General features: G+C 65.3%; 45 protein-coding genes and 3 pseudogenes (1 of these 48 running past the window's edge). 30 read left to right on the forward strand and 18 right to left on the reverse strand.

The features are described 5' to 3' along the window. The first annotated feature begins 147 nt into the window (after positions 1 to 147). The 5 genes and pseudogenes from NC4_RS34065 to NC4_RS34080 all read left to right on the forward strand — a co-directional run bounded on the left by NC4_RS34065 (position 148) and on the right by NC4_RS34080 (position 6,723). Positions 148 to 1,602, forward strand: a complete 1,455-nt coding sequence (locus tag NC4_RS34065; RefSeq protein ID WP_067547123.1) for a DUF3375 domain-containing protein — start codon at positions 148 to 150, stop codon at positions 1,600 to 1,602. Continuing rightward, on the forward strand, positions 1,599 to 2,186 hold the full coding sequence (locus tag NC4_RS34070; protein ID WP_067547126.1) for a DUF4194 domain-containing protein: 588 nt from the start codon (positions 1,599 to 1,601) through the stop codon (positions 2,184 to 2,186). Before NC4_RS34065 ends, NC4_RS34070 begins: the two co-directional genes overlap by 4 nt. 74 nt (positions 2,187 to 2,260) lie before the next feature. Next, a pseudogene (locus tag NC4_RS43565) lies at positions 2,261 to 2,809 on the forward strand (ATP-binding protein); the annotation flags it as partial. Between the two features lie 21 nt (positions 2,810 to 2,830). Next, a complete protein-coding gene (locus NC4_RS34075; RefSeq protein WP_245722129.1) occupies positions 2,831 to 5,557 on the forward strand; it encodes an ATP-binding protein in 2,727 nt (908 codons plus the stop codon). Beyond that, positions 5,554 to 6,723 carry a Wadjet anti-phage system protein JetD domain-containing protein gene (locus tag NC4_RS34080; RefSeq protein ID WP_067547129.1) on the forward strand — a complete coding sequence of 390 codons (1,170 nt, stop codon included), beginning with the start codon at positions 5,554 to 5,556 and terminating at the stop codon, positions 6,721 to 6,723. Before NC4_RS34075 ends, NC4_RS34080 begins: the two co-directional genes overlap by 4 nt. A gap of 23 nt (positions 6,724 to 6,746) precedes the next feature. Here NC4_RS34080 and NC4_RS34085 read toward each other — a convergent pair whose 3' ends face one another. Together NC4_RS34085 and NC4_RS34090 are read right to left on the reverse strand one after the other, a co-directional pair. Then, a complete protein-coding gene (locus NC4_RS34085; RefSeq protein ID WP_067547131.1) occupies positions 6,747 to 8,081 on the reverse strand; it encodes a 7-cyano-7-deazaguanine synthase in 1,335 nt (444 codons plus the stop codon). Beyond that, positions 8,078 to 8,713, reverse strand: a complete 636-nt coding sequence (locus NC4_RS34090; RefSeq protein ID WP_067547133.1) for a hypothetical protein — start codon at positions 8,711 to 8,713, stop codon at positions 8,078 to 8,080. The genes NC4_RS34085 and NC4_RS34090 overlap by 4 nt, the downstream gene beginning before the upstream one ends. A gap of 513 nt (positions 8,714 to 9,226) precedes the next feature. Here NC4_RS34090 and NC4_RS34095 point away from each other — a divergent pair. The 4 genes from NC4_RS34095 (at position 9,227) to NC4_RS34110 (ending at position 15,492) form a co-directional block, all read left to right on the forward strand. Continuing rightward, entirely contained in the window at positions 9,227 to 11,032 is a 1,806-nt protein-coding gene (locus NC4_RS34095) for a DNA/RNA helicase domain-containing protein (RefSeq protein ID WP_245722117.1), read from the forward strand. Positions 11,033 to 11,159: 127 nt separating this feature from the next. Further along, complete coding sequence (locus NC4_RS34100) at positions 11,160 to 13,049, forward strand: DUF2075 domain-containing protein (RefSeq protein ID WP_067547140.1); 1,890 nt, start codon at positions 11,160 to 11,162, stop codon at positions 13,047 to 13,049. 290 nt (positions 13,050 to 13,339) lie between these two features. Then, on the forward strand, positions 13,340 to 15,142 hold the full coding sequence (locus NC4_RS34105) for a DNA/RNA helicase domain-containing protein (RefSeq protein WP_218021373.1): 1,803 nt from the start codon (positions 13,340 to 13,342) through the stop codon (positions 15,140 to 15,142). Between the two features lie 77 nt (positions 15,143 to 15,219). Then, a complete protein-coding gene (locus tag NC4_RS34110) occupies positions 15,220 to 15,492 on the forward strand; it encodes a nucleotide pyrophosphohydrolase (protein WP_281186567.1) in 273 nt (90 codons plus the stop codon). 15 nt (positions 15,493 to 15,507) lie between these two features. Here the strand turns inward: NC4_RS34110 and NC4_RS40730 are convergent, their stop codons facing one another. Both NC4_RS40730 and NC4_RS40735 read right to left on the reverse strand, forming a co-directional pair. After that, positions 15,508 to 15,702 carry a hypothetical protein gene (locus tag NC4_RS40730; RefSeq protein WP_157555393.1) on the reverse strand — a complete coding sequence of 65 codons (195 nt, stop codon included), beginning with the start codon at positions 15,700 to 15,702 and terminating at the stop codon, positions 15,508 to 15,510. A 44-nt stretch (positions 15,703 to 15,746) separates the two neighbouring features. Beyond that, positions 15,747 to 15,923, reverse strand: coding sequence for a hypothetical protein (locus tag NC4_RS40735; RefSeq protein WP_157555394.1), 177 nt, complete (start codon positions 15,921 to 15,923; stop codon positions 15,747 to 15,749). 497 nt (positions 15,924 to 16,420) lie between these two features. Between NC4_RS40735 and NC4_RS44915 the strand changes: the two are divergent. Together NC4_RS44915 and NC4_RS34115 are read left to right on the forward strand one after the other, a co-directional pair. Further along, a pseudogene (locus tag NC4_RS44915) lies at positions 16,421 to 16,489 on the forward strand (hypothetical protein); the annotation flags it as partial. 74 nt (positions 16,490 to 16,563) lie between these two features. Then, complete coding sequence (locus tag NC4_RS34115) at positions 16,564 to 21,384, forward strand: PDDEXK-like endonuclease domain-containing protein (RefSeq protein ID WP_084530034.1); 4,821 nt, start codon at positions 16,564 to 16,566, stop codon at positions 21,382 to 21,384. A 28-nt stretch (positions 21,385 to 21,412) separates the two neighbouring features. Here NC4_RS34115 and NC4_RS34120 read toward each other — a convergent pair whose 3' ends face one another. Further along, a complete protein-coding gene (locus tag NC4_RS34120) occupies positions 21,413 to 23,749 on the reverse strand; it encodes a DEAD/DEAH box helicase (protein ID WP_169814923.1) in 2,337 nt (778 codons plus the stop codon). Between the two features lie 164 nt (positions 23,750 to 23,913). On the opposite strand from NC4_RS34120, the gene NC4_RS34125 reads away from it, so the two are divergent. Next, positions 23,914 to 25,884, forward strand: a complete 1,971-nt coding sequence (locus NC4_RS34125) for a P-loop NTPase family protein (RefSeq protein ID WP_067547152.1) — start codon at positions 23,914 to 23,916, stop codon at positions 25,882 to 25,884. A 56-nt stretch (positions 25,885 to 25,940) separates the two neighbouring features. Here NC4_RS34125 and NC4_RS34130 read toward each other — a convergent pair whose 3' ends face one another. Next, positions 25,941 to 28,394 (reverse strand): GmrSD restriction endonuclease domain-containing protein, encoded by a 2,454-nt coding sequence (locus tag NC4_RS34130; protein ID WP_218021374.1) that lies wholly within the window; start codon positions 28,392 to 28,394, stop codon positions 25,941 to 25,943. Between NC4_RS34130 and NC4_RS34135 the strand changes: the two genes are divergently transcribed. The 3 genes from NC4_RS34135 to gcvT all read left to right on the forward strand — a co-directional run bounded on the left by NC4_RS34135 (position 28,387) and on the right by gcvT (position 31,292). Further along, positions 28,387 to 28,935 (forward strand): hypothetical protein, encoded by a 549-nt coding sequence (locus tag NC4_RS34135; protein WP_067547158.1) that lies wholly within the window; start codon positions 28,387 to 28,389, stop codon positions 28,933 to 28,935. The genes NC4_RS34130 and NC4_RS34135 overlap by 8 nt on opposite strands. A 2-nt stretch (positions 28,936 to 28,937) precedes the next feature. Further along, on the forward strand, positions 28,938 to 29,885 hold the full coding sequence (locus tag NC4_RS34140; protein ID WP_084530036.1) for an exonuclease domain-containing protein: 948 nt from the start codon (positions 28,938 to 28,940) through the stop codon (positions 29,883 to 29,885). A 306-nt stretch (positions 29,886 to 30,191) separates the two neighbouring features. Continuing rightward, positions 30,192 to 31,292, forward strand: coding sequence for a glycine cleavage system aminomethyltransferase GcvT (gene gcvT, locus NC4_RS34150; protein WP_067547164.1), 1,101 nt, complete (start codon positions 30,192 to 30,194; stop codon positions 31,290 to 31,292). Positions 31,293 to 31,415: 123 nt separating this feature from the next. On the opposite strand, the gene NC4_RS34155 is transcribed toward gcvT, so the two are convergent. Then, positions 31,416 to 31,865 carry a MarR family winged helix-turn-helix transcriptional regulator gene (locus tag NC4_RS34155; protein WP_067547167.1) on the reverse strand — a complete coding sequence of 150 codons (450 nt, stop codon included), beginning with the start codon at positions 31,863 to 31,865 and terminating at the stop codon, positions 31,416 to 31,418. A 29-nt stretch (positions 31,866 to 31,894) separates the two neighbouring features. Here NC4_RS34155 and NC4_RS34160 point away from each other — a divergent pair, with 29 nt between their 5' ends. Together NC4_RS34160 and NC4_RS34165 are read left to right on the forward strand one after the other, a co-directional pair. Continuing rightward, positions 31,895 to 32,419, forward strand: a complete 525-nt coding sequence (locus NC4_RS34160) for a cupin domain-containing protein (RefSeq protein ID WP_067547170.1) — start codon at positions 31,895 to 31,897, stop codon at positions 32,417 to 32,419. A 516-nt stretch (positions 32,420 to 32,935) separates the two neighbouring features. Then, complete coding sequence (locus tag NC4_RS34165) at positions 32,936 to 34,036, forward strand: branched-chain amino acid aminotransferase (protein ID WP_067547173.1); 1,101 nt, start codon at positions 32,936 to 32,938, stop codon at positions 34,034 to 34,036. A gap of 87 nt (positions 34,037 to 34,123) precedes the next feature. Here NC4_RS34165 and NC4_RS34170 read toward each other — a convergent pair whose 3' ends face one another. The 4 genes from NC4_RS34170 to NC4_RS34190 form a co-directional block, all read right to left on the reverse strand. Then, positions 34,124 to 34,837, reverse strand: coding sequence for an MBL fold metallo-hydrolase (locus tag NC4_RS34170; protein WP_067547439.1), 714 nt, complete (start codon positions 34,835 to 34,837; stop codon positions 34,124 to 34,126). 164 nt (positions 34,838 to 35,001) lie between these two features. Next, positions 35,002 to 36,219, reverse strand: a complete 1,218-nt coding sequence (locus tag NC4_RS34175) for a homoserine O-acetyltransferase/O-succinyltransferase family protein (RefSeq protein ID WP_067547176.1) — start codon at positions 36,217 to 36,219, stop codon at positions 35,002 to 35,004. Positions 36,220 to 36,675: 456 nt separating this feature from the next. Then, on the reverse strand, positions 36,676 to 37,650 hold the full coding sequence (locus NC4_RS34185) for a carbohydrate kinase family protein (RefSeq protein WP_067547182.1): 975 nt from the start codon (positions 37,648 to 37,650) through the stop codon (positions 36,676 to 36,678). A gap of 205 nt (positions 37,651 to 37,855) precedes the next feature. Continuing rightward, on the reverse strand, positions 37,856 to 38,206 hold the full coding sequence (locus NC4_RS34190; RefSeq protein ID WP_067547185.1) for a HesB/IscA family protein: 351 nt from the start codon (positions 38,204 to 38,206) through the stop codon (positions 37,856 to 37,858). A 220-nt stretch (positions 38,207 to 38,426) separates the two neighbouring features. Between NC4_RS34190 and NC4_RS34195 the strand changes: the two genes are divergently transcribed. Next, entirely contained in the window at positions 38,427 to 39,080 is a 654-nt protein-coding gene (locus NC4_RS34195) for a DUF3043 domain-containing protein (protein ID WP_067547188.1), read from the forward strand. Positions 39,081 to 39,212: 132 nt separating this feature from the next. Here NC4_RS34195 and NC4_RS34200 read toward each other — a convergent pair whose 3' ends face one another. Both NC4_RS34200 and NC4_RS34205 read right to left on the reverse strand, forming a co-directional pair. Continuing rightward, positions 39,213 to 39,659, reverse strand: coding sequence for an SgcJ/EcaC family oxidoreductase (locus NC4_RS34200; RefSeq protein ID WP_067547191.1), 447 nt, complete (start codon positions 39,657 to 39,659; stop codon positions 39,213 to 39,215). Positions 39,660 to 39,714: 55 nt separating this feature from the next. After that, on the reverse strand, positions 39,715 to 39,999 hold the full coding sequence (locus NC4_RS34205) for a hypothetical protein (RefSeq protein WP_067547194.1): 285 nt from the start codon (positions 39,997 to 39,999) through the stop codon (positions 39,715 to 39,717). 204 nt (positions 40,000 to 40,203) lie between these two features. Between NC4_RS34205 and NC4_RS34210 the strand changes: the two genes are divergently transcribed. From NC4_RS34210 to NC4_RS34225, 4 genes are all read left to right on the forward strand, one after another. Continuing rightward, positions 40,204 to 41,169, forward strand: coding sequence for a DJ-1/PfpI family protein (locus NC4_RS34210; protein ID WP_067547197.1), 966 nt, complete (start codon positions 40,204 to 40,206; stop codon positions 41,167 to 41,169). A 145-nt stretch (positions 41,170 to 41,314) separates the two neighbouring features. Continuing rightward, positions 41,315 to 41,932: a LysE family translocator gene (locus NC4_RS34215; protein ID WP_067547200.1), complete on the forward strand. Its 618-nt coding sequence runs from the start codon at positions 41,315 to 41,317 to the stop codon at positions 41,930 to 41,932. 54 nt (positions 41,933 to 41,986) lie between these two features. Beyond that, a complete protein-coding gene (cobT, locus tag NC4_RS34220) occupies positions 41,987 to 44,014 on the forward strand; it encodes a nicotinate-nucleotide--dimethylbenzimidazole phosphoribosyltransferase (RefSeq protein ID WP_067547203.1) in 2,028 nt (675 codons plus the stop codon). Between the two features lie 114 nt (positions 44,015 to 44,128). Beyond that, entirely contained in the window at positions 44,129 to 44,875 is a 747-nt protein-coding gene (locus NC4_RS34225) for an adenosylcobinamide-GDP ribazoletransferase (RefSeq protein WP_067547443.1), read from the forward strand. 73 nt (positions 44,876 to 44,948) lie between these two features. On the opposite strand, the gene NC4_RS34230 is transcribed toward NC4_RS34225, so the two are convergent. Then, positions 44,949 to 45,533 carry a TetR/AcrR family transcriptional regulator gene (locus tag NC4_RS34230; RefSeq protein ID WP_169814924.1) on the reverse strand — a complete coding sequence of 195 codons (585 nt, stop codon included), beginning with the start codon at positions 45,531 to 45,533 and terminating at the stop codon, positions 44,949 to 44,951. A 340-nt stretch (positions 45,534 to 45,873) separates the two neighbouring features. Between NC4_RS34230 and erm the strand changes: the two genes are divergently transcribed. Further along, the gene (gene erm / locus NC4_RS34235) at positions 45,874 to 46,716 is read left to right on the forward strand and encodes an ErmE/ErmH/ErmO/ErmR family 23S rRNA (adenine(2058)-N(6))-methyltransferase (protein ID WP_084530039.1); all 843 of its coding nucleotides are present in this window, start codon (positions 45,874 to 45,876) and stop codon (positions 46,714 to 46,716) included. Positions 46,717 to 46,778: 62 nt separating this feature from the next. On the opposite strand, the pseudogene NC4_RS34240 reads toward erm, so the two are convergent. Next, positions 46,779 to 48,032, reverse strand: a pseudogene (locus NC4_RS34240) (FAD-dependent monooxygenase). 189 nt (positions 48,033 to 48,221) lie between these two features. Here NC4_RS34240 and NC4_RS34245 point away from each other — a divergent pair. Then, on the forward strand, positions 48,222 to 49,016 hold the full coding sequence (locus NC4_RS34245) for a bestrophin-like domain (RefSeq protein WP_067547209.1): 795 nt from the start codon (positions 48,222 to 48,224) through the stop codon (positions 49,014 to 49,016). A gap of 32 nt (positions 49,017 to 49,048) precedes the next feature. Next, on the forward strand, positions 49,049 to 49,960 hold the full coding sequence (locus tag NC4_RS34250; RefSeq protein WP_067547212.1) for a hypothetical protein: 912 nt from the start codon (positions 49,049 to 49,051) through the stop codon (positions 49,958 to 49,960). Between the two features lie 435 nt (positions 49,961 to 50,395). Here the strand turns inward: NC4_RS34250 and NC4_RS34255 are convergent, their stop codons facing one another. After that, complete coding sequence (locus tag NC4_RS34255) at positions 50,396 to 51,259, reverse strand: MetQ/NlpA family ABC transporter substrate-binding protein (RefSeq protein WP_067547213.1); 864 nt, start codon at positions 51,257 to 51,259, stop codon at positions 50,396 to 50,398. Between the two features lie 129 nt (positions 51,260 to 51,388). On the opposite strand from NC4_RS34255, the gene NC4_RS34260 reads away from it, so the two are divergent. The 4 genes from NC4_RS34260 (at position 51,389) to NC4_RS34275 (ending at position 55,383) form a co-directional block, all read left to right on the forward strand. Beyond that, on the forward strand, positions 51,389 to 52,264 hold the full coding sequence (locus NC4_RS34260) for a MetQ/NlpA family ABC transporter substrate-binding protein (protein ID WP_067547216.1): 876 nt from the start codon (positions 51,389 to 51,391) through the stop codon (positions 52,262 to 52,264). Beyond that, positions 52,261 to 53,352 carry a methionine ABC transporter ATP-binding protein gene (locus tag NC4_RS34265; RefSeq protein WP_084530042.1) on the forward strand — a complete coding sequence of 364 codons (1,092 nt, stop codon included), beginning with the start codon at positions 52,261 to 52,263 and terminating at the stop codon, positions 53,350 to 53,352. Before NC4_RS34260 ends, NC4_RS34265 begins: the two co-directional genes overlap by 4 nt. Then, the gene (locus tag NC4_RS34270; RefSeq protein WP_439957583.1) at positions 53,349 to 54,026 is read left to right on the forward strand and encodes a methionine ABC transporter permease; all 678 of its coding nucleotides are present in this window, start codon (positions 53,349 to 53,351) and stop codon (positions 54,024 to 54,026) included. Before NC4_RS34265 ends, NC4_RS34270 begins: the two co-directional genes overlap by 4 nt. Positions 54,027 to 54,294: 268 nt before the next feature. Then, positions 54,295 to 55,383, forward strand: coding sequence for a DMT family transporter (locus NC4_RS34275; protein ID WP_218021375.1), 1,089 nt, complete (start codon positions 54,295 to 54,297; stop codon positions 55,381 to 55,383). On the opposite strand, the gene NC4_RS34280 is transcribed toward NC4_RS34275, so the two are convergent. Next, positions 55,358 to 56,803, reverse strand: coding sequence for an amino acid permease (locus NC4_RS34280; protein WP_067547219.1), 1,446 nt, complete (start codon positions 56,801 to 56,803; stop codon positions 55,358 to 55,360). The genes NC4_RS34275 and NC4_RS34280 overlap by 26 nt on opposite strands. Positions 56,804 to 56,981: 178 nt before the next feature. Between NC4_RS34280 and NC4_RS34285 the strand changes: the two genes are divergently transcribed. Next, a complete protein-coding gene (locus tag NC4_RS34285) occupies positions 56,982 to 57,371 on the forward strand; it encodes an ankyrin repeat domain-containing protein (protein WP_067547222.1) in 390 nt (129 codons plus the stop codon). Between the two features lie 222 nt (positions 57,372 to 57,593). Here the strand turns inward: NC4_RS34285 and NC4_RS34290 are convergent, their stop codons facing one another. After that, positions 57,594 to 57,671: the 3' end of an Hsp70 family protein gene (locus NC4_RS34290; protein WP_067547225.1), read on the reverse strand. 2,319 nt of this gene lie beyond the right edge of the window; only the last 78 of its 2,397 coding nucleotides appear in the window; the start codon falls outside the window, past its right edge — the gene reads right to left on this strand; the stop codon is at positions 57,594 to 57,596.

A 57,671-nucleotide genomic window follows, 5' to 3' on the forward strand; every position in this document is an offset into this window, starting at 1 on the left:
ACAGCGTGGCCATGTACCGCTGGGATGCCGAAGCATCCACCCCTGTAGGTGTCGTTGTCACGATCCATGCGTCGTGATGCGGTGTGTCCTTGTCGGCCACCTTCTCTACCATCGGAGGATCCCCATCGATCCGGTGAAGGCGCGGCTATGCAGTTCGAACACCGGGAGTCCCTTCGAAGGCACCATGCTGCCTGGCGGCTGCTGCGGGCAGACAATGCCCCGCTGGTGCTCTCCTTCTTGGGGACCGTATTTGTCGACGAGAACGTGCGTACCATCCCCGCAGGCGATTTGGAGAGCCGACTCGACGACGAGTTGTATGCGCTGAACCAGCGGTTGGGGGACGGCACGTTCCCCAAATCGCCGGCGGCGTACCTGAACGATTGGTCTGCCCCGGAGTCCGGTTGGCTCCGCAAGTACTACCCACCGGATTCGGACGAGGTGCATTTTGATGCGACGCCAGCGGTGGAGAAGGCGCTGGCCTGGGTGAAGGCGCTCGAGGAGAGGGCGTTCGTCGGCACAGAATCCCGGTTGAACACGGTGTTCGAGCTGTTGCGGCAGATGGCATTCGGCGCTGAGACCGATCCGCAGGTGCGGCTGGTCGAGCTGCGTCGCCGCCGTGATGCACTCGATGCGGAGATCCTGGCAGTGACTGCCGACCGGTTCTCGTTGCTCGATCCGGTGGCCCTGCGCGACCGGTATCAACAGTTCACCTCGACAGCCCGGGAGCTGCTCGCGGACTTCCGCGAGGTGGAGGCGAACTTCCGGCAGCTCGATCGTGAGCTTCGTGCGCGCATAGCTACCTGGGCGGGATCGAAGGGCGAGCTGCTGGACGAGATGCTCGGCAGCCGGGATTCGATCGCTGAGTCGGATCAGGGCCGCAGCTTCCGTGCCTTCTACGACTTCTTGCTGTCGTATGAAAGGCAGTCGGAATTCACCGAGCTGCTGGAGAGGGTGCAGGAGCTGGAGGCTATCGGTGATCCGGATCCACGGATGCGGCGTATCCATCACGACTGGCTGGATGCTGGCAGCCGCACCCAATCCATGGTCCGCCTGTTGTCGGAACAACTGCGTCGGTTTCTCGGTGACCAGGTGTGGCTCGAGAACCGGCGCGTCATGGATATTCTGCGCAGTATCGAGGCAAGTACAGTGCGGGTCAGAAGTATTGGTGAGCCGGACGTGTCCGTCGAACTCGATGCGACCGCACCGGAGGTGGTCCTGCCGTTGGAGCGTCCACTGTATCGCGTCGTGGAGCGAGCACCATTGGTGACGACGGACATCGTGGAAGCCGCGGAGGAAGTGGATGCGGATCTGCTATTCCAGCAAGTCTTTGTGGACCCCGAACGACTGGCCGAGGGAGTGCGGGCCGTCCTGCGCAGGCGCGCGCAGATCGGCTTGGCCACACTGCTGGCGGACCGGCCGCTGGAACAGGGGCTGGCGGAGCTGGTGACCTACCTGTCGCTGAACGATCCGGAGTTCGAGGTGGTGTTCGACGAGGAGCAGCGGGACCACGTGTGCTGGTGCGATTCGGACGGTGTGTCACGCGCGGCGGATGTGCCGCGAATTACCTTTGTACGCAAGGATTTCGAGAGGGGTGCCAGGTGACCTCGACGGAACCGGACTTGTCCCTGCCGGTGACCCAGCTGATGAAGGGGCCGCTCTACCGCGACACCCACGAGAAACAGTGGAAGCAACTGCTTGCCATGCGTGCACAGGTCCGCGACTACGTGAACGTGATCGGATTGACGGTGGTCATCGACGAATCGGAAGGCTACGCGTTCCTGCGCTCGCGGCCCGACTTGGGTGAGCCTGACGGCCCGGCTATTCCCCGGTTGATTCCCCGCCGCGCACTCTCGTTCCACGTGAGCCTGCTGCTGGCGTTGCTACGCAAGCTACTGGCCGAGCATGATGCACGGGACGGCGCAGCCAAGGTTGTCCTGACCCGAGATCAAATAGTGGAGATGCTGCGATTGTTCCAACCCTCGAGCAGCAACGAATCCCGGTTGGTCGATCAGGTCGACACCTACGTCACCAAGGTGGTCGAACTCGGATTCCTGCGTCGGCTCGCTGACCAGAACCTGTTCGAGGTCCGCCGCATTCTGAAGGCCTTCGTGGACGCGCAATGGCTCGCCGACTTCGATCGGCGGTTGGCTGAGTACGCGGCGACTTTGGCGGGAGATGATGACTGATGACAGATACTTCGGACCATCTCGTCCTCGAACCGGGTTTCCGGTTACACCGGCTCTAGGCATACAACTGGGGCACGTTCGACCGACGGGTGTGGTCGTTCGACCCCCGCGGTCGCAACGGTCTGCTGACCGGCGACATCGGTTCTGGGAAGTCGACCATGGTGGACGCGCTAACTACGCTGCTCTTGCCCGCGAATCGCATCTCTTACAACAAGGCTGCCGGTGCGGAGACACGCGAACGCGATCTGCGTTCTTACGTACTGGGTCACTACAAATCTGAACGCAACGAAGTCGAGGACACAAGCAGGCCCGTGGCACTTCGCGACCGGGGCAGTTTCTCGGTGCTGCTCGCGGTTTTCGCGAATCGTGGCTTTGACTCGAAAGTTACGCTGGCGCAATTCTTCTGGTTCAAGGATCAGAAGTCAGCCGGTCAGCCAGACCGCTTCTACGTCGCCGCCGATACCGTGCTGAGCATCGCTGCCGAATTTACCGACTTCGACGGCGATATCGGCGTGCTCAGACGCCGACTGCGAAAGTTGGGTGCCCAGATCTACGACGGATTCCCGTCGTATGGCAAGGATTTCCGCCGTCGACTGGGCATCGAGTCGGAGCAGGCAATGTAGCTGTTCCATCAGACGGTGTCGATGAAATCGGTCGGCAATCTGAACGACTTCGTCCGTCATCACATGCTTGAACCATTCGACGCCGAGACCGCGATCAAGGGTTTGGTCACCCATTTCGAGGATCTGACCGAGGCCCACGATGCGGTGATCCAGGCTCGCGATCAACTGGCGCTGCTGGATCCGCTGCTCGCCGACTGCGACGAATACCGAAGAATCACAGTCGAAATCGAAGACCTGTCTCGGCGCCGCGTCGCGCTGCGCTACTTCTTCGCGGACCGGAAGCACCGGTTGCTGACCGATCTGATCGAGCAGTACAGCGACGAACTGACCGAGCAGCGTGCCAAGCGAAAGCTAGCGCAGGAACAGGTGACAGGTCTGCGTGCCGAACAGCGACGCCTGGAACTTGAACGGGCCGGGCACGGCGGTAACCGGCTCGGTGAGATCGCGCGCGAGATCAGCCAATGCAATGAGCAGCGTCGCACCCGTCAGCGGCGATTCCTGCGATTCGCCGAGTTGCTCACCGAGGTCGGGTTGCGCCCGGTCGAGGACGCACTCGAATTTGGGACGCGTATCCGTGAGGTCGCCGAGCGGGCCGACGAGACAGAGGAGCGGAGATCCGAGGAGCAGAACACGCTCAACGAGATTGCCTTCCAGCTCCGTGACGCCAACAACGAAGCCATCGAGATCAATTCCGAACTGGTGAGCTTGCAGGATCGTCCGAGCAATATTCCGGCTCGCCAGCTCGAACTGCGGCGTCGGCTGTGTGCCGCCACCACGCTGGAAGAGGCCGACCTGCCGTATGCCGGCGAACTGATCCAGGTGCGCACAGAGGAGGCCGCATGGGAGGGCGCGGCCGAACGCGTCTTGCACGGCTTCGGCCTGTCCCTGCTCGTGGCCGCCGAACACTATGCGGCCGTGTCGGACTGGATCGACGGCAACCACCTCGGTGGCCGGGTGGTGTACTTCCGCGTGCCGGCCACGGCGGTATCGGATCGGCCGATCGAGGCCGTGGATCGCTCGTTGTACACCAAACTAGAGATCAAGGATTCACCGTTCGCCGAATGGATCGATCGGGAGTTGCGTCATCGTGCCGACTACGAGTGCGTCGACTCCATGAACGAATTCCGCCGGTCCAGAACGGCTGTTACCAGGAATGGCCAGGTCAAAGGCGGGCGTGGACGGCACGAGAAGGACGATCGGTATCGCATCGACGATCGCCGCCGTTATGTGCTGGGCTGGAGCAACGAGAGCAAGATCGAAGCCCTGATCGGAGAAGCCCAACGGCTCACCGGTCTGTTGGAGAGGTTGAACGGCGAGAAGAGCGCAGCGAAAAAGAAGTTGACAGCACTGGAACGCACCGCGACGATGCTGGCCAAGCTGGTCGAGTTCAGCGACTACGACGAACTGAACTGGCAGGCGATGGTAGGGCGCATCGCCGATCTCGAAGCCGAGAAGGCGCGGATCGAACAATCATCGGGCGCTCTCCAGGAAATCGTGAAGAAGCTCGATGAGGTGGCCGGAAAGCTGGATGTCGCCGACGCAAAAGTGGAACGGTATGGCGGCAAGATCGCGGTCATAGAGCAAAGGATCGAAGACTCCCGAGCGGCTGCTGTGGCGGTAGAAGCGATCTCGAGGGAACCGGGCTATGAGCCCGCTCACGAGCTGTTCGGCGCTCTCAGGGAACTATGCGCGAGCTATCCGGTCGACACTGTCGCGGATTGCGACGAGGCCCTCAACAGGCTTACCGCCGATCTGCTACAACGCGCGGAAGGGTTTGCCAAGGACCAGCGCAACGCCGGAAACCGCGCAATGTCGAAGATGACCGGGTTCCGCACCAAATACCCCCTGGAGACGGCGGAACTCGACGACAGCCTCGAATCCGCTGACGGCTATCGCGAACTGCACCTCAGGCTGACCGACGATGACCTGCCCCGCTTCGAGGCGAGATTCAAGGAGTACCTGAACACCAATACGATTCGTGATATCGCAGGCTTCCACGCGCAGCTCGAGAAGCAAGTGACGCTGATACGTGAGCGCATCGATATCATCAACCGATCACTCGTCGACATCGACTACAACCCCGGCCGCTATGTGGGCCTGGAGCTTTCACCCACTCCCAACATCGATATCCGGAATTTCAAGACCCAGCTTCGCGAATGTACCAGTGATGCCCTGCACGACGTCGGTGACCAGTACTCTGAGCAGAAGTTTCTCCAGGTCAAGAACCTCATCGAGCGATTCCGCGGCCGCGAGGGCCAGACCGAAACCGACCGGATCTGGACCAAACGCGTCACCGATGTGCGCAACTGGTTCGGGTTCGCGGCCTCCGAGCGCTGGCGCGAAGACAACACCGAACACGAGAACTACACCGACTCCGACGGCAAATCCGGCGGGCAGAAGGAGAAACTCGCTTACACCATCCTGGCCGCGTCACTGGCGTACCAGTTCAAACTCGATTGGGGTGTAGCGGAATCGAAGACCTTCCGGTTCGCGGTGATCGACGAGGCGTTCGGTCGCGGTTCGGACGAGTCAACTCGCTTCGCGTTGGGACTCTTTGGCCGGCTCGGTCTGCAGTTGCTCATCGTCACACCGCTGCAGAAGATTCATGTGATCGAACCTTTCGTCGCGTCGGTGGGGTTCGTGGACAACAAGACCGGCGGCAACTCGCGAATCCAGACCCTCACCATCGAGGAGTATCGGGAGCGCCGGTCTCGGATGCTGCGCGGCGGCGATGGGCACCGCGAGTGACGACCTGGTCGACCCGCGCCGATGTGCTGGCGAGATTACGACGTCGATGGGATTCCGGAGAACTGCTGGCAGCCTACGTCAATCAGCATCCGCTATTGCCTCTCGACGTTTCGCTGCGCATTCCGGCATCTCGTGAGATGGCATCGAATTTCGCCGCGGTGCAGCAGTGGGCCAAGACGTGGCGAGAACAGGACGGTGACCTGCTGCGCCTGGACTACCGGCCCGTCGGCGGTCGTCTCGTCGGTGTCAACGAGCTGCCGTACCGGGTCTGGATCGAGGAATGGGACCACCTCTGGTCGTTGTTGCGGATAGGACCTGCGGTCCGCCGTTTCACAGATCTGTTGGAGCTGACCCGTTCCACCGCACCCGGTCTCACAGACTGGATGCTCGAGCGCCCACATGACGTGCTCTCGCTGGCCGACCAGTGGCAGCAACTGGTCGCCACTGTGCTGTGGATTGACTCGCGAGCCGCACCCCACCACTATCTGCGCCAGATCGATGTGCCCGGGGTAGGCACGAAATTCATAGAACGACACCAGCGCACCCTGGCCCGCTTGCTCGATCGTCAGCTGTCACCCGACCGCATCGACACCGCCTACCCGATGGCGGATTTCGCCGGCCGCTACAAGTTCCGCCGCAAGCCCCAGTATGTGCGTTACCGATGGCTCGAACCGGACCGCCGCACCGCCGGTTTCACGGAATTGAGCGTTCGCGTGGACGAACTCGCTGTTGCGGCACCGGACGCGGAGACCGTCGTCATCATCGAGAACGAGACAACCTACCTCGCCTTGCCGTCGATTCCGAAGGCTATCGCGATCTTCGGGGGCGGCTATGCCCTGACCCGGTTGGATGTCCTGGCCTGGCCCGTCGAACGCCGAGTCCACTATTGGGGCGACATCGACACGCACGGGTTCGCGATCCTGGCCCGACTGCGCGAGAGGTTTCCGCACGTGCGGTCTCTGCTAATGGACCGCGCGACGCTCCTGGCACATGAGAGCCAGTGGGTCCGTGAGCCGTCACCGATTACCGCTCCGCTCGAACTCCTCACCGCGGAGGAGACCGACCTCTACCGGGACCTCGTCGAAGATGCTCTCGGTGACGCGGTGCGGTTGGAACAGGAACGGATCCGCTTCGGTGCGGTCGAGGCGGCGTTGCGGACAATCTGAGAGGCTGCGCGGGACCGGGTCGATTACGAAGGAAACCGAGTGTCGAGAAAATCCTGGTCGGGGAGCAGTTGAGTGAGCATCGCCTTCAGTTCATCGCGCCCACGTAGCAGTACTGGCATCAGGGCTCGGGGCGATGTGTGAGATGGGAGCGGTGCGTCAGCGATGAGATCATCGACAGTGAAGTCCCTCGAAAGCCAATGAACCAGATCCCGCAGATCCGCGGCTTTCGTATTGGCCGGATCGCTGCAGTCGATACCGGCCAGATCCAGGATGTACCCTGAATCGTCGTCGCCTTGTCCGGCGAGCGCCGAATGCAAGCCAGATCGTCGGATCAGACATGGAAAGCAGTGGCCGCAGTGATAGGCGGTGCCATGCGCGCGAGCACTGGTCGGATGGCCGCAGCTGACAGTCTTGTGGAGACTGGTCCAGCTCAATCCCGACTGGCGGCCGAGTCTGCATACATCGCCCTTGGTGTGCTCGAGGAAGGGATTCTCGACGGCAACGTCACCGCCAATGTCTCGAATGACCTGATTGATCATCTCGACGACCCAGGGGTGGACCGACCGTGTCGAGCATGCGGAAAGGCGCCCGAGTGTCAGCGCGGGATTGATCGCGAGTTGCCCGTTCTCGGGCACTGTAACGGTCCGCACGCGATTGATCGCTGCTACACAAACCGCAGTTGCGATGAATAGAAAGCTGCGGGAACGGTTTGTGCTGTCCAGCCGCTTGCCTTTCGGGCTCAGGCGCGCAGTGCGCAAGCGCACTGTCCCATGGGAGGGATTCGCCCGTGCGAGGTCGTCGATGTCTCGAAAGATCTCTTCCTGATGCGTTTTCAACGACTGTTCGTACGCGACAAACAGGGCATGATCGTGCTCACCGAGCCGGCTAGCGCGCTGCGCTGCGAAGGCGGTGGAGTCCAAGCCGCCGGAGAACAGCGCGACTTCCGTTGCCTCGGGCAGGCCGAAGAGTGTCTGTGCGACACTGGCTCCGCTGTGCGTCTCCAATACCCATCTGTCGCCGGTCAGTAGTTGCAGCACACTCGCCAGGTCCGCGCACGATTGCTGCTTCCAGAGGTTCGGTTGATTGACTTCGATAGACAGTCGGATGGTGCGCGTCCATTTGTCAGCTGCGGTCGCGCGGCGTGACTGCCTGTCTGCGAGATAGACCGCCTTCGCAACGCGCCACAGATCCTGTGCCCAGACCGGTCCACACTCCTCGATCCCCATCAGATCATTCGCACGCTCAGGGCGCTCGTTGAAGTCGTTGTCGGACAGTCTGTTCCAGTCCGTGTCGAACGATGGACTGCCATTGATCGTGAAGTGATACTTGAACTCCGATAAGTGCATTTGGGTACTCACTTTTCGTCCGGCAGGCCAAGCACACGCCTGACGGTCTCGGCAACGAGGTCTCGCGCGAGATTCGCGAGGGAACCTTCTCCCTCACGGCGCCGCCTCTCTTCGCATGGGTCAGGGATGAGTTCCACAACCATTCCACCTACCCATTCCAGGATCTTCGAATCGATAGTCCGCAGTTCAGGCACCCAGAGGTCGATCTTCGCCGTGATAATCGATCTGATGAACTCGCCGACGAGCTGGGTGAAAAACAACCTGTAGATCTCGCAGAACAACTCGGAATCGAGTCGCAAATCGACCGTGGAGTCGGCGCGCGTGATGACCGAGCGAATCTCGGGATTTTCGAGAATGTTTCGAGCGCAGCGGACTGCGGTTCGTCGCACAACGCTGTTCGAGGGGATCCCTCCGGCCTCTGCAATCCGATCGGCAAACCACTGTACGAACGCCTCAGCCCGCACATCGGGAGAGTTGCCTCGTAGTGGATGGAATGCATCTGGGCCCGACGTGTGCAGGGCGTCGAGCACATCCACCAAGTTCTCACCTGCCGTGATCATCGTTTCCTGCGGGTGGTAGGCGTCCGGATCAGCCGCGAGTGTCTGGTGTAGCGCGGATATGCACTGTTCCGTCGCACGTGACATCTCGGCGGCAACGACAGTATCGATCTATTCGGCCGACCTGGAAATTCCGCCATCGTGGACCGACCGAGAGTTCCGGGCGACGAACCGTTGCAGTCCTAGCAATCGGCGATTAGGCCTTGCCCAGACGCCGCCTTTGGGCCCCGGCCACCGTGTCGAGGTTCCCACCGCGCCTCCTGTGCTCAGCCACCCGGTAGTTTTCTACGCTACGACACCAGCGTTGCGATGAGGCGAAATGCATTGGGAAAGGCGGGGTTTCGGACATCTTTGGCACGCGTCGTCCGTTTGGGGCACGGTTTGGGCTCGATGGCTCGTCGGGAGCTGTCCGGAAGGCTTGCGGCCCCGCTGCCGGCCAGGGCTGCGCTACTGTGACCTTCGCGGCCCGCCAGGCACCGAGGTGAGCATCTCGTAGCTGCCCCACCCGCACGTCCATTTCGCGTGCACAGGTTGGGGATAGTAGTGGCTCTGATACGGCATAGTGCGCGTTACCTATTCGATGAAGCCTCCAATGGGCGGTTGGCTGAGAGGCTGCGCGAGGAGGCCACCGCGCACCTGGGGCTGACCGTCGGGCACGGGGAAATGAACTCCTGGCGGAATAGTCTGCCTATCTTCCTAGGCGATCTGGTGTCGGCGGGTTTCGGTGATGTCGAGGTCATGCTCGAGCATCAGCTGCCACACAGCCCGAAACGCGTGGATGTCATCCTGTGCGGCGTACATCCGGGCACGCGGGAGCTGGTCTTCATCTTGGTCGAGCTGAAGCAATGGTCGACAGTCGAATACGCGACCGAGACGCTGGTGAAGATCAGTCATTACGAAGATCCGGTGTTGCATCCAGTGGAGCAGGTGAGGGCGTATTGCGAGTATCTGGTGGACTTCACGCCTGAGTTGAGTGGACGGTCGAACGCCGTGTATGGGATCGCCTACTTGCACAACGCACGATCAGACGCTGTGGAGCAAAAGCTGAGGTCCTACCCGCCAAGCGAATTCGGCCGGCTGTTCACGGATTACAGCAGGGAATCGATGATCGAATACCTCCGATCTCTGCTGGACCAGAGCGGCGGGCGTGATCGAGCACAGTGGGCCGCGGACGAGTTCGAACGCTTCGAGCACGCGCCGTCGAAGCCGCTGCTCGACCAGGCCGCGCGGGAGCTCGACGAGCGAGGGCAGTTCAAGTTGCTCGATGAACAGCGGACAGCATACGAACTGGTTCTCCGGAAAGTCGCGCGCGCTAGGGCGGCGGAGAAGCGGACGGGTGTCATTGTGCTCGGAGGTCCGGGGTTGAGAAAGAGTGTGATCGCGCTCAGCCTGCTGGGGCGATTGGCCGGCGACGGAGTACGAGTGAACCACGCAACGGGCTCGGCAGCGTTCACATATACGCTGCGCAGAGTGGTAGGTGAGCGCAATGCTAGAGCTGCCTCACTGTTCAAGTTCTTCAATGAGTTCTCGAGGTCGCAACCCGATTCACTAGGTGTCCTGATTTGCGATGAGGCACATCGGATACGAAAGTCGGGCAGGGATGGCCATGCTCAGATGAGGCAGTTGATCGATGTTGCCTGGGTTCCGGTCTTTCTCCTTGATGAGCAGCAGATTGTGCGGCCGACGGAGACGGGTTCCCTGAAGGTGATCAAGAATGCTCTGGAAGCTGCAAGATACGAGATGCATCTAGTGTCGCTGGGCGGTCAGTTCCGCTGCGGTGGCTCCGATGCCTTCGAAGCTTGGGTCTTTCGACTGCTGGGCACCGGTACGGAATCTGCTGTTCGTTGGAGCCAACTGCTGGATGGTGGCCATGATGACTTCGTGGTTGAATCAGCGGATTCCCCAGCGTCATTGGACTCCTGGCTCCGCGTTCATCAGGAGCTCCGCGGAGGTACAGCGCGAATGGCTGCTGGATTCTGCTGGCAGTGGAGTGATCCCGTGGCCGCCGCGGACGGAATGGCGCTCGTGGATGATGTACGGATCGACGGCTGGACCCGTCCTTGGAATGCCCGACCGGGGCGGCGGGTAACCAACGCGCCCGAATCGCATTACTGGGCCTCGGACCCTCGCGGGTTCGATCAGGTTGGCTGTATCTATACCGCCCAGGGTTTCGAGTACGACTGGGCCGGAGTGATTTTCGGTCCGGATTTCGTGCGCCGTGGTGATGAGTGGGTGGCGCGGCCTGCTGAATCGTACGATAATGCCGTTCGCGGGGGCACTGCAGAGGAGGCCCACGCGTTGATCCGCAACACATACAAGGTCTTGCTCACCCGCGGCATGAAGGGAACCTGTGTCTACTCGACCGATCCTGAAACCCAAGCCTTCCTGCGGGAGATGACTCGGTAGTGTCGCTGCGTGGTAGCTCCCGCTGCTTCGCGTAGCCTTGTCTGGAGGCCCGTCGGGCACCGGAGCAACTGCTTCGTCGCTGCCCCCACCCGTACGTCGATTTCGCATGCGTCCGTGGGGATGACGAGTGGCTCTTGTGCGGCAGAGTGCCGATTACCTTCTAACCGAGGCGACTGCCGACCGGCTGTCGGCTCAGCTCAGCGAGCAGGCACTGTTCCAGTGGGAGCAGCGGGTCGGGATGTCCGAGGTGCGGTCGTGGATGCACAGTTTGCCGGTACTGCTGGCCGACCTCGTTGATGCGGGGCTGGGCGAGATCGAGGTGCTGCTCGAGCACAAGCTGCCGCACAGCCCGAAACGGGTTGATGTGGTGCTATGCGGTGTTCATCCCCGAACCGGCGCGTCGAGCTTCGTCTTGGTCGAACTGAAGCAATGGTCGAAGGTCGAAAGTGTTGCGCAGGAGCTCGTTTCGATCGCGATGTACTCGTCGCCGGTGTTGCATCCGGTCGAACAGGTGCGGTCGTATTGCGAATACCTTGTCGATTCCACGCCCTCGTTGGCGGAACGACCCGGCACAGTCAACGGCATCGCCTACCTGCACAATGCACGATCCGCGGATGTCGCCTCACTGAAGCAATACAAGCCGAGTGAGTTCGGTCGCTTGTTCACAATGGACGACAGGGCGGAGCTGGTCTCGTATCTGCGCGCTCGGCTCGACGTCGAAGGCGGCCGAGATCGCGCCCGCAGTGCCGCCGACGAGTTCCTCGGGTTCGAGCACGCGCCTTCGAAGCCACTGCTCAACCTGGCAGCGAAAGAAATTCAAGAGCGCGAGCAGTTCGTTCTGCTCGACGAACAGCGGGTGGCCTACGAGCTGGTCGTGCAGGCGGTGGAACGAGCACGGGCGGCGCGCACGCAAACCGCGGTGGTGGTGCTCGGCGGTCCCGGGTCGGGCAAGAGCGTCATCGCCCTGAGCCTGCTGGGCGAGCTGGCGCGCCAGGGCCGGCGCGTCCACCATGCCACCGGTTCGAGCGCGTTCACCAATACGATGCGCAAGGTTGCGTGCACCCGCAATTCACGTGTCAAGACAATGTTCAAGTTCTTCAACAGTTATATGAGCTCGCAGCCGCGTGAACTGGATGTCCTGATCTGCGATGAGTCGCATCGCATCCGCGAAACCAGCGCGAATCGCTACACCAAGGCCGAGCTGCGGGCGAAGAACCGCCGACAGATCGACGAGCTCATCGACGTAGCCTGGGTTCCGGTGTTTCTCCTGGATGAGAACCAGATCGTGCGGCCAGGGGAGATGGGTTCGCTGGCGGAGATCAGCGCCGCCGCGGAGGCAGCCGACTGCAAGGTCGATATCGTGCATCTCGACGGACAGTTCCGCTGCGGCGGTTCGGATTCCTTCGATCTGTGGGTGCAGAGACTGCTCGGACTGGTCAAACCACCGCCGATCGGCTGGAGTCGGCTCACCGACGGCCTCGACGACGACTTTCGTGTGACGACCGCTGCCTCGCCCGAGGCGTTGGAGGGATGGCTCCGATACCAGCAAGCCCACCACGGTGGGACCGCAAGGATGGCGGCTGGCTACTGCTGGCCGTGGAGCGATCCCGTGCAGACCGACCATGGCAAGCGACTTGTCGACGATGTACAGATCACAGACTGGTCGCGGCCGTGGAATGCCAAGCCGGACAAGCGAGTTCCGGATGCCCCGGAATCTCACTACTGGGCCTCCGATGAGCGGGGCTTCGGACAGGTCGGTTGCATATACACGGCGCAGGAGTTCGAATACGACTGGGCCGGAGTGATTTTCGGTGATGACTTCGTGTGGCGCGGCGACAGCTGGGTGGCTCGGCGCGAGTATTCCCGAGACCCCGCGGTGCGTAAGGCTGCGGAGCCGCACTTCGGGGCGTTGATCCGGAACACCTACAAGGTGCTGCTCACTCGCGGCATGAGTGGAGTGTGTGTCTACTCGACGGATGCCGAGACCCAGGAATACCTGGAGACGATGACCCGCTAGCGCTCTCCGAGCCACTAGCATCCGCTTCCAGAGTTGCTGTGGCACAGAACAACTCGATGCCGAGAGCAATGTAACTCATCTGAAATATCCTCTGGTCTAATGAGTTCCGACTCGGATATGGTTCTGTCTATTTGTTCGAGTGACGGGGTGGTTATGTGCCGGGATAGCAAGCGTTAGAGGCATTTTGGCCTGCGAAGGCGGTAGTCGGACACTGGGATGAGCTGATCCACGAACTCGGTCGGAGGTATCAGGATGCTCACCCAAACAAGCGGCCCGAGGGTCAGGCGGGAATGAAGGCCTGGCGGAACAGCGTGTACCAGCTGGCTCTCGACCTGGATGCCGCGGGACTCGGGCAGGTCTCGATGTTCGTCGAGTATCGCATCGACAAACCGATGAACCCGATCGATGTTGTCCTGGCCGGCACGCACCCGGTGACCGGGATGTTCAGTTATGCGGTTATCGAGTTGAAACAGTGGCGTGAGGTAGATCGGCCGCGGGGCGGCCGGGCGGGCGATATCGATTTCGTCTACCACGGCCCGTATCGAGAGAACAAGCCGCACCCTGCTGTCCAGGCCTACAAGAACAGGATCGATCTGCAGACCCGTCACAGTCATTTCGATGATCGTTCGGTCAACTTGGTGGCCGCTGCTTACCTGCACAATCTTGTCGCTGAGAAGTATCAGTGGATCCACAATCGGGCGCCCCGACCGGGCGTCGAGACGTTCACGGGTCGCACGATGGTCGAACTGCGGGATTTCCTCGTTGCTAACTTTGCCCCCGATTCGGGCCGCGAGGCAGCGCAAGCCCTGCTAGATCGACAGCGGCCGGTTCGTACGTTCGACGAGCTGGTCGGCGAGATTATGCATGGCCGAGCGGGGTTCACCCTGGTGGAGCACCAGCGAACAGCGTTCGATTCTGTTGTCGCGGCCCTGCAGGAAGCTCGAGCCGGCTATCCGCTGACGAAGAAGGTCTTCGTCATCAGTGGGCGTTCGGGTACGGGGAAGTCATTGATCGCACTCGAGCTGCTGGCTGAGGCGCGCAAATTGGGCCAAAGCGCATTGTTTGTATCGGGTGGCACGGCGTCGCGGGATACATTCCGGCGCGCCGCTCCGCGAGGCATCAAATCTGCCTTTGTCACACTCGCGAAGCTGGCTGGTTGCGACGATGAAGCGATCGACTTGGTGGTATGCGACGAGGCGCATCGTCTCTACGAACGCCCCCGCGCGGGTCGGTTCGGAATGCTGCCCGGAGAGTCTTCGGTGGAGGTGGTTGTGAACCGAGCCAAGGTGCCGGTTTTATTCGTTGATGGCGACCAGCGCCTCTTCAAGCACGAGGTTTGGACTCCGGACGCTATCCGCCGAGCAGCGAAAGCTATGGGAGCCGAGGTTGTTCCGCTCCGGTTGGAACGAGTCGTGCGGGCGCTGGGCAGCCCCACCTACGACACGTGGGTGAGTCGGCTCCTCAGTGGTGCCCCGATTCCCTGGCACCCCGGCGGCGAGAGCGATGAGCCCTACGAGCTGTACTACGCGGATTCGCCCTCGCAGATGCAGGAGTTCCTCGAATCGAAGCGGGGTAGCGGGGTCAAGGTACGAATGGCTGCCGGGTTGTGCTGGCCGTGGAAGGACCGAAGCGGGACCGTGCCGGAGGTCAAGATCGCTTCCGAGGACGGGAGTGAAGACTGGGAGTGGCCGTGGAACGCGGGTGACGCCCGGACTGCTCCGGGCATCCCGGCGCGGGCCTACTGGGCGACGGATCCCGGGGGCTTCCGCCAACTTCGCTGTGTGCATACGGCACAGGGCCTGGAGTACCACTGGGGCGGAGTGATCATGGGACCCGACCTCACGTGGGATGGTGACCGGTGGGTGGAGCACCGCAAGGAAATCGACCATGGGGCAACCAATATCGCCGATAGCGACCAGCTGAATCGCGTGCTGCGGAACGCATACGGTGTGCTGATGACCCGTTCACTATGCGGGACAGTGCTCTATTCGACGTATCGGAACACGCGGAAGCTGTTCGAGGAGCTAGGCGTTCCGAGGTGTCCGGAGCCGAGTGCCGACCGGAAAACGGGAACTGATACACAGGGCGCATGACAGTCGAAGGATTGCAGGGTCAGTTGTCGGAGTTCGCCTGAGACCGGGACTGGGAGCGTTTCCACACGCCGAAAAACCTGGTTATGGCCCTGACCGGCGAGGTCGGCGAACTGTCCGAGATCTTCCAGTGGCTCACACCCGAGGAGAGCGCCACAATCTGCCGTGACGAGGTCGGCCGCGCGAAAGTGGAGGAGGAGATGGCCGATGTGTTCACCTACCTGCTGCGACTCGCCGACGTCCTGGGGGTCGACATTCTCGCGGCCGCCGCGGCCAAGGTGCGGGTGAACGAGGACCGCTACCCCGCTGACCGAGTCCGCGGCCATGCGGTGAAGTACTCCGAACTCGGCTGACTCGTCCCTCGTCGGTCATGAGCACCGCCGACCGGCCTCGACGACCCGTAGGTGGCGGTCCTCCCGTTCGATCCGGGCCTGTATTTCAGCCACGGTGTTGCCGTGCCGCGCATAGTGACCGGCATTCTGGATGGCGGTGGTCACCCAGCCGAGGATAATTCCAAATCCGGTGCCGAGCATCAGACTTGTGAGTTGTCCGATCATTGTCATGCCTTAACTGTCGAGAGTTGGTGTTCGAGCATGCGCCGCTGGGGCTACCAGATATTCCATGTCGTGCAGCCGCGCTTCAGGTACGGCACCAGATCGGCGAAGTAGCGCTTCGCCTCGCAATCGTCGGGGCAGTCCTTGTGCTTCGCCAAGGCATGTTGCGCCACTTCGAGATTCAGAATCGGATGATCCGGAACGCGATGGAAGAAGGAGTCGTCGCCCACGCCGTCAGCTCCCCATGTGCGGAGCATCGGCGGGTACGAGCTTTCCGGCGGCGACCAGTACCCTCTTGGTCCGTGCCTTCGCGGCGCAGATCGAGACAGGACAATGCCTGTGGGACTGCATGATTCGATGAGCTTGCGTTATCGTCAACGCTTGTTCGGGTGTTGCGTCGTGATTGGTCTGCGGAAGGCCGAGCATCTTCGGCCACCTCCTCGAGAGTTCTGTAATGGTCGGATGAGGGCAATCAAAAGCGTTATGTCAGTTCAGAATTCAGTTCGTATCTGGAATACCTCAAGTACACTCCTGATCAGGCATATTTGGAACTTCGAACACGCGTTTCGGTCGTGGTGAGGTCGGATTTTCTCCACGGGTATTTCCGCGACAGAGCTTTCCATAATCCAGTGCATCCGATAGTGAGGCTAACGAGATGGGGATGGGATCGACACTCGCAAGCAGGGCGCTTGGTCGGCAGTTGAAACGTTTGCGAGAAGCCAGGGGAATGAATCAATCCGCCGCGGGCCGGGTGATCGGGGTGTCGCCGCAGACCATTGGGCGGATGGAGGATGGGTTGCCTACCAAGGTTTCCGACCTCTACATCAACGCCCTCAGCAATGCATACGGGCGAACGGTCAGGAGCGGTCGATGCTGTTGGAGTTGGCGCTCGAAGTACGAACTACTCAGAGGTCTGGTGGAGGTTGGTGGCGCGGGTATGCCGACGAGCTGCGGCCGGGCGGTCCGACGGCACACCCCACCGCCGCGTACGCGCCCGCGGTAATTCTGCGCAAACGCGGTAATCGCGGGATGGTGACGGCGCTGCGCACCATTGCCGACACCATCCGTGGCACCGGTGAATTGCCCGGCGGTATCCGCAATCTGATCGATCCGGACCATGAACCGATTCCGATCGCACGCGACAGCGCGGGCGCGATCGTCGAGGACGGTGACGATCAGTTTCTGCCCTTACCGCTCAACGAGGTTCAGCTGCGAATCCTCGATCATGTCGACCGCCACGCGCATACCCTCGTCCAGGGCCCGCCCGGCACCGGCAAAACCCATACGGCCGCGGCGCTCATCACCCATCTGCTCGCGCAGGGCAAACGGGTGCTCATCACCGCGCACACCGACCGTGCACTGCACGAGGTCCGCAATAAGCTGCCCGAGGAGATCAAGGATCTGTGCGTCGCGGTCGTCGGCGACTCGCGGCGGGAACTCGAGGACCTGAAAGCATCGGTCAACCGGATCTCGCACGAAGCAGCCGAATTCGACCCGGCGCACAATCGGCGGATCATCGCGGCGGCCGAGCGCACCGTCGAGGAGCTGCGCCGTCAGCGCGCCGGACTGCAGGCGGAGTTGCTGCGCCTGCGTGAACACGATGTCGTCACGCACACCGTGGGCGGCCGGTCCGGAACTGTCGCCGAGATCGCGACCGGTTGGCGTGCAGGGCGATTCGAGCACGGCTGGATAGCCGATCTGGTGGCCCCCGCCCCCGACGAGCCGAGCCCGGTGCCCGGCGCGTTGATCGAGGAATGGCGGACGCTATTGCTCGACGAGACCCTCGATGACCCGGAAGTCGCTGCCCCCGACCTTGTTTCGGCATCTGATGTGCCCGATGCCGAGTCGTTCGCCCGGCTGTGCGGCGCGAAGCTCGCGGCCGCGCGGCATCGGGCGAGCTTCGCGCGTTACGACGGCGATCCCGCCGTCGCCCGCATTCCGGAGCTGCCGCCCGCCGACCGGAATCAGATCCAGGGGATGCTCGGCGACATCAGCGACCTTGCCCGCGATCTGCGCCGCCGATCAGAGTCGTGGGTCCCGGCCGCCCTCGGCGATGTGCACTCCGGGCACGCGCTGGAATGGCAGACCCGAGCTGCGGTTCTCGGTGATCTGCTCCAGCGCGCGGATGAGACGATCGATGCGCTCGGCTACGTGGATGTCCGGGTCTCCGTGGATGATTCAGGACCGTTGGTCTCGTTGGCCGAGAATCTCCTGGCACATATCGACATGCACGGTCCGATCAAGATTCAGGCCGACGGCAGTCCGAAGATCGGGATCATGAGCCCGCGCGTCGTCAAGGATGCCGGGCCGCTGTTCGAGCACGTTCGGGTCGACGGCCGTATCCCCACCGGCGCCGAGCAGCTCACTCAGCTCTTGAACGCGGATCGCGGCAACCGCATTCTGCATCAGCTCGACACCGCCTGGCCGGCAGAGCTTTTCGGCATCACGAGCGGGACCTTGCGGGAACGCCGGGATCGCCATCGGGTCGCCCAGGAACTCCTGCTGCAGATCCTCGACTACGCCACCCGGTTGGAGTACGGCACCACTCGGCTGCGGGAAGCCGGTCTACCCGTTCCCGATTGGGGCGATGTCATCGCGGTGCGGGCGGCGCTCGAAACCTTCGACGCCGTCACCGCCGAGGAAGCCCGGCAACGAGCTGCCGCGCCACTCGACGAACTCGCCGCCACACTCGACGTTCTCGGTCGCGACCCGCGCGCCACCGCCAACCTGCACCGGCTCGGCCAGGCAGTGCGAGAGCGCGATGACACCGCCTACGAGCACGCTCGGCAGCGGCTCGGCGAGTTGAACGCACTCCGGCACGCGCATGCGCGGCGCGTCGAGATCACCGCTCTCATGACTGCGGTGCCGCTCTTGCGCGACGCCATTGTCGAGCGTCCCGCCGACCCCGAATGGGCGTCACGGTTGCGGACATTCGAGCAAGCGTGGGTCTGGGCGGCAGTCGGCGGATGGCTGGGTGTGCACAATGTCGGCGGCGTCAACGAGCTGTGCCGGCGTCTCGACGCCGTCGAAGACCGATTGCGCGAGCAGGCCACGGTTCTCGCGGATCGGCGTGCTTGGGAACGCGCGGTCGGCCGGCTCACCAATCGCGCCCAGGCCGATCTGCGGCAGTACGCGCAGTTGGTCAAGAGTCTTGGCAAGGGCACCGGTCAGTACGCGGAGCGCAAACGCGCCGATATTCAGCGGGCGCTCGGCAACTGCCGATCCGCGGTGCCCGTCTGGATCATGCCGATCTACCGCGTCGTCGAACAGTTCGCGGTCACGGCCGACATGTTCGATGTCGTGGTGGTCGACGAAGCCTCGCAGGCGGGTGCCGAGGCCGTATTCCTGCAGTATCTCGCGCCGAGCATCGTGGTCATAGGCGACGACAAACAGGTCTCGCCCGCCGCGGTCGGCGTGGACGAATCCGAACTGGAGCGGCTGGCCGGGCAGTATCTCCACGACGACCGGTACCGGGACTCCTGGAAGAACCCCAAGCGCAGCCTCTTCGACGATGCCGTCATACGATATCCGGCGCGGCTCACCCTCGTCGAGCACCGGCGCTGCGTCCCGGAGATAATCGGATTCTCCAACAAGATCGCGTACGAGCCGGAGGGGGTGCGGCTCGTACCGGTACGCCGCTACGGCAGCGACCGGCTCCCGCCGATCCGGACGGTGCACGTCGCCGACGGCTACGAATCGTCGAGCAAGGTCAACCCGGTGGAGGCCGACCGTATTGTCGACCAGATCGAACAGTGTCTCGCCGACCCCCGATACGAGGGGAAGACCTTCGGGGTCATCTCGCTGCTCGGTACGGCTCAGGCGAAATACATTCGGCAACAGCTCATGATTCGGATCCCCCCGGAGGAGCTGGACGGTCGCCAACTGCATTGTGGTGATGCCGCCGACTTCCAGGGCGCCGAACGCGATGTGGTCTTCCTGTCCCTGGTGGCGGCTCCCGGTCCGGATCGCCGACTGTCCGCGCAGACAGCCGACGGCGTCGTCCAACGCTACAACGTCGCCGTGTCGCGTGCGCGCGACCAGTTGTGGCTGTTCCACTCGGTCACCGCCGACCAGCTCACCAACGCCGAGGACCTGCCTTTCCGGCTGCTCGACTACTGCCTCGGGGTCGAGCGGGCCACCGTCGAAGACGAAGCGTCCCCGTCGATCCTCGACGACCGGCTGGTCGAACCCTTCGAATCATTGTTCGAGCAGCAGATTTACAACAGAATTGTGGATCGCGTCTACCGAATCAGCCCACACCACACCGAAACCGGATACGACATCGACATGGTGGTCACCGGCAGCGGAGGACAGGTCGCGATCCAATGCGATGACGACCGATGGGACGGCCCGGACCACTACCGCAGTGACCTCGCTCGCCAGCGCGATCTGGAACGCTGCGGCTGGCCGATTCATCGCATTCGTGCGGCCGAGTTCATCGCCGATCCGGACCGGTGCCTGGCGGAACTCTGGGAACTGCTGGAGCACAACGAGATCTATACGCCTGCCGAGGAGGAGAACCGCCGGTTGGCGCAGCTGCTCGCGGGCGTCGAGGAGCCTGTTCCGGTGCAGTCGGACAGCCCCGAGTTGCTCCACCGAGTCGCACTGGTGCTGGTGGATGCGGATCAGGACGTGGCAGGCGTCGGCGAGACTCGTCTGAGCGCATGTGCCGAGTTCGGCGCGGACATTGCCCGGTCCACTGCGCCGGAACCGCAATCCGAACTGCTGGACGGTGAAACCGGCAGTGGGGGAGCAGAACTCGACGTCGCGGTCGCACGGGATGCGGCTGGATCGGGGACGCACACGCCGGTCGAAGACGCTGCGAACGAGCGCCTCGACACACCGCGCGCGGATGATTCGTCGCCGGAACCTCCACAGCGGGGAGAGCGGAGCAGCGGGTACCGCTCCGAACCGGTATCGACTACGGCCGCAGTGGCCGTCGATCCGGCGACGACGGACGCCGAGCCTCCCGTCCTGGTGATCGCGCCCATTACCGTGCGGTCCGCGACCGAACATCGCACGTCCGCGTCGAACGGTCACGGCGAAACCGCGGCGCACGATCATGGCTACCCGGGGCGGAACGGGCATTCCGAACCGGAAGTCGCATACGCCGAAGGCGGGGACGCCCATACCGCCGCTGCGGCAACGGCTCGCCCCGCGACAATGCGCACCCGCAGCATCGAGGCCTACTCGGCGTTCATCGGCTCGCTCGAAAGTCTGACGACCGCAGGGCACTCCGCCATCGTGGCGGACTTCGTTCGAATCGTGGCGGCCGAGGGACCGGTGACGGCGGCGCGACTGCGCGCCGCGTATGTCACCGCGGCGCGCACCCGAGAACGCGACAATGTGCGCAAGAAACTCGACATCGCGCTGCAAGCCGCCGTCGCCACCGGAAAGCTGCTCGTCAGCGATGATCTGGATGCGGGGGATCCGGCGCTGTTCACCTACCGCATGCCCGAACAGCCCGCCACGTCCTGGCGAGATCTGGGACCGCGCAAGATCGAGCAGATGCCGCCCCGGGAGCTGGCCGAGATCATGGCTCACCACGCCGAAACGCTCGGCTGGGACGATCGGGCGGCCTTGTTCCGGGCGGTGATCAGCGCCGTCGGTCAAACCCGGCTGACCGAGAACACCATCGCGATGCTCGCCCTGGTGCTGCCGCTCGCCAGGCAGATCGGCGTCGCCGTCTGAAGGAGCGCGGCGGTAATGGATCCGGTGGCTACAACAGATCCACCGGATCCACGCCGCGCAGGGTCGCGACGAACACGAGCAACTCCGTACGGTTCGAGCCGACCAGGCCCAAGCTGCGGGTCAGCTCGCCGAACTGGCCGATCGGATCGGGTGACTCCGTGGCGTAGTCGACGACGACGCGAAGCGCCGCTTGTTCCTCCAGATCATCGCGATTGCGGGACCGCGTCAGCGACAACAGCCGGGATGCTTCCCACTCCGGGTCCACCCAGGGGCGGGCTGTCCTGGCCTTCGCCCACAAGGCGGATGCGTCCGCGAGGCCGAGTTTCGCTCCGAGCTGGGCCAAATTCGCCGCGCCGCTCGCGACCGCGGGCGCGAGGGCTTGCGCAGCAGGTGCCGAACCGGCCACCGGTGGTGCATCGTTCTCGTTCGTGGCGGCAGTGACCTGTGCGGGAACGATGTCACTCAGAGGTGTATCCGGTTCCGGGACAACGGTTTCGCTCCCAGAGGGAGCGTACGGCTCGGCATGGTCGGCGGTCTCGTCGCTGGTCTGCTGCTGCGGGGGCGCATTGTCGTCCTCGGGCGAGGGGTGCCTGGACGGCGTTATCACGCGCGTGGGCATGCGCGCCATCATCTCCAGCGGCGTAGGTAAGGGCGCCCGGGAATCCGGCTGTGTCGCAACAGCTGTCGGATGGTTCGGCGATGTGGCTGTCGCGGGAGCCCCCGGGGGCGGTGTCAGCCACGAGCGCAGGAGCGGGCCCAGCTCTGCCGCATCGACTGTGCGCCGCTCGTCTGCGATGAACTCGAGATCCTCCAGGAACGCCTCGTGCGCGCCGAGCGCTGGATCCTCCGGGGTTCTGAAGACGTGCGCGATCACGAAGATCGCCGTCCGGCCATCGGACTTGGGGCGCACCACCCGGCCCATCCGCTGAATCATCTGCCGGCGAGTACGGCTGGCGGCCAGCACCACACCGACCTGGGCATCGGGGACGTCGATACCCTCGTCCAGCACCCGTGGGGCGGCGAGTGCGCGCAGAGCTCCGCTTCTGAACTCGTCGAGCACCCCGGCGCGTTCCCCGGACTTCAAGGTCGACCCGATGTAGCCGCAGGCCAGGCCGGACTCCAGCAGGGTCGCGCTCACCGCCTCGGCGGTGCCCGTCCGCTCGGTGAAGACAATCGACTGTGTAGCGGCGAGTTCGGTGATCGGAAGCGACCGCACCAACTCCAGTTTCCCGGCGCAGTCGGCCAGGACCTCGCGACGCTCGGCGAAGTACTTGAGAAAGCGCTGGGCATGACGTACGCCCTCGCCGCGGTCGTCCTTGGCGAGCAACTGGGTGTACTTCATGAACTCGCCGAATGGTTCTTCCGGCGCGCCATACCATTCCACCAGCAGATTTCTGGATTTCCGGGCCACCTCGTCGGCGCGGTCGTAGCGAGCTCGTTCGCGCGCGGTGAAGTGCACGCCGACCAGGGCGACCTTGACCGGGGCCAGGATGGCGTCGGATTGGGCACGGGCGTAGTCGCATCCGGGCACCAGTGTGCCGAAGTACGGCAGCAGGATCTCCTCCACCGAATTGTCGGAGCGCTCCAAGGTCGCGGTGAGTCCGAGCCGCCATTCGTAGTGGACCAGTAGCGCTTTGGCGAAGGTCCCGGCGCCGTAGCGGTGGACCTCGTCGGCCACCAGCAGTGCACCTGCGGGCGCGGGAATCGGAGTGCGTGAGGCGGTCTGCACGGTCGCGACCAGGACATCCCAGCGGTCGGGCGGCCGGGCGGGGCCATTGCCGCCGAGCCGGTCGATGCGGTGGGATGGCAACGCTCTGCGCAGACGCTCGAACCATTGGTTCTGCAGGTCGACGCCCGGCACCAGGACCACAGCGGAACGACCCTCGTCCAGAGCCATGGCAATGGCGCGAGCGCCGACGGTGGTCTTGCCGGAGCCGGTCACCGCCTCGACCAGGCCACGACGTCCATGATCCATCCAGGCGTACAGCGCCTCGGACTGCCAGGCGCGCAACGGCGGCCCGGCATAGCAGGTCTTCGGGGCCGTTGGCGCACCTGGCATCTGTTCGTCATGTCGGTCGTCGCCGGTGTTGTTCACCACCGTGCGCCAGGATTCGACCTGTGCTTCGGCCTCGACGCGCACGGCCCAGATCGGCGGCTGTTCGGGCCCGCAGATTTCGAACAGATCAGGCTCGCTCTGCAGTAGTCGCAGCACCACCATTGCCGTCGCATCCGGGACGCCGAGCCGCGGGCTGATCTGCTGGGCGGATTGAAACGGAGTTTCCGCCAGGATCACGGCAATACGCCGAGTCAATAGGGCCTTCGGTCCATTGCCGGCCGCGTGCCGCAGCTTGATTTGACGTACCACTGACAAACCTTTCCCCACCCGAGGACAGTCGGGAAAGCCTAACCTGTCCAGCATTTGACCGATTGGGCGACGGATTCACGGAGTTGCTCGACTCCTGGAGACGCTGCGACTATCCGAGAGGTCACCTTTGGCCGTAACCCATCGATCTGCCACAGAAGGTGAAAGTGACAGCTCAATCCGGCGTCGAATACATCGACTCCGAGTTCGCGGCCCTGCGCGACGAGATCCTCCCGCTCCCGGGCGCCGACGACGGTTATCAGCGTGTGCTGCTGCTCGGGACCACCGGTGCGGGCAAGACGACGGTCGTCCGCCAGCTGCTGGGAACGCATCCCCGGACGGAACGATTTCCGTCCACCTCCACGGCCAAAACCACCGTCGCGGATATGGAATTGATCGTCAGTGAGCAGCCGGCTTATCGGGCGGCGATCACCTTCGCGCCGCGCGCCGTTGTCGAAACCCATGTGCAAGAGAATGTGGTGGCTGCCGCGCTGGCGGTATTCGAGGGCAAGTCGGTGGACAAGATCGGGCGGTCTTTGCTCGATCACGTCAACCAGCGCTTCCGCTTCAGCTACGTGCTCGGCCGGATCGTCGACGCGGCGGCCGACGACATCGATGACGATGACGACGAACACGAGGACAGCGAACCGGATCCCGCCGAGTACGGCGATGTGGACGCCGAAAGCACCACCCATGTGCTCACCGGCACGGTTGTCGCGATCCGGGCATTGGTCAATCGGTATGCCACCGAGGTGTTTTCGCGTGCCGGGGACGCCGACCTCCAGCGATTCGTGGAGTTGAACGCTGACGCCGACCTGCGTGAGTATACGGAGTTCCATGACATCGTCGACCGGATGCTGGTCGAAATGGAAAAGCGTTTCGATGCGCTGGAGGTCGGTGATCTGCATTGCGATGCCGATGGCTGGCCGATCAGCTGGGCTTGGAGTAGCGACGACCGCCGTCACCTCCTCACCGTGGTATCGCGCTTCTCCAGCAATAATGCCAAGCTGTTCGGCCGATTGCTGACGCCGCTCGTGAACGCGGTTCGTGTCAGCGGTCCGTTCGTACCTGGATGGGCGACCGCGCGGCCGAAGCTGGTCCTGATCGACGGTGAGGGGCTCGGTCATACCGCCAAATCAGCGGCCACCTTGTCCACACATGTCGCACGGCGGCTCGATGAGGTGGACGCGGTACTGCTCGTGGACAATGCCGAGCAGCCCATGCAAGCCGCCGCCGTCGCCGCGCTGAAAAGCATCGCGATCTCCGGGCACGCCGCGAAACTGCACTTTCTCTTCACGCATTTCGACCAGGTCAAGGGCGACAACCTCGATACCTTCAGTGCCCGCGAGGAACACGTCCGCGAATCGGTCGCCAATGTGCTCGCGCTGTTCCGTGCCGAAGCCCAGGGCGGTGATCAGGCGTTGGAAGCCGCCGAACGAGTACTTCGGCAGCGATTGGATCGTGCGGCCTATTTCGTCGGTGGAATCGACAAACAGCTCAGCGACAAGAAGGCCGGTAAGCGATCCATTCATCAGCTCAACGCGCTGATGGAGTTGATCGCGCACCCCGAGCTGGCCGACGACACCGGCGAGGGCCGGCCGGTCTATCGCACCGTGCAGCTCGTGGACGGCATCACCGCGGCCACCTCGGACTTCCAGACGATGTGGAAGGCCGTGCTGTCGCTGGATTTTGAGGAAGGCGTGTCGCCCGCACACTGGAGTCAGGTCAAGGCGCTGACCCGCCGTTTCGCCTTCGCGATGGACGACCATTACGAGCATCTGCAGCCGGTGGCGGATCTGCGCGAAGGGCTCCAGCATCGGATCTACGGGTTGCTCCAGCAGCCGGCCCGCTGGGTGGGTGGCACGCCGAATCCGAGCGAACAGCAGGTCCTCATCGATCAGATCGCCAATGCCGTCGCCACGCCGCTGCTCGAACTGAGCACCCAACTGCTCACGAAGGATGCGCGCGAAGCATGGATTCGCGCGTACGCGATCTCCGGGAGTGGTTCGGTGACCAAGCGTGCGCGCATCATCGACGGCGAGGTCTTCGATACCTACGTTGCTTCCGGTCGGCTCCTCGCCGAGGTGACCGAGATCGTCACCGTGGGGGCGCGGCGGGCGGGGGTTGTCTTCGAATAGGTTGGCCGGCGAACACTCGGGGCTCGCACGGGTTCGCCGGAACCTTCGAAAATCGTTCAGCCACTTGCCTTTCGGAACAGCGCAGCCTTCTCGTCATCCATCCAGTAGTAGCATTTCCCATCGCCCAGATACTCCCAGGACCACATGTAGTGGCGCTGCACCTCGGCGCACAGAGTCCCCGGCCGGCTCAGCACGGCGGCGGTCGACTGACTGTTCGGCAGGTTCAACAGTTCGGCCAGTTCAGCGCCGGAGTACTGGCGACCCGGATTGTCGATCAGAATCGAGAACAGTCCCCGCGCTCGTTCGGTCAACAGATCCCACATCTCTTCTGCAAGAACTGCATCCGCCGATGTCCACGGTCGGCGACGCCCCTGCGCGGCATTCACTGGCGCGGTGGCCGGTGCTGGGCGCGACTTTCGTGCGGGCTTTGCATCCGGTGTCGACGGTGATTGCGATGACCCGGTTCCGCTCATCGCCTCGATGACCAGTGCCATCAGCGCCTTCTCGCGCTCGCCTATGAATCGCTGAAAATCATCGCGGCGCAAGGTCTCCGGGTCGATCAGATGGGACTCGACATGTGTGTGAAAACTGTGCTTGTCGACACCGCCGTTCTTGGCCAGAGTCGACAGATAGCTGGATGGCGCGGCGCCGCCGATCGAGCGGTTGGTGTAGGCCGAGAGCGGAGTTTTGTTGAGAATCGAATCGCCTACGGTGCGGTCGATACCCTGCCGGGCGCACCATGCCTTCGGGAAGACATGGTGTATGTCCACGGCCTCGTCGAAGTAGGTCGCGCCGTTGATCGAATTCCCACTGAGCCAATCCCGTGCGCCCGTCCGCAGCAGCAACGCGTAGATGCCCTTGTAGGCGGCGCTGTTGCGGCTGCGCAGGGCAAGCAGTCGGCCGACGGTGAACTGGGCGTCGACGACTGTGCGCGGTTCGGCATCGGTCACACACAATGCCCAGTCGACGACATCGGGAAGATCACGGGCGAAACGGGTTTCGGTCGTCGAGCCGTAGAGCTCGCCGAAGACTCCGGACCAGAACCAGCGTGCCACCTTCTGCCGGGCGGAGTGCGCGTTCCACTCCGAACCCAGCACGCTCAGGATCGCGGCCAGTGGAATCAACTGCGTACCGTACGGAACGAATCGGGTGTCGAAAATGTGCTGCTCGTGCAGGAATTTCGCGGCAGACAGCAGACCCTCCACAATCTGCTTGCTGTAGATCCGGTACTCGTCGAGTGGTAGCCGCAGAATGTCGGCGCGGCGGCAGCCCACGCGGGGGCCGCTGGTCGGATCGACCAGTCCGGCGGTCTCGCGGCGGCGGAATGTCGCAAGCAGGGTGACGGCTTGCAGGAAGTCCGTTTCCGAAACCTGTTCCAGAACCCGGTATTTGCCGTCACCCCAGGTCTCTCGGCAGCGCTCCCAATCCTTACGCAGATCGAATTCGTCGGCCGCGTAGGTGGCGGTGAGCAGTTCAAACACTGTCAGCGTGACACCGCCGGTATTGACCTTTTCGAAGACCTGGCACACCGCCTCTCGCGGTGTGGCCGCGGCCAGGTCCAGCACCGGGATCAAATACTGCTCGAAATGCTTGAGGATCTGGCGATTGAAGTTGCGCCACAGTTCGCGCGCTTCGGGGGAGTAGTTGTGCAACTCGCGGAAATGTTCCGCCCAGTCGTCGGCGTCGAACGCGCGGGTCATGGGGAACCACGCCGCTCTGCACTCCCCGTCGAGCGTGGAAAGGTCGAGGTCCACGGTGCGGCCGAAATTGGAGGTCACTCGTCGTTCGGTGGGGACGAAGCGGAACGCTTCTTCCCGGTCGGTGCTCTCGTCCAGGGCGGCCCGCATGTCCACGTAGAACCAGCCCTCGATGGGCTTCTTCTTCTCGTCGAGGGTGAGGATGGGCCGGTTCAGCATGAGGGCCTGATACATCGAGGTGAGTCGTTGCTGGCCGTCGAGCAGCAGCCGCTCCGCCGACACTGTGGCCGGCAGGTCGACGCCCTCGATCGGGCGCTGCTTGAACCGAGTCTCACCGCCGGCGCGCAGCATCATCAAGGTTCCGACCGGAAAGCCCAGCGAGATGGAACTCAGCAGGCCACGAATGTTCGGTTCCGGCCACACCCAGCCACGCTGGAACTCCGGCAGCTGAATTCGGCCGTCCCGGGCTTGGTTCAGCAGATCCAGCAGGAACGGCTTCTCGATTTCGAAGGACTCGACGCTCAACGATGTCACTTTCACGCGGAAACAACAGGGCAGCAAGAAGTCTCGCTGGGCGAGACTATCAATATCGGGGCGGTCGCGAGCTCGGAAAGCACGAGGGGTGGAGTGTCCGGATCCGGATCCTCGCAATGCACCGCTATCGGTTGAAGAAGACTGATTGGTCCAATTCTCTTCTTGTAGAAATTGTTTCGTTGGAGGACTCCGGTCGGACCCATGGATAAGTCTGTCGGTGTGATGCTCTACCGTGTCTGGTTGCACACCGTCTGCTATCGAACGGAGCTTGATGAGCACCCCCGCGGCGACTGTTCTCTCACTGGTGGTCGTGCTGAACAAGGTTGCCGGGCGCCTTGTTATCTGGCATGTGAATGTCGGGCAGGCTGTCGGGCTTTCGCGGGTGTCGGGGGCGTGGGTGTTGGAGGAGGACGAGGGGGAGGCGATAGCCACGCTGGTCGGAGGGAAGCGGATTGTTTGGTGTGGTGGGGAAGCGGCTGTGCCGGAGTGGGTCTCGACTGCGGGGGTTGTTGATGTCGATGCCTCCGTGATCGCTATGCGGGATGAGGTGGCTGTGATCGATGGGCTGTTCAGTACGCATCAGGGCACGGTTGCGAACAAGTTGATTCGGCCGCAGTGGCCTGAGTTCGTCCATCCCCGAGAGGTTCGGCAACCGCTCCATCACATCGACGAAAGAGTTCGGCCCGCATTGCTTCTGGCGCGTGGGATCGCGGACTTGGCTGATGCTTGGGCCGCCCTCGAATCGTTGCGACTGGCTCGGTCTTTCCTCCTCGATCACGGCGGTCGCGTCGCGCGTCCGGTGCCGCTGACGGTGCGGTGAGCATGGTGGGTCTCTCATTCGCCGCCATCGACGTCGAGACTGCCAACTCCTCCCGTGGGAGCATCTGCGCCGTCGGGGTCACGGTCGTGCGCGAGGGGGTGCGCCGGGAAACCCATTCCTGGCTGTGCCGTCCACCCGCGGCGCTGGACTTCTTCGCCCGCCGCAATATTCGCATTCATGGCATATCGCCCGTCGTTGTCGCAGACCAGCCGGTATTCGCTCACCGCTGGCCCGAAATCCGGCATGTGGTCGCCGATCTGCCATTGGTTGCCCACAACGCCGGTTTCGACAGTGGCGCTATTCGGGATGCCTGTACCCACAGCGGAATCGAAGTCCCCACTTGGGAATTCATCTGCAGCCTGTATATCGCGCGGCGACACTTGGACCTTGAGAGCTACCGCCTCCCGCACGTTGCCGACGCCCTGGGCGTCGAACTGCTCGCCCACCACAATGCGGCCGCCGATGCTGCCGCTGCTGCCGACATAGTTCTGGCGCTGGCTGCACGAGTCGGCGTGAGTTCGCTGTCCGAGCTCGAACGGTCCGGCGAGGAGCGGCCCTACCGTCCCCGCCGCACAACTCGGCGGACCCGCGGATCCTTCTTCCCCCGCGAGGAATTGATCGCACCCGAGGTCACCGGCAGCGACCCGAGCCACCCGCTGTACAACCAGATCGTTGTGTTCACAGGCGAACTCGCGTCGATGACCCGTCAGGAAGCCTGGAACGCTATTGCTTCGTGCGGTGCGACTCCTGCGAAGAACGTCACCAGACGCACCACCTGCCTGGTGATCGGTGATGGCTTCACCGGTCGCGACGCCACCGGCTTCACCACCACAAAGGCCCGCCGTGCCGCCGAACTCCAGATGCGAGGTCAGCAGATCGACATCCTCGATGAGGAGCGGTTGGCCGTGTACCTCGATCACTCCGTGACGGCCCCGCCGCTGTGCTCCTAGGTGAGGAGGCCGACTACGAAAAGCGTCACGAGGCCCCCGGCGAGCGAGATTGCGATGCCGGTGCCTGCCTCACGTACGAGGCTCTGCCCGAAATACCGATCTGGGATAGCTACGAACGCCGCCGGGACGCGGCGCTTTATCCCTGGGGACCGACTTCGGATGCCATGCTTCTCCCTGGGCAGCAGACCTTGGGCGGACTCTACCGGGGGATGATCTTCTTGCTTCGACGGTGGCCGGGGGTGCGGTCATGTGCCGGGCGAATCTCCCGCATCAACGCGCCGCGGCCGGACCGATAAGCTGCATCGGGTGACCGACGAGAAGCTGCTGCAGGGCCCTATTCATGCCGTCCATGTCGAGCTGGGCGCGACCTTCGCGCCGTTCGGAGGGTGGGAGATGCCTGTCTCCTATGCCGGAACTGTTGGTGAGCACACCGCCGTGCGGACGACGGTTGGCGTGTTCGATGTGAGCCACCTGGGTAAGGCCACCGTCAAGGGGGCCGGGGCGGCGGAGTTCGTGAACTCGGCGCTGACGAATGATCTGAATCGGACTAAGCCGGGGAAGGCGCAGTACACGTTGTGCTGTACGCCCGAGGGTGGGGTGATCGACGATTTGATTGCCTATTACGTGAGTGATGACGAGATCTTCCTGGTGCCGAATGCGGCGAATACCGCGACCGTGGTGGCGGAGTTGCAGAAGCGGGCGCCGGAGGGGATCACCGTCACCGATGAGCATCGGGGTTATGCGGTGTTCGCGGTGCAGGGGCCGAAGTCGGCGGAAGTGCTTGCGGGGCTGGGGTTGCCGACCGATATGGAGTACATGGCGTATTCGGATGCCGAGTGGGAGGGGCGGCCGGTTCGTGTGTGCCGGACCGGGTACACCGGTGAGCACGGGTATGAGCTGCTGCCGCGGTGGGATGATGCCGAGGCGGTGTTCCGGGCGCTGACAGCGCAGGTGGAGGCCGCGGGCGGGCAGGCTGCGGGGCTGGGTGCGCGGGATACGCTGCGGACCGAGATGGGGTATCCGTTGCACGGACATGAACTGTCCGTGGATATTTCGCCGTTGCAGGCGCGCTGTGGATGGGCGGTCGGCTGGAAGAAGCCGGAGTTCTGGGGCAAGGACGTACTCGTGGAGGAGAAGGCCGCGGGGCCGCGGCGGCTGCTGCTCGGGCTGAAGGCCAAGGATCGCGGCGTGCTGCGGCAGGGGCAGGCTGTGCTGCGGGGGGGCGAGCAGGTCGGTGAAACCACTTCCGGGACTTTCTCTCCCACGCTCAAGATCGGTATCGCGCTGGCGCTGATCGATACCGCTTCCGGGATCGCGCCCGGCGATGAGGTCGAGGTCGATGTGCGCGGTCGTCGCTTGCGTTGCGAGGTTGTGCGGCCGCCGTTCGTGGAGGCGCGCACCGCGTAGCCTGGATATCCGGGCCGAATTGGCTTGTCCGCTCCGTGTTTGAAAAGTCCGAGCGTGTATTGAACAGCTTTGAGCGGCGGTTACCGCTGATCGTCGAGCTGCTCGGTGCACGCTCGGACTCGTTCACGAGTTGTTCGAGATCCTCTGCGTGAGAACGGTTTGCGACCGGCTCAGTAGCTGTCGTAGCTCGTCCAGCCCGTCTGTGCCCAACTCCGTACGCAGTTCGTCTTCGATGGCTCGTATCCTCTCGCCCGCGAAAACCAATGCCGCACGGCCGGATTCGGTGGCGACCACCAGTCGGGCACGCCGGTCCTCCGGGTCCGCGTGGCGTTCGACGTAGCCGCACTTCTCCAGATGCGTCACCAGCTCGCCCATGGACTGCTGCGTCATTCCGGCGGACTCCGCCAGCGCCGTGACGCGCGACCCCTCGGGGTTCAGATGCCGGAACACCGCGTAGTGCGCCGGGCGCAGGCTTTCGTCGAGCTCCGCGCGCAGGTCGCGGTTCAGCTCTTGCTCGAACGAGTGGGTTACCTGCACCAACAGTTTCAGGAGGCTGGGGTCGGCTACTGACACAATAGGAAGGTTACCTTTATATCTTGGATATGGAAACCCTGACCTTCCGCAATGGCCATGAGGTGACGCTGGTCGACGAAGGAACCGATGAGAACGGCCCGTATCTGCGACTGCGGCACCGGTTGCCGAAACCGGGGCGGCAGGCCGGGCCGCATTGGCATCCTGTCCTGACCGAGCGCTGGACGGTGCGGCAGGGACGCCTCCGGTTCTGGATCGACGGGGCGGAAGTCATTGCCGAGGAAGGGGATTCGCACTTCGCGGCGGCACGCACCGTGCACCGGTTCACGAGTGAGGCGCCGGACACCGTCATCGATCACGAGATCCGCCCGCCGCTGCGCCACTGGGAGATGTTCCGGCTCTGGCAGGCCCTCGACGCCGCCGGTCGCACCACCCGCGGCGGAATTCCGCGCAACCCGCTCGCCCTCGCGCTGCTGTGGGATTACCAGGACGGCTACCTGGCAGGCATTCCCGCCGTCGTTCAGCGCATCGTGCTCGGCGGACTGGCGGCACTGGCTCGCCGCATCGGCTACGAAAAGCGCTGGCTACCGAGCTGACCGCCCCGCCGAGCTGACCGCCCCGCCGAGCTGGCTGCGCTGCCGAGCTGGCTGCGCTGCCGAGCTGGCTGCGCTGCCGAGCTGGCTGCGCTGCCGAGCTGGCTGCGCTGCCGAGCTGGCTGCGCCGCAGAACTGGCTGCGCCGCAGAACTGGCCGCGCTGCCGGACTGATCGATCCGCTGGACTTGCCGCGCCGTCGGACCGACCGAGTTGGCCGCGCCAGCGGACTCACGCCCGTCCGAGTTGGCCGCACGGCCGGTTCGGGTGCTCGGCCTCGCGACCCGACACCCGATTCAACTGTGAACCGGAGGTGCCCACCTCGGCGGGCATGTGCTGCGGTCCGGGTTCGACCGTTTCGCCGATCCGGCTGGTCGATGGACAGACTGTGACCTCGGGCCGTAGCCTCGGCCGGTTTCCTGGTCACTCGGGCCAGAAAAGCGCGCCGATGTGCGAATCGGCCTCGAAAGTTGGGTGGGCGGCAAGGGCGTGTCGAGCCGGGCGAATTAGACTCCCGAACATGACAGTTGCCGCCCAGTTCACGCGCACCCCGCATCCCGCACCCGTCCCCGTGGACCGGCGGCAGGAGATTCTCGCGGAGCCCGGGTTCGGGCGGTTCTTCACCGACCACATGGTGTCGATCGACTACGTCGACGGCGAGTGGATCAACCCCCGCGTCGAGCCGTACGGCCCGCTGTCCATGGACCCGGCGACCATGGTGTTCCACTACGGTCAGGCCATCTTCGAGGGTCTCAAGGCGTACCGCCAGGCCGATGGCAGCATCGCCACCTTCCGCGTCGACGCCAATGCGGCCCGCTTCCGCCGCTCGGCCAAGCGCATGGCCATGGTGGAGCTACCGGACGAGCTGTTCATCGAATCCGTTCGCCAGCTGCTCGAGGCGGACGCCGACTGGGTGCCCGCCGCCGGTGGCGAAGAGTCGCTGTACCTGCGCCCGTTCATGTTCTCCACCGAGTCCGGCCTGGGTGTGAAGCCCGCCAATGCCTACAAGTACCTGCTGCTCGGTTCCCCCGCGGGCGCGTACTTCTCCGGCGGCCTGAAGCCGGTGCGCGTGTGGCTGTCCACCGAATACGTCCGCGCCGCACCCGGCGGCACCGGCGAGGCCAAGGTCACGGGTAACTACGCCGCGTCTCTGCTCGCCCAGCAGCAGGCCGCCGAGAAGGGCTGTGACCAGGTCGTTTGGCTCGACGCCTGCGATCACCGCTACGTCGAGGAAATGGGCACCAACAACCTGTTCTTCGTCTTCGGCAGCGGCTCCGATGCTCGCCTGGTGACCCCGGAACTATCCGGCTCTCTCCTCCCCGGCATCACCCGCGATTCGCTCATCACCCTGGCCGCCGACGCCGGTTACCCCGTCGAAGAGCGCAAGATCTCCGTCGAGGAATGGCGCAAGGGCGTCGAATCCGGTGAAATCACCGAGGTTTTCGGCTGCGGCACCGCGGCCGTCGTCATCCCGGTCGCCTCCGTCCGCTCCGCCGACGGCGAATTCACCATCGGCGGCGGCGAACCCGGCGAGGTCACCATGGCCCTCCGCGAAACCCTCACCGGCATCCAGCGCGGCACCTTCGCCGACACCCACACCTGGATGCGCACCCTCGCCTGAGGCTTCGAAGCATCGAAAAGCGCCCGCCCCGAACGAATTCGGGGCGGGCGCTTTCGCATTGAGGGAGCGCCTTCGATCGGCGGAGGTTCAGCTCGGCATGAACATGCGCCATTGGTCGAGGGTTTGGGGGCGCATGACGTAGTTGTGGTCGCGGATGTGGGAGAGGGTGGCGCTGGGTTCTTCGGAGTACCAGTGGCCGGGGTAGACGACCGGGTCGCCTTTCAGGTCGGCGAGGTAGCGGAGGCTGCGGAACATGGCGTCGGAGTCGCCGCCGGGGAAGTCGGTGCGGCCGCAGCCGTCCACGAAGAGGGTGTCACCGGCGATGAGGCGGTTCTCGAAGAGGAAGCATTGGGAGCCGGGGGTGTGGCCGGGGGTGTGGAGGAGTTCGATTTCGAAGGCGCCCACGGGGACCTTGTCGCCGTGGGCGTGGCCGGTGAGTTCACCGGGAGCGATGCCGGTGACGTTGGCGACCCAGGGCAGTTCCTCGGCGTTGACGTGGACTGCGACGTCGGTCTTTTCGAGGAGTTCCTTCACACCGCGGAGGGTGAAGCCGAGCATGGTGCCGCCGACGTGGTCGGGGTGGTGGTGGGTGGCCAGGACGCCGGTGAGGCGCATATCGTCGGCCGCGGCGATATCGACCAGTTGGGCCGCCTCGTAAGCGGGATCGACCACGACGCATTCGCCGGTTTCACGATCGCCGATCAGATAGGCGAAGTTGCGCATCTGCGTGGCGATGGGATCGCCGACGGCCCAGTCGCGCCCGGAGAGCAACTGGCGAAAATACAAACGGTCCGAGGCCATGTGCCACAGCCTATTGCGCATCCCACCAGCACCCACACCCGGATCCGTCGCCACGCCGCGTCCGCGCACGCCTCGGACTGGACAAGTGATCACCGGGAACTGGTGGCGGCATCGCGCGAGAAGCCACCGCCACCAGTTCCCGGTCGTCGCTGTTTCAGATTGGATCAGGCGGCGAGGAGCTCGTCGGGGCTGATTCGCTGTTCGACGGCACGAAGCCAGTTGGTGAAGAACTGGCGGGAATGGGACGACCAGTCGTGAGCGGTATCGGCGTAGTCGGACGGGAGGGGGAAGTCCTCAAGCAGCACTGGATCGCGTTGGGCGCGAACGAGTTCGGCGTGGTGGAGAAGCCGGGCGTGGGTGAGTTCGGGGAAATAGTGGAGAGGGATGTCCGGGAACGGCCTTGCCGGGTCTGCGATCCAGCGGCGGAGGTCGCGGCGGTACTCGCGGGCCATGGTGTCGGCGAAGTATTCCGGGTGGCCCTGGAGGAAGACGTGGCGGAGGCCGTCGGGGGAGGTGGCCAGATGCCATTCGGCCTCAGCAGAGTCGAGCAGGATGGGGACGCCAGCGGCGCGCAGGTCCGCGGAGGACATGACGTTCCAGCGGGAGTGGGGGACGAGTACCGGCGTGGTGAGGTCTATCAGGAGGGGGTGTGCGGGGGCGGCGAGAAGGATGGCATCGACCTCCACATCCGCGCGGCTGCGGAGCTGAAAGTCGACCGCTCCCGTCTCTGCCAGGCCCGAGGGGCGCGGGTGGTCCGTCTCCGCATCCGCGCGGCCGAAGAGTTGCAGGCTCTTGGTTTCCGCCTCCGGTCGTCCGAGCAGTTGCAGGTCGTCCAGAAGTGAGTTGCTGGGCAGGGCGGTGCGCAGGGGTGGGTCGACGCCGATCGGTATGCCGGGGTGGCCGGATTCGGAAGCGACTGTGTGTGTGAAAGTGCCGTGGCAGCGGCGGGGGAGGCGGTGGCGTTCCAGGCCGTGCAGGAGATGCAGGGCGGCGTGGGCGGATTGGCAGGAGAACAGGATGGAGGTTGTGGCGGCGCATTCGTGGAGGAGGCGATCGATGATGGCGACACTCGGTTCCGTGGCGAGGCCGGTGCTCAGGGGTTCGCTGCCGCTGATGACGAGGGCGTCCATGGCGGCCAGTGCGGGCCAGCCGACGGTGTCGGGGGAGGCGGTCGGGGCGATGCCGAAGACCGTCGTCTCTACGCCGGACTGGAGTGTCGGTTGTGTCTCGGCGAAAACCGGTGCGGCCATGCCGAATTCGTGCTGGGCGGGAGGGTCGGTGCGGGCCTCGGAGCCCGCGACCGCCGCCAGGAATACCCGCCGCGTCATGCTGTCCGGCGACGTCGAAATCAGATCGACAATGCCGACTCGTACCACCATCATCAGGTCCTTCGAAACGAGCTGTCATACGTGTGCGGTCCGGGACCGCAGTGATCACCCTGGCGGCACGAGGTTCCGACCGTTGATCACGCGGTCAGTGTGAAGGATGAAAGAGTCGGCCAGGTTACGAAGTCGTCGCGCCGAACCGACGAGATTCGGCGCGAATAGTGCAGGTCACACGCCCAAGACCCGATCGAACGGGATGATCCGGGCATGCCCGGATTCCCGCGACGGCCGCACGGCTGCACGCCCGCGCGGCTGCCCGTCCGCCTGCCTGCCCGTGCGTACGGCTGCCTGCCTGCACGACTGCCCGTCCGCACGGATGCCCTCGCGCAATGCCGCGCCGCACTGCATCGGCAGTGCGGCGCGGCATTGTTGTCCGGCCGGTCGATGGGCGCGATCGGCGGGCGGCTGATTCAGTTGCGGGGCAACGGGATCAGGTCAGGGCCCGCAATCGGCTCAGGGGCGCAGGACCGCCTCGATCTCGGTGGCGGCTTCCGGGCCGTAGGCGGCGCGCAGGCGTTTCATGGCGACATCGTGGTCGAGGGTCCATTCCTGGGTGCCGACGGTTTCCAGGATGAGGACGGCGATGAGGGAGCCGAGCTGGGCGGAGCGTTCCAGGGACAGGCCCGCCGAGTGGCCGGTGAGGAAGCCCGCGCGGAAGCCGTCGCCGACGCCGGTGGGGTCGACCTTGGCGGTGTCGGGTACCACGTCGACGTGGAGTTCGGTGCCGTCGCGGTCGACGATCTTGGCGCCCTTGGAGCCGAGGGTGGTGACGCGAATGCCAACGCGCTCAGCGACTTCCGCCTCGGTGAGGCCGGTCTTCTGCAGCAGCAGGCCCCACTCGTACTCATTGGTGAACAGGTAGGCGGCGCCGTCGATGAGGGAGAGCGCCTGCTCGCCGTCGAGGCGGGCCAGCTGCTGGGAAGGATCCGCCGCGAAGGGGATGCCCGCGGCGCGCGCCTGTTCGGTGTGCAGCACCATGGCTTCCGGATCGTTGGCGCCGACCAGGACGAGCTCGAGGTCGCGGCCCGCGGCCAGATCGCCGATGGAGATATCGCGCGCCTCGCTCATGGCGCCGGGGTAGAAGGAGGCGATCTGCGCCATGGTCTCGTCGGTGGTGCACACGAAGCGCGCGGTATGCGCCTCGGTGGAGATCTTCACCGCCGAGCAGTCGACGCCGTTGTCCTCCAGCCAGCGGCGGTAGTCACCGAAGTCCGCGCCGACCGCGCCGACCAGCAGCGGATTGCGGCCCAGCAGGCCCATGGCGTACGCGATATTGCCCGCCACGCCGCCGCGGCGGATGACCAGATCGTCGACGAGGAAGCTGAGCGAGACGTGCTGCAGCTGATCAGTCAGCAGCGCATCGGAGAACTTGCCGGGGAAGCGCATCAGGTGGTCGGTCGCAATGGAAGCGGACACGGCGATGGTCACGAGCGTCGATCCTTCGATGACGTGCGCTGCACACACCTGTATGCGGAACGGCAGACGCGGGGCCGGTGGACGAGGAAGGTGCGAACGCGGTGTTCATGAAACGCGGCCGCAACTAAAAAATACACTGTCCGAGACGGGATTTGATCCCGCACGCACACGACAGCGCGGAACGTCCGTGAGGATGTTCCGCGCTGGTGGCGTTATCTCAGTTGAAGCTGTCGCCGCAGGCGCAGGAGCCGGTGGCATTCGGGTTGTCGATGGTGAAACCCTGCTTCTCGATGGTGTCGACGAAGTCGATCGACGCGCCCTGCACGTAGGGGGAGCTCATGCGGTCGACGATGAGCTTCACGCCGCCGAACTCCACGACCAGGTCGCCGTCCAGGTTGCAATCGTCGAAGAAGAGCTGGTAGCGCAGGCCGGCGCAGCCACCCGGCTGCACGGCGATGCGCAGGGCCAAGTCGTCACGGCCTTCCTGATCCAGCAGCGCCTTCGCCTTGGAGGCGGCGGCGTCGGTCAGAGTCACACCGTGAGTGGTGGTCTCGTTCTGCACAGTCATGAACTCTCCTAAAGGACCAATAGTCAACCCGTGAGAGACGCACGGCTCGCTGGCTGTCAACGCCACTTCGCTCGTGGCTATTCCCAATCCTACGCGGCGGCGTTTGCGCCGCCAGGGCCAGGGATTGAGGTCGCCGGACAATAGCGTGGACGGCGTCCGGGAACACAATCGGACGGACCAGGTTTTTCAGGCGGGCGTGTCATCGAATAGCCTGGTCGGCGTGAAGTTCCTGCGCCGTGGCGATTCCACCCCCACCTCCGACACCTCCGCCGTTGATGCCGGTGGTGCGGCGACGGTCACGGATCGGCCGGTCACCGCCGGAAAGGGGCGTCCGACCCCGAAGCGCCGCGAGGCCGAAGGCCGCCGTCGCGGACCCATCGCGCCCGCGCCGAAAACCTCCAAGGAGGCCCGGGCGCGTCGCAAGGCGCTGCGCGGGAACAAAGAGGAGCGCAAGGCCGCCTCGGCCCAGCGCCGCGCCGATGTGCAGGATCGCCGGGCGCGCATGCTCGCCGGTGAGGAGCAGTACCTGCTGCCGCGCGACAAGGGACCGGTGAAGGGTTATGTGCGCGACATCGTGGATGCGCGGCGCAATCTGCTCGGCTTGTTCATGCCCCTTGCGCTGGTGCTCATCGTGAGCATGATCCTGACGCCCGCGCTGCAGGCCATTGTGACGCTCGGCATGCTGGTGATGATGCTGTTCATGATCGTCGAGGGCATCGTCCTCGGCCGCATCGTGAACAACCGGGTGCGCGACCGCTTCCCGGAGGCCGGGGATTCGAGCTTCTCGCTCGGCTGGTACGCCTTCGTCCGCGCCTCGCAGGTGCGCCGCATGCGCGCCCCGAAGCCGCGGGTCAAGCCGGGCGACAGCGTCTGAGCAGCGGCCTCGGCCGTATCGAGAACATGCGATGGCCCGCAGCACTGTGCTGCGGGCCATCATCGCGTTTGGGGCTGCGAGCTCGGCGGTTCGGGGGTCTTGCCGAGTTGGCGCGGGGATATCCGGCGGGCGCTATTTCTGCGGGATGAGGGTGTTCTGGCGGGCGGCGGTCCACCAGCGGCCGTCCTGCTTGGTGAGGACGTAGAGGGCGATCATCGCCGGATCCTGGTCGATGAGTTCGCCGGTGGGGGTGGTGGCGCGGGCCACCTTGTGTGCGATGGCGACGTCGGGGCGCAGGAAGGTGATGTCCTGGACGTCGTAGCGGGCGTATTCGTCCTTCAGGAAGCCCGCGAGACCTGCTTGGTTGGCCGCGAGCAGGGCCTCGCGGCCGACCATGAGCGTGCCCATGGCATTGACGACCGCGGCATTGGCCGTGAAGTCGTCGGTCATGAGTTCCGCGTCGTTGGTGTTGTAGGCGGTTTCGACATTGGTGATGATCTGCCGGATGGCTCGGATGTCGTCTTCGTGGTCCACGGTGGTGTCCGCGACGGTCGGGGCCTGCGTGCTCATCGTGCTCATGAAACGATCTTGAATCCTCAACAGCGGTTCAGGTCAAGCTGTTTCGACGGCACGCTCAGCCGCGCTTGCCGAACAGCTCGTCGAGGTCGCTCGACCGCATCGAGGCGATGGCGGCGAGTTCGTGGGTGGTGCGGTGGTGATCGCGGTCGAAGACATTGGTGGATCCGGCCAGCTGCCAGCGGATGCTGTCGTGGTGGAAGGGGATCGCTCGGCCGGCCGCGGCCAGCAGGGCGACGAAGCGGGTGAACATGGTGGGGATTTCGGTCTCGGCGGTGGTGTCGACGCTGAGGAGGGCCTCGGCGCAGCGGGCGATGTTCGCGGGAGCGGTGACGGTGGTCATGGCTTATGCCTCGCCTTCATTGGATTCGGTTGTGCCCCAGGCCATGGCGGCGTAGGTGAGGTAGCCGAGAGCGCTCATGAACGTTCCGGCGGTGACGATTGCGGTAAGGCCTTGCATGGCAGTAAGTTTTCTCTAGAACAGTTTCTGCCAACAGTGGCTGTTCTGACATTGTTCGCAAAGATTCAGCCAGGTATGGTGGGACCTATGTTGTCGAAGGTCGCCGTCGTGTTGAACGACCGCCTCGCCATGTTCGAATTCGGCGTCGTCTGTGAGGTTTTCGGTCTGGACCGGACCGCGGACGGGTTGCCGGGCTTCGACTTCCGGGTCTGCGGGCTCGAACAGGGGAAGCCGCTGCGTAGCAGTTCACCGGGTATACAAGTAACTCCGGAATACGGTCTGGAGGAACTGCGGGACGCCGATCTGGTGGCCATTCCGGCGTTTCCGTTCTATGCGAACATCAAGATCGACGAGCGCGTCGTCGCAGCCGTACGGGATGCATCGGAGCGCGGCGCGACCGTGCTCACCGTGTGCTCCGGGGCCTTCCTGGCCGGGGAGGCCGGACTGCTCGACGGGCGCAAATGCACCACGCACTGGCGGTACGTGGAGCAGTTGGCGGAGCGGTATCCGCTGGCCACGGTCGATCCGGACGTGCTGTTCGTGGACGAAGGCAACCTCATCACCAGTGCGGGCACCGCCGCCGGTATCGACGCCTGCCTGCACCTGGTGCGCCGCGAACTCGGCAGTGCGGCCGCCAATGGCATTGCCCGCCGCATGGTGGTGCCCCCGCAGCGTGACGGCGGCCAGCGGCAGTTCATCGAGCGCCCGGTCGTCGAATGCAGCTCCGACAGCCTCAGCGAAACCCTGCACTGGATGGGCGAGAACCTCGAACTCCCGCACACGGTGGGATCGCTCGCCGCGCGCACGGCCATGTCCACCCGCACCTTCGCCGCCGAGACCGGCACGACACCCGTGAAATGGCTGACCGGTCAACGCATCCTGCTCGCGAAGCATCTCCTCGAAGACACCGACATGGACCTCGAAACCCTGGCCCACCGTTGCGGTTTCGGCTCCGGCGCCCTCCTGCGCCACCACTTCCAGCGCCTCGTGGGAATCGCCCCGGTCGAATACCGCCGCCGATTCGGCGCGCGCGTGCCGAGCCCCGCATTCTGACTGCCCGCGCGCGCACTCCGGCCCGGGTCCATCTGGATCGCTGGCTGTGTCGTGCCCGCAACGGATCGGGGCGGCGGATGGGCTTGGCGCTAGACGGTGAAATCGAGGGTGTTGTCGGGGGCTTCGTCCGGTTAGCGTGTGGGAGATGAGCATTGAGTTTCTGCTGACGACGCTCGTCATTGTGGCGACGCCGGGCACGGGGGTGCTGTTTACGCTGGCTGCGGGATTGGCGCGGGGGGTGCGGGCGAGCGTGGTGGCCGCGTTCGGGTGCACGCTCGGGGTGGTGCCGCATATGGTGGCGGCGATTACCGGGCTGGCGGCGCTGTTGAATGCGAGTGCTGTCGCGTTTCAGACGTTGAAGTATCTGGGTGTCGCGTATCTGGTGTACATGGCGTGGACGACCTTGCGGGACAAGGGGGCTCTGGCGGTGCCGGAGGAGAGTGCGGGGGCGGCGCCGTCGGCGGGGCGTGTGATTCTGTCCGCGGTGCTGCTGAATGTGCTGAATCCGAAGCTGACGATCTTCTTCTTCGCATTCCTGCCGCAGTTCGTGCCGACCGGGTCGACCAATGCCACCATGCGCATGCTGGAGCTGAGCGCGCTGTTCGGGCTGGCGACCTTCGTCGTGTTCGCGGTGTGCGGGGCGTGTGCGGCGGCCGTGCGCAATCAGGTCATCTCGCGGCCCGCGGTGGTGACCTGGGTGCGGCGGGTGTTCGGCGCGTCCTTCCTGGCGCTGGCGGGGCGGCTCGCGGTGCAGAACCAGTAGCCGGAGGCCGTGCCTAGACGGCGGGGCGGCAGGCGCGGTTGATACCGTTCTGGCGTGTCGCACACTGCTCAGACAACCGATCGGCCACTGCGGACGCTGGTGCTCGGCGGGGCCCGCTCCGGGAAATCGGCGTACGCGGAACAGTTGGTCGCCGCCGAGACGGTGCGATACGTCGCCACCGCGGTGCCGGATCCGGCCGATACCGATTTCGCCGAACGCATTGCGGCGCACCGGGCCCGGCGGCCCGCGGGCTGGACCGTCGTCGAAGGCGACCCGGTCGCGGCGTTGTCCGATCCGGCGCCGGTCACGCTGATCGACGACCTCGGCACCTGGCTCACCGCCCGCATCGATGCACGCGCCGCCTGGGAGTCCCCGCGCGGAACGGTCACCCCGGACCTGGATGCGCTCGTGACCGCCGTGGCGAACTACCCCCACCGTCTGGTCATCGTGAGCCCGGAGGTAGGCCTCGGGGTCATCCCGGCCACCCATTCCGGCCGCCTCTTCCGTGACGAACTCGGCGCCCTGAACCAGCGCCTCGCCCAGGTATGCGACGAGGTCTACCTGCTGGTCGCGGGCCAGGCGCTGCAGGTGAAGCCCGACCACGCCACCGCCTCGGCCGCCGCCCTCTCCGATGCGGCGGTCGCCACCGGCAGCATCACCGCCCCGGCCGTGCGGACCGCAGTGTCGCAGCCGAGCGCCGATACGCTCGCCGCACACACACTCGCAGCCACGACAGCAGCGAAAACCGGTCCGGCCGAATCGCAGACGGACTCGGCGGCGACCGCCTCGCGGGTAGCGGCCGACGCCGCGGCGGTCGGTACCGGGGGTGGTGTGGCTGCCGACACGGCGGGCGCTGCTACGGGGGGAGTCGTCGCGACGGCGTCTCGCGGTGCTGTGTCCGACTCTGTTCCGCAGGGTGATTCGTTTGGTGCGGCTGCCGGAACTGTTGTTGCGGGCGGGCAGGCCGTCGGCGGTAATACGGATGGGGCGCTGAGTCTTTCGAAGGCGGCGCCGGAGAGGGTTGAGTTCGGGCCGGTGGGTGGGCCGGATGCCGGGGTGCGGGGGGATGCGCGGGAGCGGCAATTGCGGTTGACCAAACCCGCCGGGGCGCTCGGACGGTTGGAGGCGCTGGGGAATTGGGTGGCGGCTTGTCAGGGGGTGTGTCCGCCCCGGCAGTTCGAGCGGGCGCGGGTGGTGGTGTTCGCGGGGGATCACGGGGTGGCGCGGCACGGGGTGTCGGCGTATCCGAGTGAGGTGACCGCGCAGATGGTGGCCAACTTCCTGAGCGGCGGGGCGGCGGTGAATGTGCTGGCGCGCTTGGCCGATGCCACCGTGCGCGTGGAAGACCTTGCGGTGGACGGGGATACGGCGCCGGAGATCTCCAAGTACAAGGTGCGGCGCTCCAGCGGATCCATCGACCGCGAGGACGCGCTGACCGAGGATGAGGTGCAGGCCGCGCTCGCGGCGGGCGCCGCCATCGCCGACGAGGAAATCGATTCCGGCGCGGACCTTCTCATCGCCGGTGACATGGGCATCGGGAACACGACCCCCGCCACGGCCCTGATCGCCGCCATCACCGACACCGAACCCGTCATCGCCGTCGGCCGCGGCACCGGTGTCGACGACGCCGGTTGGATCCGCAAAACCGCCGCCATCCGCGACGCCATGTGGCGCGCCCGCCCCCTGGTCCACGACCCGGTCGCCTTGCTACGCACCGCATCCGGCGCCGACCTCACCGCCATGGCGGGCTTCCTGGCCCGCGCTGCCGCCCGCCGCACCCCGGTCATCCTCGACGGCGTTGTGGTCACCGCCGCCGCCCTGGTAGCCGACCGCCTGGCCCCCGGCGCCCGCGCGTGGTGGGCCGCAGGCCACCTATCCAGCGAACCCTCCCACAAGATCGCCCTCGACCGCCTCCAGTTGGAACCCCTCCTGGACATGCAGATGCGCCTGGGCGAAGGCTCCGGCGCCCTCACCGCCCTCCCCATCCTCCGCGCCGCCGTGGCAACCCTGTCCGACATGGCGCCCTTCGCCGAAGCCGGAGTCAGCACCGCCGACGCACTCACCGAAGACGCTGGTGTCTGACGCCGCGTTGCGGATTCCAGGACCGCGATCGGTGCTGGGGTGGGCCCGGTCGCGGGGTGCGACCTCATGGTTGATCGGTGGTTGGGCCGCGTTCCGAAGCGGTTGGGGGAGTGCGTGAACGGGCTGCGGTTGGCGGTTTCGTGGTTGACGGTGCTGCCGGTGCGGGGGCCGGACGAGGTTGATCGGGGAGCAGCCGGGAAAGCGATCGGGTGGGCGCCGGTGGTGGGTGCGCTGCTCGGAGTCGGGGCGGCGGGGTTGCTGTGGGTGCTCGGGGCAATGGGGGGTTCGTGGTTGCTGGCCGGGTTGGTCGCGGTGGCGGGGTTGACGCTGATTACCCGCGGGATGCATATCGACGGGCTGGCCGATACGTTCGATGGGCTGGGGAGTTATGGGTCGCCGGAGCGGGCGCGCGAGATCATGAAGAGCGGTGGGGCGGGGCCGTTCGGGGTGGCGGCGCTGGTGTTCGCCATTGGGATTCAGGCTGTTTCGTTCGCGGCGCTGGCCGAGACCGGGCGATGGGCGGCGGTGGTGCTGGCTGTCGCGGTGGGGCGGATTGCCGTTGTGCTGGCTTGCGGGCGGGGGATCGAGGCTGCGCCGGGGGCCGGGTTCGGGGCGTTGGTGGCGGGCACGCAAGGCTCGGCGGTTCGGCTGCTGTGGGGTGGAATCGCGCTCGGAGCAGCAAGTTTCGTGACCGAGCATTGGTGGCTGGGCCCGATCGGTGTCGGAGTCGCGCTCGCGGCGTCGATGGTGCTGGTGCGGCATTGCGTTCGCCGGTTCGGCGGGCTGAACGGGGATGTGCTCGGAGCGGCGCTCGAGATCGCTGTCACCGTCGTTGCGGTGGTGTTGACGTTCGGAGTCTGACCGGGCATGACACGGTGCGGATAGCGCAGCGCTCAGGAGGGTGTGGAGCGAACCGGAGCGGAGCGGGTTTCGGCTAGAGCGTGGGGAGGAGGCGGGTGATGGCGGAGCGGATGAAGTCGGTCAGGCGGGCCGGAGGGTAGTCGGCGGGGGAGGTGAGGGTGGTGCGGATCAGTTGTTCGCCTATTGCCAGGAGGGTGATGGCGAGGAGGTCGGGGTCGAGGGGGCCGGGTCCGTTGGGGTGGTCGTGGGCCCAGGCGATGAGGGAGCGGAGGTTGGCGAGGGCGAAATCTCGGGTGCGGGTTGTGTATTCGCGAACTTCGGCGGGGGCGTCGCCGGCGGGGAGGATGAGGAGGAGGGCGTAGTCGGGGTGGGCGGTGACCGCTTCGAGGATATTCGTCGTCGCGGTGGCCAGTGCGGATGTGAACGTGGTGCGTTCGGGGGGTGGGGGCATGGCCAGATCGAGTTGGCCGAGGACTCGGGACTGCTCCCGTTCCAGGAGGGCTACGAGGAGCCGGCCGCGAGTGGGGTAGGCGGCATAGATACGGGGTTTGGCCAGGTAGGCTTCCCGTGAGATGGCTTCCATAGTGGTGGCGGCATAGCCGTGGCGGATCACCAGGCGCAATGCCGCATCGAGGATTTGCTCGCGTCGGACTGCCAAGTCCATCCGAGGCTGGCGAGGGCGGGCGGAGCGAGCAGACACAGACCCCACGCTATGACACCGCCCCCACCCCGCACACACCGGCTGATCGCCGGGGAGCAGGTAATGGTGCGGGGGATATCTCGGGGTTTGCCTGCACGAATACCTGCTCGCGGTAAATGGGTTGCTTTGGTGGGGTGGCGTTTCTAGGGTGGTCGGCATGTCATGTTGTTGTTTCATGCGGCTGCGTTCTGCTCGGGCTCTGGCCCGCTAGCGGACGTAGGTCGCAACGCCGCGTCCGCAGGCGCGCCCAGGGCCCTTCGAGACCTGTTCATCTCGAAGACCCGGAAGGGCAACTGCAGTGGCGAAGAATCTTTCATCTCATAAGTCGGGTTACGGGAATTTCTCGCATACCCAGGGCAAGGTCGCGGGTGGCGGTGGACGGACACCGCGCGATCGGGCCAGACGGGAACTGTCGCAGAACTTTCTGGTGGACCGGTATGCGGTCGATCTGATCGTGAAGACCGCCGAACCGGCCGGACTGGTGCTCGAACCAGGGCCGGGCGAGGGTGTGCTCACCCGCGCGCTGGCCGAGCGCGGGGCGCGGGTGACCGCGTACGAGATCGATCCGCTCCTGGCGGGCAAGCTCTCGGCGTGGACTCGGGGAAACGCTGGAATACGGTTGGTACGAGGCGATTTCACGAAGGCCAAGGCGCCGCGGGAGCCGTTCGCCGTGGTGGGCAATATTCCGTTCTCGGTGACCGCCGGGATCGTGGATTGGTGCTTGAACGCGCCGACGCTCACCTCGGCGACACTGCTCACGCAACTCGAGTACGCGCGCAAACGGACCGGCGACTACGGGCGCTGGAGTCTGGTGACCGTCGCGAGCTGGCTGTGGTTCGACTGGGAGCTCTGCGGGCGGATCGGCCGGGAGAGCTTCCGGCCGGTGCCGTCGGTGGATTCGGCGATCCTGCGCATCCGGCGGCGAACCGAACCGCTGGTGCGGGATCGGCGCGCCTTCCGGGAACTGGTGGAACTCGGCTTCACCGGGGTGGGCGGGTCGGTGCGCGCCTCGCTGCGCACCCGCTATCAGGGCGTCGACCGGGCGCTGGCGGAGGCGGGCATCGCACCCGACACGGTGGTCGGATACGTGCACCCGGATCAGTGGGTGAGCGTGTATCACTCGCTGGTGGGCGATGTGTAACCGCAAGGGGCCGTGCCGATTCGAGAACGAGTCGGCACGGCCCCGCGTGGTTCCCTCGGCTGTCAATACAGATCGATGGTGCCGAGCGGCGGCGGGGTCAGCACCTGCGCGGGACCATTGGCCAGCCATGCGCCCGCGGGCCAGCAGACCGGCGCGAGGCGTGCGGCCAGTGAACGGCGCAGGCGCATACCGCGATCGGGGGCGCGCATGATGCGCAGGGCATGGGACGACACATTGCGATTGCGGATACCCCAGGCGCGGCGATAGGCCGCACAACGCTCGATGACATTGCGGGCCTGAACCGCATTCGATGTGGTGAGCGCGCGGGCGATGGCCGCGGCCGCATCGGTGGCATCGAGCACGCCCGAGTTGAGACCGCGCCCGCCCCAGGGCGCGAACAGATGGGCGGCCTCGCCCGCGAGCAGGACGCGGCGGTGTGCGTCGGTGTAGGAGTCGGCGACCACCTGGTGGAAGCGATAGGTGGAGACCCACGTGGTGTGCTCGCCGTACCAGGGGTCGATGACTCGGGATGTCCACTCCCGCAAGCCTTCCGGGCTCGCGAGGTACTCGGGGTCGTCATCGGGCAGGCATTGCAGGTCGATGCGCATCCCGCCCTGGAACGGCATGTGCATGACATTGCGGCCGTCGAGGCGGGGACAGCGATAGTAGAAGTGGGCGGGCAGGCGCGGGGTCGAACCATCGGGATGTGCCGCCACATCGACGATGATGAACGGGGTGTCGTCGGTTTCGCCCGCCATGGTCGCGCCGATCGCCTTGCGGACGACCGAGCGCGCGCCGTCGGCGCCGATGACGTAGGGCGCGGAAAGGATTTCGCCCGACCCGAGGCGGATGTGCACGCCGCCGGGGCCGGTCGCCAGCTCGGAAACCGCCGCATCCCAGCGGAACTCGACGCCTTCGCGCAGGCACGCCTCGTACAGATGGGTTTCGGTAATGCGCTGGGGCAGGCTGGTGGCGAGCCGGTCGAGCCGGGCGGTGTGACCGAGAATTCCACTGCCACTGCGGTAGTGGAACACCCGCGAGGTCTTTTAGTAGGCGTCGTAGCCGGTCACTCCGAGGCCGTCGGCGGCGATATCGCGGCCGAGTCCGGGCAGCACCGAATCGAACCGGCGCAGCGTCGGATAGGCCAGCACGATGGCCCGGCTACCCGGCCGGATGCGTTGCCGCGGTTCGGCTTCCAGCACCATAGTGGGCAGGCCACGGCGAGCCAGCGCGAGCGCCGCTGTCAGCCCGACAGGTCCGGCGCCGACGACCACGCAGCGTTGGTCGAGTGAACTGCGATGGGAGAGCTGGGCCATGGAGCACCTTTTCCGGCCGAGGAGACGTCAATAAGCCGTACGGTAGCGTAACTACGCTGCCGTAACTAGAGACTCGTGAAGTCTTCCCCGGGCAGGTGGTAGCAGAATGTTTGCGAGTCATCCGGCTCGCGCGCGGCCGCGAATATTCCATGATCGATTTGCCCCCTCGTCGAGAAGACGGAGTCGCGCATGGCTTTGCAGCTTGGTGTGCTCGCGTTGTTCGCGGTTGTCGCGGTGGTCGTTTTCATTGTGGGAGACCGGCTCCGGCCGGTGTCCTGGCAACACGAGGACGACGAGGGCGCGCACGGCATGGTGCTCGATATGGTCAATATGTTCTTCGCGGCCATTGTGGCCTTCGTGGTCGTCATCCTGTGGCAGCAGTACGACAATGCCACCGCGCACACCGTGTCCGAGGGCAAGGCGCTGGTCGTGGCCTACGAGACGGCCGATGATCTGCCCGATGCCGAGCGGGTCGCGGTGCAGACGCTAGTGCGCGAGTACACCGAGCGCGTGGTGACCGTGGAATGGGTTGCCATGCGGGACGAGAAGGGCCTCAGCGAGGGCACGCAGGAGACGTTCGACGAGTTGCGGTCGGCGGTGGCCGCGGTGCAGTCGACCGATCCGGCCGTGCTGGACGCGCAGAAGGCGCTGGGTGAATCGCTCGACGTCATAGCCGAAGCCCGCTACGACCGTGCCCTCGATGCCGGGTACAGCCTGCCCGTATTCCTGTACATCGCACTGTGGTTCGGCACCGTCATGCTGCTGGCGGGCGGCGTGCTCTCGGGTGTGATGGTCACCAAGCGCAGTGTGGTGATGACCGCGCTGTTTGGCTGCGTGGTCGGTGCGATCGTGCTGACCATCTACAAACTGGATCGGCCGTTCGCGGGCTGGAATGTGGTCTCGCGCGAAGCATACGAGCTCGCCTTGGCGCGGTTCCATCAGATCGCCTCCGCCGACGCTTCGTCGAGCGCGATTCCGCGCTGAGACGCCGGGCAGCACCGACGAGGTTGACGCAGATGACGTTCGGAAGCGCTGGGGCGGGAACCTACTGGACCGCACGGGGATTGGCGACGGTGCCGCTCGCGGCGGCGCTGCTCGCGGTGCAGCCAGCGCCGGTATGGGACGATCCCGGGTCACCGTTCTGGGACGAAATCGTCAGCGGCAGCGCGGGTCCGGAAGTCGACGCCGGGTTCGTGGATGTGCCCTCGGGTAGCGCACTGGAATTGGGCAGCGGCAGTGCGCTGTCCGGTAGTTCGGCGGGCGACGGACCGGGCGCGTCCACCGGTAGCAGTCTGGGCCTGGGTCCCAGCGAGAAAGCGGGCCTCGGCCTGAACACCGGATCCACCGCGGGTGCGGTGGAAACCGCTGCGGCGGAACCGGTATCCCCGGCGGAGCCGATCGCCGCGCCGAGCACCCTGGGTGAAACGCTCGGCTTCGAGAACGGCAGCGTGCTCACCGCCTGCGCCGGGAGCGGCGTCATAGGCAGTTCGGTCATGATGCTGGGCCTGGCCACCGGCAGCGGATTCGGCTCCGGCCTGCTCGGCCCCGGATTCGTGCCCGGCTCCAGCGGTTTGGTTGCACCAGGGTCGGCGGGCGCGGGCAGCGTCGTGCTGGGTAGCGCGGTCACCGGCAGCGCACTGTTGACGTGTTTGCTGCTCCTGCCGGTGAGTCCGCCGGAAGTCTTCACGCCGCTGGAGATCCCCGCCGCCCCGCAACCCGCCGCCGCACCTGCTCCCGCCCCGCCCCCGCCCGCGCCGCCCGAACCGGAGATCGTGCCGCCCGCCCCGATAATCCCCGCGCCCTACGAGCCGCCGCTGGCCCTCGAACCGGTCGAGGAATCCGGCGATTGGACCGCCCTGCAAATGATGACGGTCCTGCTGATCACGATCATCGCCGCCGCCCGCGCCAAGGTCGTCCGCGGCCGATAACGCCCGAACCGCTGCCCCCGCCAGGACGGTGGCTTCGACCTCCTAACCGCCGCAGGCCATCGCCGGTGTCGATGGGTCCCTTCGTTCGCGGCGCGCCAAAGGGCGTTCGAAGCCACCGGCCGTGACGGTCGATGGGTTCCGTCGTTGGTGGCGCGGAGGCTCTTGAAGCCACCGGCTGTGACGGTCGATGGGTTCCGTCGTTGGTGGCGCGGAGGCCGTTGGAAGCCACCGGTCCGGACGGCGGAACCCGGCCGCCACCTCACGGACAGCCGCGGACGACGGGGGCGGGAAGCGCATCGACGTGGTGACCCCCGGCCCGCGGAGGCTGGGGTGAGCGGTGAACTGGGGTGGCTCGCCTCCCAGTTCAGCTTCGGCCAGTACGCCGAGGCGAACGCTCGGCGCTGTCGGGCAAGTAGCCGCAGCGGCTGGACGCGGCTACTTGCGGAACTTGGCTTCCAGTTCGGTGAGGGTGGCCTGGAGGTCGGAGGGGTCGTTGTATTTGAAGATGCCCTCGTAGTCGGCTTCGGCTTGGATGGCGGCTTCGACCTCGGGGTCGTGGTAGATCTTGGTCAGCTGGAGGTAGGTGGGGTTGTCCTTGTCTTCGGCGCGGGCGGCGAAGATATTGATGTACTGCTTGAGTTCCGGGCGGTTGGGGTCGTCGGTCTGGATGACCTGGTTCTTGGTGAGTCCGGCGGGACCGGCGAAGGTGTCGTCCACGAAGGCGGCGTCGACGCTGTCGAGGGACTGGGCGGTGAGGGTCGGATCGATGGTCTTCAGGCGCACCTTGGATGCGCTGGTGTCGACGTCCTCGAGCTTGGAGTCCCAGGTCGCGCCGTTCTTCAGGACGACCAGTCCGGCGGCGGAGAGTAGGAGCAGCGGGCGGACCTGGTTCGCGGGATTGTTGCTCAGGGTGATTTCGCCGCCCTGGGGGATCTCGCTCACCGACTTGTGCTTCTGCGAGTACAGGGTCAGCGGAAAGATCTCGGTCGCGCCGATCGGGACCAGCGTGTCGTTATTGCGGGCGTTGTAATTGGCCAGGTAGCGGACGTGCTGGAACTTGTTGAGGTCGATCTGGCCCTGCTTCAGCGCCGGGTTCGGCTGGTTGTAATCGCTGAAGTTGACGAACTCGACGGTAATGCCCGCCTCGGACGCCTTCTTCTTGAACACCTCCCAGTGCGGCAGTGCGAGGTCGTTCACACCGATGCGCACCACGTCGGCGCGGTGTTCCTTGCCACAGGCGGCGGTCATCGCCAGGGCGAACAGGAGCGGAATCGCCAGGTAACGGCGCAGTTTTTGCATTTCAGCCAAGCTAGGCGCGGACTCGGCCGGAGCGCGAGGGTTTGGATCGCCCGGATCGTAACCGTAGCCAGGCGATAACCCGAACGATTGCATAGCCGGGTTCAGTTTCAACGATTTGCGGGAGCACGAGTGAAATTCAATCGGGTACTGGCGATCCCGGTCCTGGTAGCGGCGGTAGCGGGCCTCACCCTCACGGCCTGCGGCAGCAGCGACGACAGCTCGGGCGCCGTGGTGCGCATCGGGACCACGGAGAGCTCGCCGGAGTGGGACGTCTTCGAGACGAAGGCCAAGGAGCACGGGATCACCCTGAAGATCACCCGCTTCTCCGACTACTCGCAGCCCGATGCCGCGCTCTCGCAGCAGCAGGTCGACGTCAACCTGTTCCAGCACTTGCAGTTCCTCGGCCAGTACAACGTCGCCAACAACGATGATCTGACGCCGATCGGCGCCACCCAGGTGGTGCCGCTGGGGCTGTACTCGCAGAAGCACAAGTCGGTGGCCGATATCCCGGCCGGTGGCGAGATCGCCATTCCGAACGATCCGACCAACCAGGCGCGGGCGCTGTTCGTGCTGCAGGCGGCCGGACTGCTGAAACTGTCCGACGACGTCCGCCAGCCCAGCCCGGCCGATATCGACAAGGCCGCCTCCAAGGTGAAGGTGACCCCGGTCGACGCCACCCAGACCGCGCTGTCGCTGGCCTCGGTGGACGGCTCGGTCGTCAACAACACCTTCCTGGAGAAGTCCGGCATCGACCCGAAATCCGCGATCTTCAAGGATGATCCGAAGAGCCCGGGCGCGGAGCCGTACATCAATGCCTTCGTGACGCGCGCCGCGGACAAGACCAACCCGACCTATCTGAAGCTGGTCGAGATCTGGCACGGCGCCGACGTACAGGCCGCAGTCCAGGAGACCTCCAAGGGCACCGCCGTCGAGGTCAAGCGCGACGGACCGGATCTGGAGCAGGTGCTGGCGCGGGTGCAGCAGACCATCCGCGAGAAGAAGTGAGCGAGAACGAAACCCAGGTCGCAGCGGTCGAATTCCGGTCGGTCACCAAGGAATTCCAGGTCGGCAAGCAGACGCACACCGCGCTGCGGGAAGTCGACCTGCGCATCGAACACGGTGAGATCTTCGGCGTGATCGGCTATTCCGGGGCGGGCAAGTCCACCCTGGTGCGGCTGATCAACGCCCTGGAGAAGCCGACCGGCGGCACCGTGCTCATCTCCGGCGACCCCATCACCGGGGTCCCGGAGTCACGGGTGCGGCAGCTGCGCCGCGATATCGGCATGGTGTTCCAGCAGTTCAACCTGTTCCGCTCGCGCACCGCGGCCGGGAATATCGAGTACCCGCTCAAGGTGGCGGGCTGGAAACGCGCCGAGCGCAAGGCCCGCGTCGCGGAACTGCTGGAGTTCGTGGGCCTTTCGGACAAGGCGCGCAGCTATCCGGACCAGCTGTCCGGCGGCCAGAAGCAGCGGGTCGGCATTGCCCGCGCCCTGGCCACCTCGCCGTCGCTGCTGCTCGCGGACGAGGCCACCTCGGCCCTGGATCCGGAGACCACGCAGGAGGTGCTGCGCCTGCTGAAGAAGATCAACCGCGAACTCGGCGTCACCATCATCGTGATCACCCACGAAATGGATGTCATACGCGCCGTCGCCGACCGCGTCGCGGTCCTGGCAGAGGGCCGGATTGTCGAGCTGGCAAGCACTTTCGACGTCTTCGCCACCCCGCAGGCCGCACCCACCCGCTCCTTCGTGGAAACGGTGCTGCACAACCGCCCGAACGCCGACGAGCTGAAACGACTGGCGGACAAGCACACCGGCCGCCTGGTCACCGTCGACATCGACGACGACCGCGGCATCGGCGACGCGCTCCTCACCGCCACCCAGGCCGGAGTCCACGTCGAAGTCGTCTACGGGGGCGTGAGCACACTGCAGGACAGGACCTTCGGCAGCATCACCCTCGCCCTGAACGGGCCGGAGGACGCCGTCGAGCGCGTCGCGGCGAGCCTTGGGAGAGGCGGCAGCACTGCCGCCACCGCGGTCGCCGCGGAGTCGGTGGCTGCCGGTCGGTCCGCGTCCGATCGGAGGAGCGCATGAATTACGCTGCCGTGCAGACGGATTGGGACAAGTTGCGGCCGGTCCTCGGTGAGGCCATCGGGACCACGATCTATCTGGTGTTGCTGACCTTCGTGATCGGCGGCGTAATCGGACTGGCGCTGGGCACGTTGCTGTACACCACTCGTAAGGGTGGGTTGCTGGCGAACACGCCGGTGAATGTGGTGCTCAATGTGTTGGTGAGCGTGATCCGGCCGATTCCGTTCATCATCCTACTGGCCGCGCTGGGGCCGATCACCCTCGAAGTGGTCGGGACGACCATCGGCACCGAGGCCGCGGCATTCGTCATGATCGTGGCCGCGTCGTTCGGTATCGCCCGGATTGTCGAGCAGAACCTGGTGACCGTGGACCCGGGGGTGATCGAGGCGGCGCGGGCCATGGGGGCCGGGCCCTTGCGGATCATTCTGACGCTGCTGATTCCCGAAGCGCTAGGGCCGCTGGTACTCGGGTACACGTTCGTGGTGATCGCCATTGTCGACATGTCCGCCATGGCGGGCACGGTCGGCGGCGGTGGCCTCGGAGATTTCGCGCTGGTCTACGGCTATCAGCGGTTCGATTGGGAGGTCACGCTGGTCGCGACCCTGATCATTATCGTGGGCGTGCAGGGGATTCAATTCCTCGGCAACTGGCTGGCCCGGAAGGTATTGCGCCGCTGAGCCACGCGAAGCGGCAGGGCTTCGACACACCACGCGCGGAGACGAACAGCCGCACCCACGCCGGGTGCGGCTGTTCTCGTCGGCTGTGTACCCGCTAGCATCGTCGCGTGGGCACTTACTGGCACGCTGTCACGCTGCCCCCGGTCGCCTGACCGGGCGCGCACGCGGCATTCTCGCTTCCCGCCTCGGCTCCTGAGCAGCTAGGGCTTCTTCAGCGTGCGCCCGTTCCGAATACGCCGATCACGTACTCGAGAACGGAATCTCATTCGTGTCCGAACACACCGTCAACTCCGGCGCGTCCGCACCGGCATCCACGTCCGCGACAACCACACCGCAGCAGTCAGCGGTTGCCGCCCCGGCCGCCGCACTTCAGCCCGAACTCGCGGCGGACCGGGCCCCGCAGGCTTCGGGAGCGGCAGCCCAGTCGGGGCCCGGCGCCCGCTCTCGGGGCCGGGCCATCGCGAATGCGGTTGTGCGGCCTGCGAATTCACGGTGCGGTTCGATCGCCATCCTCGGCGCGAGCGTGCTGTGGGGCAGCACCGGCACCGCGAGCTCGCTCGCACCCGCGGGCGCGTCCGCGGCCGCGATCGGCTCGGCCGGATTGGCCCTCGGCGGATTGCTGCTCTTTCTCACGACCTGCCGTACCCGGACCACGTACAGCTGGGCGCAGTGGCGGCTGCTGATCGCCGGAGCGGTGGCGGTCGCGGCCTATCCGGTCACGTTCTACCCCGCGGTGGCGCGGACCGGCGTCGCGGTGGCGACCGTCGTGGCCCTGTGCAGCGCACCGGTTTTCACCGGCCTCGTGGGCTGGATTTCGGGGCGGTCGCGTCCGACGGCCCGCTGGGTCGGCGCTACCGCTGCGGCCGTCATCGGTTGTGTTGCAATGGTACTCGGCCCGGAGCTGACCGGACAGGCTGCGGCCGTAGACCTGCTCGGCATCGGACTCGCGCTCTGCGGCGGTCTGGCCTATGTCGTGTACTCGCTCATCGGCGGTGAACTCATTGCCGAGGGCAAGCCGTCGGGCTCGGTCATGGGCCTGATGTTCGGCATGGCCGGACTGATGGTCCTGCCGGTCGTGCTGATCTCGGGCGTCTCCTGGCTGGGCACGATGCGCGGGGCGGCGGTGGCGCTGCATCTCGCGGTATTCACCACATTCCTGGCCTATCGGCTGTTCGGCTACGGCTTGCGGCACACCACCGTCGCCACCGCCACCACCCTGACCCTGGCCGAGCCCGCCGTGGCCGCAGTGCTGGCCGTGGCGGTGCTCGGGGAACGGCTGCCCGCTGTGTCCTGGTGCGGGCTAGCCGTTCTCGCCGGGGGGCTGGCGCTGCTCACGGTGCGGCCGGGCCGCCGCTAGGCGCGACGGGGCCTGGCTGGTTCAGCTTGGAGTGGAACCGGGAGTAGCCGAAGTACACGATGAGACCGAGCACCAGCCAGGCCGCGAAGCGCACCCAGGTCGCCGCCTGGAGGGAGAGCATGAGCCAGACCGAGAAGACCACGCTGACGATCGGGATGACCGGCATGAACGGAATCCGGAAGGTGCGCGGCACATCCGGGCGGGTGTAGCGGAACACCAGCACCGCGATGCAGACCACCACGAAGGCGCTGAGAATGCCGATATTGGTCAGCTCGGCGACGATATTGATGGGCAGCAGCCCGGCCAGGATGGCCGAGGCCACGCCCACGATCCAGGTGACGCAGGTCGGAACCTTGCGCACCGGATGGGTTTTGGCGAACCACTCCGGCAGCAGCCCGTCACGGCTCATGGAATACCAGACGCGGGTCACGCCGAGCATGAAGGTGAGCACCACGGTGATGATGCCGACAATCGCGCCCACCGCAATGATATTCGCGATGCCCGGCATGCCGACCGCCTCGAAGGAGCTGGAGAAACCGCTCTTGGGATTGATCTCGGTGTACTTCTGCATGCCCGTGAGCACCAGTGTCGCAAGGACATACAGCACCATGGCGATGGCGAGCGAGTAGATGATGGCCTTGGGCAGATGCTTCTTGCCGTCCACCGATTCCTCGGCCGCCGTGCTCATGGCGTCATAGCCGAACACCGCGAAGAACACCGTGGCCGCACCGGTCATGACCGCGCCGGTGCCGTACGGGAAGTACGGCGAGTAGTTGGCGCTGTCGATATGGAACACGCCGAGCATGATGATCAGCACCACCAGCGCCACCTTGATGCCGACGGTGACCATCTCGAACCGCCCGACACTGCGGATACCGCGCGAGAGCACCCAGGCCGAACCCAGGCAGAACAGCACCGCGAACACGTCCACCGCATGCCCGTCCCCGGTGCCGGGCGCGCCGAGCATCCACGCGGGCAAGGTGATTCCGATCTGATCGAGCAGGAATCCGAAATACCCGGAGACGCCGATGGCCACCACCGCCGCCACGGCGATGTACTCCAGCAGCAGATCCCATCCGATGAACCACCCGACGATCTCGCCGAGCGACACATACCCGTAGGTGTAGGCCGATCCGGCCTTGGGCACCATGCCCGCGAACTCCGCGTAGCACAGCGCCGCCGCCGCACTGGCCAGCCCGGCCACCAGGAACGACAGCAGCACCGCCGGTCCGGTGGTCTTGTTGGCCACACTGCCCGCGAGCGCGAAGATGCCCGCGCCGATGATCCCGCCCACCCCGATGGCGGTCAACTGCCACACCCCGAGGTGTTTGGCCAGCCGTTCGTCCTGCCGGACATCCTCCTCGACCTCGGTGATCGGCTTGCGCCGCAATATCTGACCGCGTACTTCCGCCAGCGTCATCGCTGTACTCCCGTCCGCCGCGCCCGGCAGCCGAGCCGGGGCGCGGGCCACACTGTCGATCTCTGCCGATAATCGGACCACGCGTCCCGATCGGCTCGCGGAGTTTTGTGCATCTCGCGGAGTTTTGTAAATAAAGTTCTCGGGTGTCGCTCCCTCGCGACCCTGCTAAAAATGAACGGTGGACGCTGACGACGAAAAGGTCATCGAACTGGCAACCAAGGTCTTCGACCTGGCCCGCCAGGGCGACGCCGACCAACTAGCCGCCTATCTGGACGAGGGTGTCCCGCCGAACCTCACCAACGGCCGGGGCGACACCCTCCTCATGCTCGCCGCCTACTACGGGCACGAGCCCGCCGTCGCCGTGCTGCTGAAGCACGGCGCCGATCCCAATCTGCTCAATGCCGCCGGACAGACCCCGCTCTCGGGCGCGGTCTTCAAGGGCGAGCCCGGCATTCTGCGCACGCTGCTCGCGGCGGGCGCGGATCCGGACGCCGGTTCGCCCTCGGCCCGGGAAACGGCCGAAATGTTCGATGTCGCCGAGGCGCTGAAGATCTTCGACGAGAAGTGATCCTGCCGCGGCCGCGCCGTCCCCCCGCACAGTCGCTGTGCGGGGGGGGCGTGTTTTCGAAGGTCTACTGCGACTTACGCATTCCCATTTCCCGGCCCCACGCGCCGATCCGCCATTCCAGCGGGCGGAGTTGGTCTTCGTAGAGGTTGTTGAGCTGTTCGGGGGCGGACGGGCGTTGCGGGTCGACCTCGTCGGCGGCCAGGGCGATGAGCGAGAGTTCGGTCAGGAAACCGTCCCGCTGGCCGGGGAGCTTGGCCCGGTCCTCGGGCTCGAGCCGGGTGTCGGCTGCAGTTCCGCGTA

This window comes from Nocardia crassostreae (assembly GCF_001613405.1).
Classification (GTDB): domain Bacteria; phylum Actinomycetota; class Actinomycetes; order Mycobacteriales; family Mycobacteriaceae; genus Nocardia; species Nocardia crassostreae.

Coding starts and splice junctions, on each gene's coding strand:
- NC4_RS34065 (WP_067547123.1), top strand. CDS start 148: ATGCAGTTCGAACACCGGGAGTCCCTTCGAAGGCACCATGCTGCCTGG.
- NC4_RS34075 (WP_245722129.1), top strand. CDS start 2,831: ATGAAATCGGTCGGCAATCTGAACGACTTCGTCCGTCATCACATGCTT.
- NC4_RS34090 (WP_067547133.1), bottom strand. CDS start 8,713: ATGTCACGTGCGACGGAACAGTGCATATCCGCGCTACACCAGACACTC.
- NC4_RS34105 (WP_218021373.1), top strand. CDS start 13,340: ATGAAGGCCTGGCGGAACAGCGTGTACCAGCTGGCTCTCGACCTGGAT.
- NC4_RS40730 (WP_157555393.1), bottom strand. CDS start 15,702: ATGACAATGATCGGACAACTCACAAGTCTGATGCTCGGCACCGGATTT.
- NC4_RS34115 (WP_084530034.1), top strand. CDS start 16,564: ATGCTGTTGGAGTTGGCGCTCGAAGTACGAACTACTCAGAGGTCTGGT.
- NC4_RS34135 (WP_067547158.1), top strand. CDS start 28,387: ATGAGCACCCCCGCGGCGACTGTTCTCTCACTGGTGGTCGTGCTGAAC.
- NC4_RS34140 (WP_084530036.1), top strand. CDS start 28,938: ATGGTGGGTCTCTCATTCGCCGCCATCGACGTCGAGACTGCCAACTCC.
- NC4_RS34160 (WP_067547170.1), top strand. CDS start 31,895: ATGGAAACCCTGACCTTCCGCAATGGCCATGAGGTGACGCTGGTCGAC.
- NC4_RS34165 (WP_067547173.1), top strand. CDS start 32,936: ATGACAGTTGCCGCCCAGTTCACGCGCACCCCGCATCCCGCACCCGTC.
- NC4_RS34170 (WP_067547439.1), bottom strand. CDS start 34,837: ATGGCCTCGGACCGTTTGTATTTTCGCCAGTTGCTCTCCGGGCGCGAC.
- NC4_RS34175 (WP_067547176.1), bottom strand. CDS start 36,219: ATGATGGTGGTACGAGTCGGCATTGTCGATCTGATTTCGACGTCGCCG.
- NC4_RS34190 (WP_067547185.1), bottom strand. CDS start 38,206: ATGACTGTGCAGAACGAGACCACCACTCACGGTGTGACTCTGACCGAC.
- NC4_RS34200 (WP_067547191.1), bottom strand. CDS start 39,659: ATGAGCACGATGAGCACGCAGGCCCCGACCGTCGCGGACACCACCGTG.
- NC4_RS34205 (WP_067547194.1), bottom strand. CDS start 39,999: ATGACCACCGTCACCGCTCCCGCGAACATCGCCCGCTGCGCCGAGGCC.
- NC4_RS34210 (WP_067547197.1), top strand. CDS start 40,204: ATGTTGTCGAAGGTCGCCGTCGTGTTGAACGACCGCCTCGCCATGTTC.
- NC4_RS34215 (WP_067547200.1), top strand. CDS start 41,315: ATGAGCATTGAGTTTCTGCTGACGACGCTCGTCATTGTGGCGACGCCG.
- NC4_RS34245 (WP_067547209.1), top strand. CDS start 48,222: ATGGCTTTGCAGCTTGGTGTGCTCGCGTTGTTCGCGGTTGTCGCGGTG.
- NC4_RS34250 (WP_067547212.1), top strand. CDS start 49,049: ATGACGTTCGGAAGCGCTGGGGCGGGAACCTACTGGACCGCACGGGGA.
- NC4_RS34255 (WP_067547213.1), bottom strand. CDS start 51,259: ATGCAAAAACTGCGCCGTTACCTGGCGATTCCGCTCCTGTTCGCCCTG.
- NC4_RS34270 (WP_439957583.1), top strand. CDS start 53,349: ATGAATTACGCTGCCGTGCAGACGGATTGGGACAAGTTGCGGCCGGTC.
- NC4_RS34280 (WP_067547219.1), bottom strand. CDS start 56,803: ATGACGCTGGCGGAAGTACGCGGTCAGATATTGCGGCGCAAGCCGATC.